Origin of the sequence: Bradyrhizobium sp. (genome assembly GCF_036009065.1) — a bacterium.
Taxonomy (GTDB): domain Bacteria; phylum Pseudomonadota; class Alphaproteobacteria; order Rhizobiales; family Xanthobacteraceae; genus Bradyrhizobium.
The window spans coordinates 1-57671 of sequence record NZ_DASYMN010000384.1; the positions used below are offsets into that span (position 1 = coordinate 1).

The 57671-nt window shown below is 62.5% G+C and carries 45 protein-coding genes (1 of these 45 running past the window's edge); 29 read left to right on the forward strand and 16 right to left on the reverse strand.

Going from position 1 to position 57671, the window contains the following annotated elements:
* The 4 genes from VGP39_RS23355 to VGP39_RS23370 form a co-directional block, all read right to left on the reverse strand.
* Positions 1 to 396 (reverse strand): Rid family hydrolase (locus tag VGP39_RS23355; protein ID WP_327570464.1); only part of this gene is annotated, 396 nt, incomplete at its 3' end.
* Between the two features lie 117 nt (positions 397 to 513).
* The gene (locus VGP39_RS23360; RefSeq protein ID WP_327570465.1) at positions 514 to 906 is read right to left on the reverse strand and encodes a cytochrome c; all 393 of its coding nucleotides are present in this window, start codon (positions 904 to 906) and stop codon (positions 514 to 516) included.
* Positions 907 to 914: 8 nt separating this feature from the next.
* Entirely contained in the window at positions 915 to 2513 is a 1599-nt protein-coding gene (locus tag VGP39_RS23365) for an NAD(P)/FAD-dependent oxidoreductase (protein ID WP_327570466.1), read from the reverse strand.
* A 238-nt stretch (positions 2514 to 2751) separates the two neighbouring features.
* A complete protein-coding gene (locus VGP39_RS23370; protein ID WP_327570467.1) occupies positions 2752 to 4095 on the reverse strand; it encodes a PLP-dependent aminotransferase family protein in 1344 nt (447 codons plus the stop codon).
* Between VGP39_RS23370 and VGP39_RS23375 the strand changes: the two genes are divergently transcribed.
* Together VGP39_RS23375 and VGP39_RS23380 are read left to right on the forward strand one after the other, a co-directional pair.
* Entirely contained in the window at positions 4034 to 4507 is a 474-nt protein-coding gene (locus tag VGP39_RS23375) for a DUF1127 domain-containing protein (protein WP_327570468.1), read from the forward strand. The two genes, VGP39_RS23370 and VGP39_RS23375, sit on opposite strands and share 62 nt — an antisense overlap.
* Positions 4508 to 4517: 10 nt before the next feature.
* Entirely contained in the window at positions 4518 to 5276 is a 759-nt protein-coding gene (locus tag VGP39_RS23380) for a sulfite exporter TauE/SafE family protein (protein ID WP_327570469.1), read from the forward strand.
* A 173-nt stretch (positions 5277 to 5449) separates the two neighbouring features.
* Here the strand turns inward: VGP39_RS23380 and VGP39_RS23385 are convergent, their stop codons facing one another.
* Positions 5450 to 6451 (reverse strand): ABC transporter substrate-binding protein, encoded by a 1002-nt coding sequence (locus tag VGP39_RS23385; protein ID WP_327570470.1) that lies wholly within the window; start codon positions 6449 to 6451, stop codon positions 5450 to 5452.
* A gap of 122 nt (positions 6452 to 6573) precedes the next feature.
* Between VGP39_RS23385 and VGP39_RS23390 the strand changes: the two genes are divergently transcribed.
* From VGP39_RS23390 to VGP39_RS23500, 23 genes are all read left to right on the forward strand, one after another.
* Entirely contained in the window at positions 6574 to 7332 is a 759-nt protein-coding gene (locus VGP39_RS23390) for an ABC transporter permease (RefSeq protein WP_414644781.1), read from the forward strand.
* Positions 7333 to 7350: 18 nt separating this feature from the next.
* A complete protein-coding gene (locus VGP39_RS23395; protein WP_327570472.1) occupies positions 7351 to 8388 on the forward strand; it encodes an NAD(P)-dependent oxidoreductase in 1038 nt (345 codons plus the stop codon).
* Complete coding sequence (locus tag VGP39_RS23400) at positions 8375 to 9196, forward strand: GNAT family N-acetyltransferase (protein ID WP_327570473.1); 822 nt, start codon at positions 8375 to 8377, stop codon at positions 9194 to 9196. The genes VGP39_RS23395 and VGP39_RS23400 overlap by 14 nt, the downstream gene beginning before the upstream one ends.
* Positions 9197 to 9204: 8 nt before the next feature.
* Positions 9205 to 10260, forward strand: a complete 1056-nt coding sequence (locus VGP39_RS23405) for a dihydrodipicolinate synthase family protein (RefSeq protein ID WP_327570474.1) — start codon at positions 9205 to 9207, stop codon at positions 10258 to 10260.
* Positions 10248 to 11033 carry an ABC transporter ATP-binding protein gene (locus VGP39_RS23410; RefSeq protein WP_327570475.1) on the forward strand — a complete coding sequence of 262 codons (786 nt, stop codon included), beginning with the start codon at positions 10248 to 10250 and terminating at the stop codon, positions 11031 to 11033. The genes VGP39_RS23405 and VGP39_RS23410 overlap by 13 nt, the downstream gene beginning before the upstream one ends.
* Before the next feature lie 188 nt (positions 11034 to 11221).
* Positions 11222 to 11671, forward strand: coding sequence for a (2Fe-2S)-binding protein (locus tag VGP39_RS23415; RefSeq protein WP_327570476.1), 450 nt, complete (start codon positions 11222 to 11224; stop codon positions 11669 to 11671).
* 9 nt (positions 11672 to 11680) lie between these two features.
* Positions 11681 to 13879, forward strand: coding sequence for a xanthine dehydrogenase family protein molybdopterin-binding subunit (locus VGP39_RS23420; RefSeq protein WP_327570477.1), 2199 nt, complete (start codon positions 11681 to 11683; stop codon positions 13877 to 13879).
* Between the two features lie 50 nt (positions 13880 to 13929).
* Entirely contained in the window at positions 13930 to 14226 is a 297-nt protein-coding gene (locus tag VGP39_RS23425; protein WP_327570478.1) for a cytochrome C, read from the forward strand.
* A 9-nt stretch (positions 14227 to 14235) separates the two neighbouring features.
* Entirely contained in the window at positions 14236 to 15513 is a 1278-nt protein-coding gene (locus VGP39_RS23430; protein ID WP_327570479.1) for an NAD(P)/FAD-dependent oxidoreductase, read from the forward strand.
* A 114-nt stretch (positions 15514 to 15627) separates the two neighbouring features.
* Positions 15628 to 16905: an NAD(P)/FAD-dependent oxidoreductase gene (locus VGP39_RS23435; RefSeq protein WP_327570480.1), complete on the forward strand. Its 1278-nt coding sequence runs from the start codon at positions 15628 to 15630 to the stop codon at positions 16903 to 16905.
* Between the two features lie 250 nt (positions 16906 to 17155).
* Positions 17156 to 17530 (forward strand): sulfur oxidation c-type cytochrome SoxX, encoded by a 375-nt coding sequence (gene soxX, locus VGP39_RS23440; protein WP_327570481.1) that lies wholly within the window; start codon positions 17156 to 17158, stop codon positions 17528 to 17530.
* Positions 17531 to 17533: 3 nt separating this feature from the next.
* On the forward strand, positions 17534 to 18028 hold the full coding sequence (locus VGP39_RS23445; RefSeq protein WP_327570482.1) for a SoxY-related AACIE arm protein: 495 nt from the start codon (positions 17534 to 17536) through the stop codon (positions 18026 to 18028).
* A complete protein-coding gene (gene soxZ / locus VGP39_RS23450) occupies positions 18028 to 18348 on the forward strand; it encodes a thiosulfate oxidation carrier complex protein SoxZ (RefSeq protein WP_327570483.1) in 321 nt (106 codons plus the stop codon). Before VGP39_RS23445 ends, soxZ begins: the two co-directional genes overlap by 1 nt.
* Positions 18345 to 19124 carry a sulfur oxidation c-type cytochrome SoxA gene (soxA, locus tag VGP39_RS23455; protein ID WP_327570484.1) on the forward strand — a complete coding sequence of 260 codons (780 nt, stop codon included), beginning with the start codon at positions 18345 to 18347 and terminating at the stop codon, positions 19122 to 19124. The genes soxZ and soxA overlap by 4 nt, the downstream gene beginning before the upstream one ends.
* A 68-nt stretch (positions 19125 to 19192) precedes the next feature.
* On the forward strand, positions 19193 to 20161 hold the full coding sequence (locus VGP39_RS23460; RefSeq protein ID WP_414644783.1) for a Bug family tripartite tricarboxylate transporter substrate binding protein: 969 nt from the start codon (positions 19193 to 19195) through the stop codon (positions 20159 to 20161).
* A gap of 12 nt (positions 20162 to 20173) precedes the next feature.
* A complete protein-coding gene (locus tag VGP39_RS23465; RefSeq protein WP_327570486.1) occupies positions 20174 to 20644 on the forward strand; it encodes a (2Fe-2S)-binding protein in 471 nt (156 codons plus the stop codon).
* Complete coding sequence (locus VGP39_RS23470) at positions 20641 to 22782, forward strand: xanthine dehydrogenase family protein molybdopterin-binding subunit (RefSeq protein ID WP_327570487.1); 2142 nt, start codon at positions 20641 to 20643, stop codon at positions 22780 to 22782. Before VGP39_RS23465 ends, VGP39_RS23470 begins: the two co-directional genes overlap by 4 nt.
* Positions 22779 to 23480 carry a substrate-binding domain-containing protein gene (locus tag VGP39_RS23475; RefSeq protein WP_327570488.1) on the forward strand — a complete coding sequence of 234 codons (702 nt, stop codon included), beginning with the start codon at positions 22779 to 22781 and terminating at the stop codon, positions 23478 to 23480. Before VGP39_RS23470 ends, VGP39_RS23475 begins: the two co-directional genes overlap by 4 nt.
* 75 nt (positions 23481 to 23555) lie before the next feature.
* Complete coding sequence (locus tag VGP39_RS23480) at positions 23556 to 25601, forward strand: adenylate/guanylate cyclase domain-containing protein (RefSeq protein WP_327570489.1); 2046 nt, start codon at positions 23556 to 23558, stop codon at positions 25599 to 25601.
* Between the two features lie 165 nt (positions 25602 to 25766).
* Positions 25767 to 26477 (forward strand): hypothetical protein, encoded by a 711-nt coding sequence (locus VGP39_RS23485; protein WP_327570490.1) that lies wholly within the window; start codon positions 25767 to 25769, stop codon positions 26475 to 26477.
* Positions 26478 to 26506: 29 nt separating this feature from the next.
* Positions 26507 to 27172 (forward strand): hypothetical protein, encoded by a 666-nt coding sequence (locus VGP39_RS23490; RefSeq protein WP_327570491.1) that lies wholly within the window; start codon positions 26507 to 26509, stop codon positions 27170 to 27172.
* 77 nt (positions 27173 to 27249) lie between these two features.
* Positions 27250 to 30780 (forward strand): hypothetical protein, encoded by a 3531-nt coding sequence (locus VGP39_RS23495; protein ID WP_327570492.1) that lies wholly within the window; start codon positions 27250 to 27252, stop codon positions 30778 to 30780.
* A 24-nt stretch (positions 30781 to 30804) separates the two neighbouring features.
* On the forward strand, positions 30805 to 42546 hold the full coding sequence (locus VGP39_RS23500; protein WP_327570493.1) for a hypothetical protein: 11742 nt from the start codon (positions 30805 to 30807) through the stop codon (positions 42544 to 42546).
* Positions 42547 to 42669: 123 nt separating this feature from the next.
* Here VGP39_RS23500 and VGP39_RS23505 read toward each other — a convergent pair whose 3' ends face one another.
* From VGP39_RS23505 to VGP39_RS23535, 7 genes are read right to left on the reverse strand one after another with little or no spacing between them, the layout of a single operon-like run.
* The gene (locus tag VGP39_RS23505) at positions 42670 to 43128 is read right to left on the reverse strand and encodes a PaaI family thioesterase (RefSeq protein ID WP_327570494.1); all 459 of its coding nucleotides are present in this window, start codon (positions 43126 to 43128) and stop codon (positions 42670 to 42672) included.
* Positions 43125 to 44900, reverse strand: coding sequence for a fatty acyl-AMP ligase (locus tag VGP39_RS23510; protein WP_327570495.1), 1776 nt, complete (start codon positions 44898 to 44900; stop codon positions 43125 to 43127). Before VGP39_RS23510 ends, VGP39_RS23505 begins: the two co-directional genes overlap by 4 nt.
* 37 nt (positions 44901 to 44937) lie before the next feature.
* Positions 44938 to 45783: a thioesterase II family protein gene (locus tag VGP39_RS23515; protein WP_327570496.1), complete on the reverse strand. Its 846-nt coding sequence runs from the start codon at positions 45781 to 45783 to the stop codon at positions 44938 to 44940.
* Positions 45784 to 45786: 3 nt separating this feature from the next.
* A complete protein-coding gene (locus VGP39_RS23520; RefSeq protein ID WP_327570497.1) occupies positions 45787 to 47085 on the reverse strand; it encodes a cytochrome P450 in 1299 nt (432 codons plus the stop codon).
* Positions 47086 to 47106: 21 nt separating this feature from the next.
* Complete coding sequence (locus VGP39_RS23525) at positions 47107 to 48051, reverse strand: cyclopropane-fatty-acyl-phospholipid synthase family protein (RefSeq protein ID WP_327570498.1); 945 nt, start codon at positions 48049 to 48051, stop codon at positions 47107 to 47109.
* On the reverse strand, positions 48051 to 48344 hold the full coding sequence (locus tag VGP39_RS23530) for an acyl carrier protein (RefSeq protein WP_327570499.1): 294 nt from the start codon (positions 48342 to 48344) through the stop codon (positions 48051 to 48053). Before VGP39_RS23530 ends, VGP39_RS23525 begins: the two co-directional genes overlap by 1 nt.
* Positions 48345 to 48384: 40 nt before the next feature.
* Entirely contained in the window at positions 48385 to 49398 is a 1014-nt protein-coding gene (locus tag VGP39_RS23535; RefSeq protein WP_327570500.1) for an acyl-CoA desaturase, read from the reverse strand.
* A 204-nt stretch (positions 49399 to 49602) separates the two neighbouring features.
* Between VGP39_RS23535 and VGP39_RS23540 the strand changes: the two genes are divergently transcribed.
* Together VGP39_RS23540 and VGP39_RS23545 are read left to right on the forward strand one after the other, a co-directional pair.
* On the forward strand, positions 49603 to 50037 hold the full coding sequence (locus tag VGP39_RS23540; RefSeq protein WP_327570501.1) for a PaaI family thioesterase: 435 nt from the start codon (positions 49603 to 49605) through the stop codon (positions 50035 to 50037).
* 57 nt (positions 50038 to 50094) lie between these two features.
* Positions 50095 to 51816, forward strand: a complete 1722-nt coding sequence (locus tag VGP39_RS23545; protein ID WP_327570502.1) for an AMP-binding protein — start codon at positions 50095 to 50097, stop codon at positions 51814 to 51816.
* Positions 51817 to 51870: 54 nt separating this feature from the next.
* Here VGP39_RS23545 and VGP39_RS23550 read toward each other — a convergent pair whose 3' ends face one another.
* On the reverse strand, positions 51871 to 52992 hold the full coding sequence (locus tag VGP39_RS23550; RefSeq protein WP_327570503.1) for an enoyl-CoA hydratase/isomerase family protein: 1122 nt from the start codon (positions 52990 to 52992) through the stop codon (positions 51871 to 51873).
* 242 nt (positions 52993 to 53234) lie between these two features.
* Between VGP39_RS23550 and VGP39_RS23555 the strand changes: the two genes are divergently transcribed.
* Both VGP39_RS23555 and VGP39_RS23560 read left to right on the forward strand, forming a co-directional pair.
* A complete protein-coding gene (locus tag VGP39_RS23555; protein ID WP_327570504.1) occupies positions 53235 to 54935 on the forward strand; it encodes a PhpK family radical SAM P-methyltransferase in 1701 nt (566 codons plus the stop codon).
* Between the two features lie 43 nt (positions 54936 to 54978).
* Positions 54979 to 55293 (forward strand): phosphopantetheine-binding protein, encoded by a 315-nt coding sequence (locus tag VGP39_RS23560; RefSeq protein ID WP_327570505.1) that lies wholly within the window; start codon positions 54979 to 54981, stop codon positions 55291 to 55293.
* On the opposite strand, the gene VGP39_RS23565 is transcribed toward VGP39_RS23560, so the two are convergent.
* The 3 genes from VGP39_RS23565 to argC all read right to left on the reverse strand — a co-directional run.
* Positions 55294 to 56181 (reverse strand): alpha/beta hydrolase, encoded by an 888-nt coding sequence (locus tag VGP39_RS23565; RefSeq protein WP_327570506.1) that lies wholly within the window; start codon positions 56179 to 56181, stop codon positions 55294 to 55296.
* A gap of 164 nt (positions 56182 to 56345) precedes the next feature.
* Positions 56346 to 57320 (reverse strand): NAD(P)-dependent oxidoreductase, encoded by a 975-nt coding sequence (locus tag VGP39_RS23570; protein WP_327570507.1) that lies wholly within the window; start codon positions 57318 to 57320, stop codon positions 56346 to 56348.
* A gap of 45 nt (positions 57321 to 57365) precedes the next feature.
* Positions 57366 to 57671 carry the final stretch of an N-acetyl-gamma-glutamyl-phosphate reductase gene (argC, locus tag VGP39_RS23575; protein ID WP_327570508.1) on the reverse strand. Its footprint extends 768 nt past the window's final position, so only the last 306 of its 1074 coding nucleotides appear in the window; the start codon falls outside the window, past its right edge; it ends in the stop codon at positions 57366 to 57368.

Below are 57671 nucleotides of genomic sequence, written 5' to 3' on the forward strand. Positions count from 1 at the left end.
ATTGGGCTGGCTGCCTCCGAAGAACTGGGTGTAGCCCTCCATGAAGGCCTTGAAATCCATCGGCGCGCGCGCGTCGTGGACCAGAAAGACCTGCATCTTGACCACGTCGGCCATGCCGAGTCCAAGGCCTTCGAGGATACCCTTGATCCGGTTGAGCACGCCAACGGTTTGCGTCCTGACGTCGCCGTAGGCCTGAAGGCTCGACGGGTCGGCGTCCTTGTTGACGACCGGCGGCACCTGGCCGCTGAGATAATAGGTCGTGGCGGTGGCCGGGACCTGCACCGCCAGCGCGATGGGGAAAGTCGAATTGGGGATGGGGGTGCGCACCACGTCGGCGCGGGTTGCGGGCGTGCTTGCGAGAAGTGCGGCGAGGGTAAGCAAGGCTACGGGCTTCATTTATTTCTCCGCTATTTCATTTTCGTCATGGCCGGGCTTGTCCCGGCCGTCCACGTCTTGCCTTCTTTGCCGCGGTAAAGACGTGGAAGCCCGGCACAAGCCCGGGCATGACGAACTTTAAGGCCGCGCCACTTTCACATCCTCCGCCGTCACCGCATCCGTGTAGTCGTTGCCGAAATGCGTGCGCAGATAATTCACCACCGCGGCGACCTGGTCGTCGCTCATCATGGCGCCGAACGGCGGCATCGCGCGCTGGCCCCGGACCACAACATAAACCGGATAGCCGCCGGCTTCGAGATTCTTGTTGCCGGCGAGCGACGGATAGATTCCGGCGCCGGTGGCGCCCCCGGCGTCGGGCATGTGGCAGCCCTGACAGACATTGGCAAACAGTTGTTCGCCGCTTTGCTCCGTGAATCTGTAGGCGGGACTGAAGTGCGCTGCACTTTGCGCATGCGCTGCAAAGGGAGACAGCGCAAGCACCAGCGCGGCTGCACAGGTTCCTGGATTCACAAAAGCCCTCATGTCTTCACCACGCGCGCGTGCAGCCGCGCGATGGCGTCGAGCGACGACAGGATCGCGCCCTCCTGCCATCCCGGAAGGTAAGACGCGTGCTCGCCTGCCAGCACGATCCGGCCGTCGATCTGGCACAGATTGTCGTAATGCTCCGCCCTTGCCTTGTCCGTCCAGTTGCCGGCGCAGCCCAGCGTGAACGGCACCCGGTGCCACGCAACCGAGACCCCGTTCTCGAATTCGGCCTTGTATTGTGGATGCAGGCTGGCGCCGAATTCGACGGCGCGCGCAACGCGCTCGGCCGGTGCCAGGGAGGTGAATTCGTAGGCATTGGCGCCTTCGAAAAGGTAAGCGCCGAGCAGCACGCCGCGGCCGCCGGCGTTGAAGCCGGTGTTGGGATAGGCGATCTGCCGGATCGGCAGATCGGTATAGCTGATGCCGCCGTAGATCGCTTCGTCCTCTTCCCAGAAGCGGCGCTTGAACTGCAGGCCGACCTTGACCGCGGACGCGTAAGGCACCGCGTCGATCGCCGCCTTCATGCGCGCCCCGACGTCGAGTGGAAGCTGGCTCAGAATCGACAGCGGAATGGTGCAGACGCACCAGTCCGCCTTCGTCTGCTGCGGCGTCGCCGGATTCTTCGCATCCGAAAAGGTGACGATGACGCCGCGATCGTCCTGCTGGATTCGCGTCACCCTGGCGTCGTAGCGGACGATGCCGCCGATTTCGCGCGCAAAGGCCTTGCCGATCATGTCCATGCCGCCGACCGGCTGAAACATCGTGGTCTGGAATTCATGCAGCGCGAAATTCTGCAGGTAACGCCACATCCGCGACTGCAAGATATCCGACAGCGCGATCGGCTCGCCGGGTACGGGCGCAGCTCCCAGCCCGCCACCGGGCTCTTTGGCAAAGCCGCGAAAATCCGCGGAAATGAGATTGGCCTTGTAAGCGTAATCCTTGTCCAGCGCGCCCCATGACTGCAGCGCTTGCAGCAAAATCTCCCTGTCCTCTTTCGAAACGCCCTCGTCGAGCTTGCCTTGCCGGGTAACCTTGGCGAGCAATTCCGAAACGTGGCCTTGAAAATCAGTCTTGATCTCGCGAATGCGTTGCGGCTTGCCGCCGAACGCCTTCGACCCATGCAGCAGCGCATTGTGATTGAGCTGGATGAACGGCTCCAGCGCCACGTTCAGCCGCTTGCAGTAATCGAGCACGGCGCGGTGGTGATAGGGAATCCGCCATGGCCCCGGATTGATGTAGAGTCCCTCATCGAATTCGCAGGTCTGCCTGACGCCGCCGAGTTCGGTGAATTTATCGCCGCCGCGCAGGGTCCAGTTGCGGCCGCCCGGCCGGCTGTTGAATTCCAGGACCTGAACCTTGTAACCGGCCTTGCGCAGTTCCAGCGCCGCGGTCATGCCGGCAAGCCCGGCGCCGAGGATCAGAACGGACGCGCCCTTTGGATCGCCGTCGAGTTCGATGGGCCCCTTGTATCCGGACTCGGACGCGAAGCCGAGCGCGGTCATCGCGTGAATCATCGCGGCACTGCCGGCCACCGCGCCGATCAGCGACAACAGATCGCGCCGGCTGGGTAGGCTTGCGGATTCACTGTGCATCGGGGGCGCTCGATCGGATCGCCATGAATTGGCGGCGAGCTTAGCGCAGTTTGCGGCTTAATCCTCAATCACTTTTGCTCCAACCCGCTACGACCACCGCCGTCATCCTGAGGCGCTCGCCCTCTTGGGCGAGCCTCGAAGGATGGACACAAGCGCCGGTGCCCGTCGCCATCCTTCGAGACGCCCGCAAGAGCGCGGCTGCTCAGGATGACGGCTGAATGTGTGGCGCAGTACGTCGCTATTCGGTCGAATCGAAATCGTCCTCCTTGGCATTCAGCATCGCGGCCAGTGTGCGCAGACCGGGTTCGAGCTGATCTATTGCTGGAGCCGCGAGCGCCAGCCTGACGGCGTTCGGTGCATGGCCGGGGGTGACGGCAAAGGTCGTCGAGGGTGTCAATGCAATGTCGCGCCTGGCCGCGGCCGCGACGAAAGTTTGCGAACGCCAGTGTTCCGGCAGTGTCAACCACAGGTGATAGGATCGTTCGTTCGCCTGGATTTCGAAACCTGAAAGACAATCAGCCGCCAGTTTTTGACGCGCGCACGCATCGATGCGCTTCAGCCGCGCAAGCTCGGAAACGGTGCCGTCGCTCATCATCCGTTGAGCTGCGGCAAACGCATATCCTGAAGCGGTCCATCCGCCCGAACGCACCGAGGCCCTGAGGCTTTCACGTAAGCGCTGCGGCGGCACGACGAAGCCCAGCGTCAATCCGGGAGCGGCTTTTTTGGAGAGACTGTCGAGTACGATGCATGATTCCGGCGCGAGCGCGGCAAGCGGCGGCGCATTGTCGAGGAAACCATAAACATGGTCCTCGATGACCAGAAGGTTGAGCTTCTCGACGACGCGCAAAAGATCCGCCCGGCGCGTCGATGTCATCGTCATGCCCAGCGGATTTTGCACCACCGGCTGAATATATATGGCCGACAGATTTGCCTCGCGGTGCGCCTTTTGCACCGAGTCAGGCCGCACGCCGCCTTCGTCCATTGCCAGCGGCACGAGGGAGATACCTAAGCGCGCGGCGATGCCCTTGACGAACGGGTAGGTCAACGCCTCCACGCCGCAGCGGCCGCCCATGGGAACGGCTGAGGCGAGCGCGGCAGCAATGCTTTGCCGTCCGTTGCCGGTGAATACCAGCGTTTCAGGGGCGGGCGACCATGCGCCTTGCGACAGGTATTCGGCGGCACCGCTTCTGATCGCCGGCGTTCCGACGCTGGTTGCCTGCCTCAAGGCGGCATCCAGCGTCGCAGGTTTTTCCAATCCCTCCAGGCTCTTTGCGATCAGCGCCGTTTGGGTGGAAAGGATCGGGTAATTGAACTCGAGATCGATCCGGACGCCGCGGGGCTCGCCTGCCGCCGCCACGCCGCGCCTGGCCTCGCCCGAAATGAAGGTGCCCCTTCCTACCTCGCCGACGACAAGGCCGCGGCGCAGCAGCTCGGCATATACGCGGCTCGCCGTCGAAACCGCGATCATGCGCTCGTAAGCAAAGCTGCGCTGCGGCGGCAGGCGGTCACCCGGCTTAAGAGTGCCATCGGCTATTTCCGCCGCGATGGTGTCGGCCAGTTTCAAGTATTCGAATTTCGACATTAATTGCTCTGAGAACAATGTTTCTATTGCACCGATAGTTATATCGGATCATTTTAGCGACATCAACCAGATTGCACCGATAGGTGCGCAAGTCTCGCGGGACGCGGGCGCGGCTCAAGCAAGCTGCGCCGAGGGGATCGCATTGCCGCGGGGCAACAAGCGGAGAACTGCAATGTCTGCAACGCTTTCAAAACTGTTCCAGCCTGCGGTCACGGTGAGACCCGGCAGATATCTCCGGCGGCTTTTCCACGCCTGGGCGGGTGACATCGCGCACTATTTCGGCCGCCGGGCCGCCCTTCAGCGCCTTGGCGAACTCAATGATCGCGAATTGCGCGACATCGGTCTTTCGCGGGACCAGGTCGAAGCGGCGGTCTACGGTTTCATCGCTCGCCCCGACCGGGCGAGGATATGAGGAGGCGGCCATGGAGTTGACCGCTGCCACGATCCTGGTCGCCTTTGCCGGCGTATCCCTGATCTGCTTCATGAAGGGCGCATTCGGCGGCGGATTTTCCATCGTCGGCATTCCGCTGCTGTCGATCGTGATGGATCCTGTGACCGCCGGCGGCCTTCTCGCGCCGTTATTCATCGCGATGGATCTGTTCGCGCTGCGCTACTGGAAGCCCTCGACGTGGTCGAAGCCCGACCTTTTGCTGCTGTTGCCGGGACTCCTGGCCGGCATCGGAGCGGGCTATCTGCTATTCCGTTTTCTGGACCACCGCGCCATCGCGATTCTGATGGCGGTCGTCACCTTGATCTTTGTAGCCCTGTGGTTTGCCGGAGACGGGAGCGTGGCGATCCAGCCGCGTTCGTCGCCGAAGGCGATCGGTGCCGGCCTTGCCTCGGGAATCACCACCATGGTGGCGCATTCCGGCGGACCGCCGCTTGCGATGTATCTGCTGTCGCGCGGCCTCAGCAAGGAAATCTACGCGGGAACGACCAGCTTGTTCTTCACCGTCGGCAACGCCACCAAGGCAGTGCCGTGGCTGCTGCTGGTAGGGCCGACCGGCAACGTCTGGACATTGATGGCGATTTGCTTAGCCGCCATTCCCGCCGGCGTATGGCTCGGTTGGCGGCTCCACGCAAAGCTCGACCAGCGCCAAATGTATCGGATCGTCTACGCATTGTTGATCGTGTCGGCGCTGAAACTGTTGTGGGACGGCGTCTCCGGCTATCTCACGTGAATTTGTGAGCCCATCTCGTTCCCCGGACGCAGTGCAGCGCGTAGCACTTGCGAAGCGGTGCGCTGCAGAGCCGGGGCCCCGGTAACGACGGTGTTAGAACCGGGGTCCCGGCTCTGCGGAGCGGCATGAAGAATGCCGCACCGCGTCCGGGACACAAGTGCGCCGTTTCGTTTTTACTTCTTGACCTTGCTCGCGTCCATCTTGACGGACGGATCGAGCAGCTTTGTCGAAAAAGCCGTCTCCACCGCGAACGGTCTTTCCATGCCGAGATAGGTCTGCACCAGATCGTAGTCCTTTTGCATCCGGCCCGGATCGATCCAGCCCAGCGCCTTGCTGGTCGTAAAATCGTCGGTCATCAGGAACTTGATGCGCTCCCACTGCCGTTCCTGGTTTTCCTTGTCGAGGCCGGACGCCTGATCGAGCAGCGCCTTCAGGCATGGCGCAACATCGGCGACGCAGGCGGCAAACGCCTTCTGGCTGATGCGCACGAAATCCTCCGCCAGCTTCGCGTTCTTCGCCAGATAGGCGCCGTTGACGATCAGCGAGTTGCCGTAGGGATTGAGGCCGATGTCCTTCCAGTTGACGAAGCCGAGGTCGGACCCGAACTCGATCACCTTCAGATCGTGCTCGTTATAAAAGTCGCTGATGATATCGACGGTGTGGCTCTTCAGCGCCGCGATCTTGGCAGTCGGTCCGACGTTGACGAAGGTCACCGCATCAGGCGCGATGCCCGCGGCTTTCGCAAAGGCCGGCCACATCACCCGCGAGGCGTCGCCGGGCGGATTGCCGATCTTGTGGCCGGGAAAGGTTTTGGCGCCGTCGACGCCGTAGCTCTTCAGCCAGTAGAAGGTCTGCCCGGTATTGGCGTAGATGCTCATCAGCGCCACCACGTCGGCGCCCTTGCTGCGCGCCACCAGCATCGTCGCCAGATCGGCGATACCGAACGGCGAGCCGCCGGAGCCGACCTTCAGCGAGGAGACGCCGGAACCCTTGCCGACCTCGATGGTGAGGTCGATGCCGGTCTTCTCGTACCAGCCTTGCGCCTTGGCGTAATAGAACGGCGAATGATCCGCCGTCGGCGCCCAGTTCAACATGAGATTGACGGGTTCGGCGGCGGGCGCGGCAACGGGCGCCATCAACAGCAATGCCAATCCAGTAATCCTCAAAACCTTCATGGTAGCTCCCCCGTCGCCTGCGCACTTGCGCCTCTGCGTTCAGCAATGCAACAAGGGACGTACAGGATTGTCAACCGATCGCCTCGCAAAGAGCGGAGGAACACGCGGTGCCCGGTGACGGAATGCGTTCGGCCAAAACCTTGGCGATCATCCTGATCGTGCATCTCGCCGTGATCGTGCTGTGGCAGGTCCTGGTCGACGCCTTCGCGGTGCCGAAATTCATCCTGCCCTCGCCGCTGGCGACGCTCGCCACGCTGACATCCGCGAAATATGCCTGGCTTTCCAACCTCGCCGTTACCGCCGCCGAAATCCTCGGCGGTTTTGTCCTTGGCGCCCTGGTCGGCATCACGTTGGCGGTGCTGTTCTGCTGGTCGCCGCTGGTCAGCCTGTTGCTGCTGCCGCTGTTCGTGACGCTGAACATGATCCCCAAGGTGGCGCTGGGTCCGCTGTTCATCGTATGGTTTTCCTACGGCATCTTTCCCAACATCCTGATCGCGTTTTCGATCTGCTTTTTCCCGATCCTGCTGACAACGGCGCGGGGCCTCAGCGAGGTCGAGCCCGACCTTCTCGACCTCGTCAAATCGCTGCGCGGCTCGCGCTGGACGCTGTTCCGCAAGATCCAGCTGCCCGGCTCGTTGCCTTACATCTTTTCCGGCATGAAGGTCGGCGCGATTCTCGCGGTCGCCGGCGCCATCGTCGGCGAATTCATCGCCTCCGAGCGTGGGCTCGGCTATCTGATGATCCAGGTGCAGTCCTCGCTCGACACGCCGGCCATGGTGATGGCGGTGGTGCTGCTGACGCTGCTCGGGGTGACGCTGTACGGCCTGGTGCTTGGCCTCGAACGGCTGTTCGTGGTCAGGGACGTCCGGCTGCAACAATAAAATAATACGGGACGAGACATGCTGCTGACACGTGACACCCTGCCGGACACCATTTCCGATATCGCGGCGCTCGACGATCTCTTGTGCCGGCCGAGCCAGGCATTATTGGACGACCTCGGCAAGGTCGATGGCGACATCATGGTCCTCGGCGTCGCCGGGAAGATGGGACCGACGTTGGCGGGGCTTGCAAAAGCCGCCCTGCCGGATCGCCGCGTCATCGGCGTTGCGCGCTTCAGCGACCCGCGCGTGAAGGATTGGCTGCAGGCCCGCGGCATCGAGACCATCAACTGCGACCTGCTCGACGAAGCGGCGATTGCTGCGCTGCCGCAGGTGCCGAACATCGTGTTCATGGCCGGGCGCAAATTCGGCGCCGAGGGCGACCTGTCGCTGACCTGGGCGATGAATGCCCATGTGCCGGCGCTGGTGGCGCAGGCATTTCCACGCGCGCGCATCGTCGCGTTCTCGACCGGCTGCGTCTATCCCTTCGTGCCGGTGGACGGCAAAGGCGCCAATGAGCGCGTGGCGCCCAATCCGCCCGGCGAATACGCGCAATCCTGCGTCGGCCGCGAGCGCATGCTGGAATATTTTTCGCGCCAATATTCGACACCGGGCCGGCTGTTCCGGCTGAACTATGCGATCGACATGCGTTACGGCGTACTGCACGACATCGCGAGCAAGGTACTGGCGGGCACGCCGATCGACGTCAGCCTCGGCCATGTCAATTTCATCTGGCAGGGCGATGCCTCCGCGCAGGCGCTGCGCTGCCTTGCGCGTTGCGAGGTGCCGACCTCCCCGATCAATGTCAGCGGCCATGAAATTCTCAGCGTGCGCGATCTCGCCGCCAAGGTGGGCGCGTTGCTCAAGCGCGAGCCGGTAATTGTCGGCAGCGAGCAGCCGACGGCGTGGCTGACCGACACTTCGCAGGCGGCAAAACTGTTCGGCTTGCCGATCGTCGATACCGAGCGGCTGATCGCCTGGACCGCGGACTGGGTCTCGCGCGCGATGCCGAGCCTCGGCAAGCCAACCAAATACGAGGTGCGCGATGGGCGCTATTGACCATCTCGCCATCGAAACGCTCGGAGCGGATGACGCGTGCGACGGCCTGGCGCTGTCCGGGGAAGCGCGCTGGAACCAGAACGAGGCGGACTGGCGATTTTTTCTGACACGTGGAACGGTGTTCGGCATTCGCGACGGTGACGGCCACTTGATCGCCACCGCGGCGCTGCTGCCCTATAGTTCAGGCAATGCATGGATCAGCATGGTGCTGGTCACCCAAAGCTGGCGTCGCCGCGGCCTTGCGACAAAACTGCTCGACACGTGCCTTGACGCTGCGGCGAAGCAAGGCGTCACCGCATGGCTCGATGCGACGCCTGCGGGCGCTACGGTCTACGGCCCGCTCGGATTCGCGCCGACGCTGGAACTGCGCCGATTGCGCTTCGCGGGATCAGCAACAGCGCCAGAACTCGCATCGGATGGCAATCTCGATGAGATGATCGCGCGCGATCGCCATGCGATGGGTTTTGATCGCAGCGCCTTGCTGCGCGAACTTAGCAGACGCTCCGGCTCGCAGCTGATTTCGCATGGCAGCGCCATGGCCTTGATCCGTGGCGGTCGCACGGCACGACACATCGGACCGCTGTTCGCCGATGACGCCGGCTCCGCGACCGCACTGGTCGAAACCATCGCGCAATCCGAAACGGGCCCGATCCTGATCGATGTGGTGAGCGAACATGACGAACTTCTCATGAACCTCACGAACTCCGGTTGGTCAATCGAACGTCCGTTCCAGCGCATGCGGTTCGGCCGCGCGACAATTCAAAACGCCGAGCCGCCCATCGCCGTGGCCGGCCCGGAATATGGATAGGACACGGCATGCGCCACAGTGAAATGAACCCCGAGGTACGGCGCCTGATCGCCGAGGGCATCGTAATCCCGGCGCATCCGCTGGCGCTCAATGCCGATCGTACGCTCGACGTCGCACACCAGCGCGCGCTGACACGCTACTATATCGACGCCGGCGCCGGTGGGCTCGCGGTCGGCGTCCATACCACGCAATTCGCGATCCGCGGCGTCGGGCTGTACAAGCCCGTCCTCGAACTCGCTGCCGAGACCGCGGCATCCTGGACGAAACGGCCGCTCGCGATGGTGGCTGGGCTGGTTGGATCGACCCGACAGGCCGTCGCCGAGGCAAAGATCGCGCGCGGCATCGGCTATCACGCCGGACTGCTCAGCCTCGCCGCATTAAAATCCGCCTCCGAGCAGGAGATCGTCGCGCATTGCGAGGCGGTGGCGCGGGAAATTCCGCTGGTGGGCTTCTATCTGCAGCCGGCGGTTGGCGGCGTGATCCTGAGCGCGGACTTCTGGCGGCGTTTTGCCGCGATCGACAATGTCATCGCCATCAAGATCGCGCCGTTCAACCGCTATCGCACGCTCGACGTGCTGCGCGGTGTGGCCACGGCGAACGCGCTCGACCGCATCACGCTCTACACAGGTAATGACGACCATATCCTGCTCGATCTCATGCTGCCGTTCGATCTGCGCGACCAAGGCGTCACCACCCGGGCGCATATCAAAGGCGGGTTGCTCGGCCACTGGTCGGTGTGGACCGCGAGCGCCTTAAAACAATTCGAGATGTGCCGCGCCGCGCGGGGCAAAACCAGCCTGCCGGCCGACCTGCTGGCGCTCGATGCCCGCGTCACCGACTGCAACAGCGCGTTGTTCGACGTCGCCAATAATTTTCACGGCTGCATTGCCGGATGCCACGAAATCCTTCGGCGGCAAGGACTGATGCAAGGCATCTGGTGCCTCGATCCGGCCGAAGGACTGAGCCCCGGTCAAATGGCCGAAATCGACCGTGTCTGCCGCGAACATGCGGACCTTGCCGATGACGCCTTCGTCGCCGCCAATCTGCAGAAATGGCTGGCATGACCGATGAACCTTTCATCCGCCTGCGCAATGTCCGCAAGGTCTATCGCGCGCGCGGATACGAATTTCCGGCGGTGTCCGACGTCACCATGGACGTAATGGAAGGCGAATTGATCTCGCTGGTCGGACCGTCCGGTTGCGGCAAGACCACGGTGCTGAAGATTCTTGCCGGACTCCACACCGCCGACGGCGGCACTATCCAGATCGGCAATGCACGCACCCCCTTCGACCCTGCGCGCGACGTCGGCATGGTGTTCCAGCAGGCGCTGCTGTTGAAATGGCGGACCATCCTCGACAACGTGCTGCTGCCCGCGGAAATCGTAGGCCTGCCGATCAAGGCGGCGCGTGCGCGGGCGCGCGAGCTGCTCAACCTGGTCGGGCTTTCCGGCCATGAAGACAAATATCCGCAGCAGCTCTCGGGCGGCATGCAGCACCGCACCGCGATCGCGCGTGCCTTCATTCACGATCCGAAGCTGATCCTGATGGACGAGCCGTTCGGCGCGCTGGACGCGCTGACGCGGGAGCAGATGAATCTCGAAATGCTGCGGATCTGGCGCGAAAGCGGCAAGACCATCATTTTCGTCACGCACTCGATTCAGGAGGCGGTGTTCCTCGGATCGCATTGCGCCGTGCTCACCGCGGGTCCGGCGCGGATGGCCGAGTACTTTGCAATCAACCTGCCGTTTCCGCGCGCGCTGCCGATCAAGACCACCGATGAATTCGGCGCCTATGCGCGCCGCATCTATGCGAGCCTGGGCCTTGGTCCTGGCGCGTAGCGCTGATCCTGCAATGAAGCCCGCTCTCTAAACTTAAGATAGTAATTTTGATCGTTAGATCGTCTGAGTTGCTTTAATGAAGCGCTTCAACCGCTGGTCCGCAGAATCTTTGATTTGAACTGTTCCAATTTTCAGTCCAGCATTGCTCCAAGGTTCATCCGATGGGTTGGACTAACAGGGGAAACGCGATGGCAAACCTCACGATTAACGGCAAAGCATTTGAACTGGATGTCGAAGCGGATACGCCGCTGCTGTGGGCGATTCGGGAAAACGCCGGTCTCACCGGCACCAAATACGGTTGCGGCATTGCACAATGCGGCGCCTGCACCGTTCATATCGATGGCGTCGCGATGCGCTCCTGCGGCGTGCTGGTCTCCGAAGCCGTCGGCAAGCAGATCACCACCATCGAGGGCCTCGCCGGGGATGGCGCACTGCACAAGGTGCAGCAGGCCTGGATCGCCAAGGATGTTCCGCAATGCGGCTATTGCCAGAGCGGCATGATCATGGCGGTCGCCGCCTTGCTCAAGGAGAAGCCGAAACCGACGGACAAGGACATCGACGAAGCCATCACCAATATTTGCCGCTGTGGCACCTTCCAGCAGGCGCGTGAAGCCATTCACGCCGCCGCGAACGCATAGGGGCAGATCATGAATAAGCATGTCGTGAACAAGATGCCCAAAATCAATCGCCGCGCCTTTGTGGTCGGCACCGCCGCTGCCGGCGCAGGTCTCGCGCTCGGTCTGGACCTTCCTTTCGGCGGCCCGACCGTGGTGCGCGCTGCCGACGGTTCCCCCGAGGTCAACGTCTGGGTCGTGATCCGGCCCGACGACACCGTCGTTATCCGCATTGCCCGCTCGGAGATGGGACAGGGCACGCTCACCGGCCTCGCCCAACTCGTGGCCGAAGAACTGGAATGCGACTGGTCGAAAGTCACCACCGAATATCCAACGCCCGGTCAAAGTGTCGCACGCAAGCGTGCCTGGGGCGATTTTTCCACCGGCGGCAGCCGCGGCATCCGCACCTCGCAGGAATATGTCCGCAAGGGCGGCGCCACCGCGCGCATGATGCTGGTGCAGGCCGCCGCCAATGAATGGAAGGTGCCGGCCTCCGAATGCACCGCCGCCAACAGCGTCATCACCCATACGCCATCGGGAAAAAAGACGACCTATGGCAAGGTGGTCGAAGCCGCAGCCAGGCTCGAGCCTCCCGCCGACGCCGACGTCAAGCTGAAGGATCCGAAGGACTGGAAGATCGCCGGCAAGGGAATCCTTCGGCTCGATACCGCCGACAAGACCACCGGAAAGATGATCTACGGCGCCGACATCAAGCTGCCGGGCATGCTCAACGCCGCGCTCAAGGATTGCCCGGTGTTCGGCGGCAAGCTGAAGAGCTACGACGAAGCCAAAGTGATGGGCATGAAGGGGGTGAAGAAAGTGGTGCGGGTCAACGACTCCACCGTCGCGGTGGTCGCCGATACCTGGTGGCACGCCAAGACCGCGCTCGATGCCTTGCCGCTCGTCTGGGACGAGGGAGAAAACGCCAAGGTGTCCAGCGAGTCGATCGCCGCGTGGCTCAAGGAAGGCCTCGACAGCGGGCCGGCCTTCGTCGGCAACCAGAACGGCGACGCCAAGGCGGCGATCGCCGGCGCGGCGAAGAAAGTCGAAGCGGTCTACAACTATCCCTACCAGAACCACGCCTGCATGGAACCGCTGAACGCCACCGCGCTCTATACGCCGGACAAATGCGAGGTATGGACCGGCACCCAAAACGGCGAGGCCGCATTTGCCGCCGTGCTGGAAGCCTCAGGCCTGCCGGCCGACAAATGCGAGGTTCATAAGCAGATGCTCGGCGGCGGTTTTGGCCGCCGGGGCATGACCGACTATGTGCGGCAGGCGGTGGCGATCGCCAAGCAGATGCCGGGCACGCCCGTCAAATTGCTGTGGTCGCGCGAAGACGACATGCAGCACGGCAACTATCATCCGGTGACGCAGTGCAAATTGACCGGCGCCTTCGATGCCGACAACAATTTGACCGCGCTGCAGGTGCGGATATCGGGGCAATCGATCCTGTTCACCGTGCGCCCCGCGGCGCTGGAGAACGGCAAGGACCCGGCGGCATTCCAGGGCCTCCATGAGAAGGGAGATTGGGCGATCGGATATACGTTCCCCAATCTGCTGGTCGAGCATTCCATGCGCAACCCGCACGTTCCGCCGGGCTTCTGGCGCGGCGTCAATGTCAATCAGAACGCGATCTATCTCGAATGCTTCATGGATGAGCTTGCGCACTCGGTCGGCCAGGACCCGGTCGAGTTCCGGCGCAAGCTGATGTCGAAACATCCAAAGCATCTCGGCGTGCTCAATGCGGTCGCGGAGAAAATCGGATGGACCACGCCGCCGCCAAAAGGCGTCTTCCGCGGCATCGCCCAGCATATGGGCTATGGCAGCTACGTCGCGGGGGCCGCCGAAATCTCGGTTATCGACGGCAACAAGATCAAGGTGCATCGCATCGTTGCCGCCACCGATTGTGGTTATGCGGTCAATCCGGCACAGATCGAACGGCAGATAGCGGGCTCCTTCGTCTATGGCTTGTCGGGGCTGTTCTATCAAGCGTGCACGGTCAAGGACGGCCGCATCGAGCAGAGCAACTTCGATACCTACAATTCGATGCGGATGGCCGAGATGCCGAAGGTGGAATCGATCATCATGCCGAGCGGCGGCTTCTGGGGCGGCGTCGGCGAGCCGACCATCTGCGTGGCGGCGCCCGCCGTGCTCAACGCCTTTTTCGCGGCAACCGGCAAACGCATCCGCTCGGTGCCGTTGAAGGACCAGAACATCACCTTCGCCTGACAGCAAGGCGGCGGTCTTCGGGCCGCCGCCGTTACCTGGGATTTCCACTCATGAAAGCGTTACGCATCGCCGTCGGGATTGCGACGATCATGGCGTGGGCCGTGCCGGTGCGTGCGGCTTCCGAAGCTCCGCCCGGCGCGGCATCCTGTTCGGGGTGCCACTCCGCCCGCGCGGCGGCGGCCACACCGGTTCCGCGGCTCTACGGCCGCGACGCCGGCGAGATGTTGACCGCGATGGCCGCATTTCGCGACGGTTCGCGTCCAACGACGGTGATGAACCGAATCGCAAAGGGTTTTTCCGACGACGAGTTACGCCCGATCGCGGCGTGGTTCGCGGCGCAGAAATAAGAGGCCGAATTGGGCACAAAGCATCTGAACCGTCGAGAATTCTGCGGCGCCGCCGCGGTTGGCGCGGCAGCCTTGGCATTTCCGCGGCCTTCGTTCGCACAATCCGCAGCGCGCATCGTCGTTGTCGGCGGTGGCTTTGGCGGCGCGAGTTGCGCGCGCGCGCTGAAACAGATCGATCCAAAATTGCAGGTGACGCTGGTCGAGCCGAACCGGACCTTCACCGCTTGCCCGTTCAGCAACACCGTTATCGCCGGACTGCGTTCGATCGAGCAGCAGCAATTCACCTATGACAAGATCGCCGCAGACGGCGTGAGCGTGATCGCGCAGGCGGCAACCAGGATCGACTCGCAAGCGCGCACCGCTGGGCTCGCCGACGGCACGTCGCTTGCCTACGACCGGCTGGTGCTGGCGCCCGGCATCGATCTGCGCTTCGACGCATTGCCGGGTTATGACGAGGCCGCCGCCGCGAAGATGCCGCACGCCTGGAAAGCGGGCGAGCAAACGCTGCTGTTGCGCAAGCAACTCGAAGCCATGGAAGATGGCGGCCTGGTGGTGATCGCGGCACCCGCCAATCCCTATCGCTGCCCGCCGGGACCTTACGAACGCGCCTGCCTGATCGCATACTACCTGAAGACCAAGAAGCCGCGTTCGAAGCTGCTTATCCTCGACGCCAAGGACACCTTCTCCAAACAACGCCTGTTCCAGAACGCCTGGAAAGAACTGTATCCGGGATTGGTCGAGTGGATATCCCTGACGCAAGGCGGCAAGGTCAACGCCGTCGATTCATCGACCAACACGCTGATCACCGATTTCGGCAATCACACCGCGCAGGTGGCAAACGTCATTCCGCCGCAGAGAGCCGGTCGCATTGCCGGGATCGCTGGCGTGGCCGACAACACCGGCTGGTGCGCCATCGACCCCGTGACGTTCGAGTCCAAAGCAGTGCCGAACATTCATGTCATCGGCGATGCCTGCGTCGCCGGCGCGATGCCGAAATCCGCGTTTTCGGCGAATGCGCAGGCCAAGGCTTGCGCCGGCGCGGTCGCAACGTTGATCGCAGGCGGGGTGCCGGCCGCGCCGAAACTGATCAACACTTGCTACAGTCTGGCGGCGCCCGGCTACGGCTTCTCCGTCGCTGGCGTTTACCATCCCAAGAATGGCCTGCTTGCGGAGGTCGAAGGTTCCGGCGGCGTAAGTCCGGCGGACGCGCCGCGCGATTTTCGCGCTAGCGAAGCGGTCTATGCGCAGTCCTGGTTCGAGACCACCACGGCGGAAGTCTTTGGCTGAGCGCGTGCAGGGGCTTTTGAGGCGGCGTCGGCGAGCCGAGCATCTGCGTTGCGGCGCCGGCCTGACAATAAGGCTGCGGCCTCAGGGCCGCCGCTCACTTACCGGGTATGACTCATGAATGCGCTGCGCCTGCCGACGCGCAGAGACGTTGCTCGCGGCCTTGCTGCGTCGGCGGCATCGCTGGCGTTGCCGTGTCCGTCGTTCGCGCAAGGTGCCGCGCGGGTGGTGGTGATCGGCGGCGGTTTCGGCGGCGCCGGTTGCGCGCGTGCGCTGCGCCAGATCGACCCAAAACTGCAGGTGACGCTGGTCGAGCCGAAAACCTTCTATTTCGCCTGTCCGTTCAGCAATGAAGCGATCGCGGGCTTGCGTGAATTCGAGGCACAGCAGTTCAGCTACGACAGGATCGCCGCGGAAGGCGTGACCGTGGTCGCACAGGCGGCCGTGAAAGTGGATGCGCAAGCGCGCGTGGTCGGACTCGCCGACGGCACGCCGCTTGGCTATGACCGGCTGGTGCTGTCGCCCGGCATCGACCTGCGCTTCGATGCGCTGCCCGGCTACAACGAGGCCGCGGCGGCAAAGATGCCGCATGCCTGGAAGGCCGGCGAACAGAGTCTGCTGCTGCGCCGGCAACTCGAAGCCATGGCTGACGGCGGCGTGGTGATCCTGGCGGTGCCGGCGGCGCCGCTGCGCTGCCCGCCCGCGCCCTACGAGCGCGCCAGCCTGATCGCGCACTATCTGAAAATCAGGAAGCCGCGCTCGAAGGTGATCATTCTCGACGCCAAGGATGGGTTTTCCCAGCAACGCCTGTTCGAGAATGCCTGGAAAGAACTTTATCCAGACATGATCGAGCGGGTCGCGCTGTCGCAGGGCGGCCGGGTTACGTCGGTCGATCCCGCGACCAACGGCATCGTCACCGATTTCGGCAATTACACCGCCGATGTCGGCAACGTGATTCCGCCGCAGAAGGCCGGCCGTATTGCCGAGATCGCGGGCGCGGCCGACCAGACCGGCTGGTGCCCGATCGATCCTGTGACATTCGAGTCCAGGCTGGTGCCGAACATTCACGTCATCGGCGACGCCTGCATCGCGGGCGCCATTCCCAAATCCGCCTCCGCTGCCCATGCGCAGGCCATGGCCTGCGCCGCCGCGGTGGTCAGCCTGATGGCAGGCAAGCCGCCGGAAACGCCGCGACTGACCGGCGCCTGCTTCAACACCGTCGCGCCGGGCTACGCCTTCTCGCTGTCCGGCGTCTACGCGCCGAAGGATGGGTTGTACAACGAGGTCGAAGGCGGCGGCACCAGCCCGCTCGATGCGCCGCGCGAGATTCGCGCGCAGGAAGCCGAGACCGCGCTGACATGGTTTTCAGCGATCACGGCGGATACGTTTGGTTAGCGTTTTGATGCACGCAATCGCCACACACGCGGTGAACCACCTCTCCCGCAGGGAGAGGTCGGCACGCAAAGCGTGCCGGGTGAGGGGTTTCGGCTCATCGACAGGCCCAAATCCCCTCACCCGGATTTGCCGTTTCGCGGCAAATCCGACCTCTCCCCGACGGGGAGAGGTGAAGCGAGCGCTCACTGGCACTCTAGGCCTTTGGCTTCTTGCAATATGTGTTTTGCCCCGCACAGCGTCCGCTCAATCATTGCAGCCCTATGTCGTCACGGGTGAGGCCATTGCAGTCTCGCTCACCGGCGCGCCTGGAGATGCCGCCCGGGGCCGCGCCCTCGTGCTCAATCGCACCAGCACCTGCATCCTCTGCCACTCGGGGCCGTTTCCGGAGGAAAAATTCCAGGGCGACCTTGCGCCCGACCTTGCGGGGAGCGGCGGCCGCTGGTCCAAAGCACAGCTCCGGCTGCGTATCGTCGACGCATCCCGCCTCAATCCTGCGACGATCATGCCGTCCTATTACCGCGTCGAGGGGCTTGTACGCGTCGGGACATCATGGCGCGGCAGGCCGCTCCTGTCGGCGGAGCAGATCGAGGATATCGTGGCGTATCTCGCGACGTTGCGGGAATAGCTGATGAAGAGAGAAACCATGCGCGAGCCGAACGAACATGCCACACGCCGCCGGTTCCTGGCCCTGACCGGAAGCGCAGCAGTGCTTGGCATCCCGACCGTGACGCTACAGCCGGCCGAAGCCACGCCGGCGATGCTGGCCACCGCCATCCGCGATGTCGTCGGCGCGGCCGCAGTGCGCACCGGCAAGGTCAAGCTCGACGTGCCGCCCTTGGTCGAGAACGGCAACACCGTTTCGTTGACCGTCAGTGTGGCCAGCCCGATGACGGAAAGCGACCACGTCAAGAGCATTCATGTTTTCAACGAGAAGAATCCGCAGCCGAATGTCGGCAACTTTGTTCTCAACGCGCGTTCGGGGCGCGCCCAGGTTTCGACCCGCATCCGCCTTGCGGACAGCCAGAAGGTCGTCGCCATTGCAAAATTGTCCGACGGCTCGTTCTGGTCCGCCAGCGTCGACGTCGTGGTGACGCTGGCGGCCTGCACCGAGGATGTGATCTGATGGGCTCGGTGCTGATCAACGTTCCGAAGAAAGCCAGGCGCGGCGAGATCATCGAGATCAAGACGCTGATGTCGCACATCATGGAGACCGGCTTTCGTCATCTCGCAACGGGCGAGCTGGTTCCGCGCGACATCATCACCAGCTTCACCTGCCGTTACAACGGCGAGGAAATTTTCCGCGCAGATCTGTTCCCGGCGATCTCGGCAAATCCCTTCATCGCATTCTTCACCACCGCGACCGAGAGCGGCACGTTCGAATTCTCATGGCTCGGCGACCGCGGATTTTCGGAAAACGCGTCGGCCTCCATCACCGTCGAATGAAGGTGATCGGCACGATAGCCACGGCCGTGCTGCTGGCCGCGACCTGGATACCCGTTCTCTTCGCCGCCGAAATTCCGCCGGATCAGCGCCGCTCCGGCTTCAGCTTCATGGCGCCGGATACGCAGGCGATCCAGAACGACGATACCGCCAATCCCGGCATGTTGTGGGTGCTCGACGGCGAGGCACTATGGAAAGCCAAAGCCGGCGGGGCGGGGAAATCCTGCGCGGATTGCCACAATGACGGCGCCATGCGCGGCGTGGCGGCGCGCTACCCCGCTTTTGACAAGTCGCGCGGGCTTCTGCTCAACCTGGAGCGACGCATCAATCTGTGCCGCGTCGAGCATCAGCGCGCAACGCCCTTCGCATATGAAAGCCGCGACCTGCTCGCGCTCACCGCCTTGGTGGGCCGGCAATCACGCGGACTGCCGATCGAGACCGGCGCCGACCCGGCGCTCGAACCGTTCGTCGCGAAGGGTCGTGACTTGTTCATGCAGCGGCAGGGCCAGCTCAATCTGGCTTGCGCGAACTGCCACGACGACAATTGGGACAAACGCCTTGCCGGGTCCGCGATCACGCAGGGGCATCCGACCGGCTATCCGATGTACCGGCTGGAATGGCAGTCGCTCGGCTCGCTGCAACGCCGGCTGCGCGCCTGCGTTTCCGGCATCCGGGCGCGACCTTACGATTACGGCGCGCCGGAACTTGTGGAGCTGGAGCTTTATCTGATGACGCGCGCGCGCGGCATGCCGGTCGAGACGCCGGCGGTCCGGCCATAAGCCCGCAGCCATCTGGATTGGATCGCGGCAATACCGTACGGTCCGCCTAAAGATCGGGAGGAATCAGGATGACGGGAATGCGGCTTGCCCTTGCACTTGCGATAGCTGTTCTGGCGAGCCCTTGCTGGGCGCAGGATTATCCGTCACGGCCGGTCAAGATTATCGTGCCGTTCGGTGCCGGCGGCCCGGCCGATGTCACGGCACGGCAGATCGGCAGCATCCTGCAGGAAAATTTCGGCCAGCCATTCGTCATCGAAAACCGCACCGGCGCCGGTGGCGTGATCGGAACCTTCGAGGTCAGCAAATCGGCCCCTGACGGCTATACGCTGCTCATGATGTCGAACACCCAGACCGCAAACGAATCGCTGGTGCAGGCCTCGCAGCGCAAATACGAATTGATGAAGGACCTGGCGCCGATCGCGCCGGTCAATTACTCCGATCTGGTCATTGTCGTGCACCCCTCCGTGCCGGCGAAAACGCTTGCCGAATTTATCGCACTCGCCAAATCGCAGCCGGGCAAATTGAACTACGCCTCATCCGGGCAGGGCACGCCGTATCACATGGCCGGCGAGTTGTTCAAGACCATGGCCGGCATCGACCTCGTGCACGTTCCCTATCGCAACAGCGGGGAAGCGCGCAGCGGCGTGATCGGCGGACAGGTGCAGATGATGATCGATGCCGTGACCGCGATGGCCCCCAACGTCGCCGAAGGCCAGGTACGGGCGCTCGCCACCACCGGCAAGACGCGCTCGACCGTGCTGCCCGACGCACCGACGGTGATCGAGGCCGGCATCTTAGGATACGACGCGACCATCTGGCTCGGATTGATGGCGCCCGCCGGCACGCCGAAACCGATCATCGACAAGTTGAATGCCGCCGTGAACGCCGCGGTCAAGCGGCCGGATATCGTAAAGCTCTGGACCGGCCAGGGCGCGGTTCCCCTGTCGATGACGCCGGAAGAGTTCGACAAATACCTGCGCGGCGACATCGTCAAATGGGCCGAGGTTGTCAAGCGCTTCGGCGACAGACCGCAGTAAGGTTGAGCGGCGATGCCGAGCGTTCGATTTCGCCTCAATGGCGTCGAGACAACTGTCGATGCCGATCCCGATCGATCGCTGCTCGACATCCTGCGCGGGCCGCTGCGGATCACAAGTGCGCACTTCGGCTGCGGCGCCAATGAGTGCGGCGCCTGCAACGTCATGGTCGATGGTCACGCGGTGGCGTCCTGCGACACGCCGCTGTGGTCTGTTTCGGACAAGGACATCACGACAGTCGAAGGACTGGGCACGGCCGAGTTGCCGCATCCGCTGCAAACCGCTTTCATCACCGAGCAGGCACTGCAATGCGGCTATTGCATTCCCGGCATCCTGATCAGCGCTGCCGCGCTGCTGAAGAAAAATCCGCATCCGTCCGATGGCGAGGTGCGGGCCGCGCTGGACCGCAATCTTTGCCGCTGCGGGTCGCATAATCGTATCGTGAAGGCGGTGCTGCGCGCGGCGGCGGAGATGGCGGCCACATGACCAAGCTCGCGCCCTCCCCCGCTCCGCCGCAAAAACTGCCGAGCCTTGCGGCGAATCCGATCCTGTCGTCATGGGTTCGATTTTCGGCGGAAGGACACGTAGTCCTCTCTCCCGGCAAGGTGGAGATCGGGCAAGGCATCGTGACGGCGCTGGCGCAGATCGCCGCGGACGAACTCGACATCGAACTCGGCCGGGTGCGGATGGTCCGCGCCACGACCGCCGGCAGCCCCAACGAGGGCGTCACCTCCGGCAGCCTTTCGGTGCAGCAGTCGGGCCGCGCCATCAGGCATGTCTGCGCCGAGGTCCGGCACATCTTCCTTGCGGCCGCTTCGGATCGCCTCGGCGTCGGCATCGACGCGCTCAATATCAGCGATGGCGAGATCTCGGGGCCGGGCAACCTGCGGACCAGCTATTGGGAATTGGCCGGGGAGATCTCGCTGGATCGTCACGCATCCCCGGACGCAGCGCCAAAATTATCAGCCCGGCGCGCGCTGGCGGGAAATTCCGTACAGCGGCTGGACATTCCCGACAAGGTTTTCGCGCATCCCCGCTTCATCCACGACCGGCCGCTGCAAGCAATGCTGCATGGCCGGGTGCTGCGGCCGGAAATCCCGGCTGCGAAGCTCATCGAACTGCGGCAGGACGGTGCCCGGGCCATTGCCGGCTTCGTCGCCGTCGTTCGCGATGGAAATTTTGCGGGCGTGGTAAGCGAAACCGAAGACGGCGCGGACGCCGCGCTCAAGGCGCTGCGCAAGGCAGCGCTGTGGTCCACGGGTGAACCACTGCCCGATGAAAACAGGCTGGCAGACTGGCTGAAGAGCCAGCCGGCGGAAGCCACGGTTATCGACAAGAAAATCGCCCCCGGCGCGGGGCCGAAAAGCCGCACGGTGCGGCGGCAATATACCCGGCCCTATTTGGCGCATGCGTCGATCGCGCCGTCCTGCGCCATGGCGCAATGGACCGGGGACCGCGTCCACGTCTGGACCCACAGTCAGGGCGTTTATCTGCTTCGAACCGATCTCGCGCTGGTTCTTACGCTGCCGGCCGAGAACATCACGGTTGAGCATATGGAAGGCGCCGGCTGCTACGGCCACAACGGCGCCGACGATGTCGCGCTCGACGCGGTTTTGCTTGCGAAGCAGGCCTCCGGCCGTCCGGTCCGCGTGCAATGGTCGCGTCAGGACGAAATGACCCACGCGCCGTTCGGCGCTGCGATGGCGATCGAGATCGAAGCCGACCTGGACGCGCAAGGCGAGATCGTCGGCTGGCGCCACAGCATCTGGGGTAACGGACACGTGGCGCGGCCGGGACGCGCGGCGCTGCCTGCGCTCCTTGCCGGAACAGAAATCGCAAATCCGTTTCCGCGCACGGTCGCCACCAATCCACCGCAGGCGACCGGCGGCGGCGCCGACCGCAACTCGGTTCCGCTGTATGATTTTCCGTCGTGGACGGTCGAATGCCATCGGCTGCTCACGATGCCGATACGCACCTCCGCGCTGCGGACGCTGGGCGCGCAGGGCAACGTGTTTGCAATCGAATCCTTTATCGATGAGCTGGCTGCCGAGCGCGGCGAGGATCCGGTTGCCTTTCGGCTGCGTCACCTTTCCGATCCGCGGGCCCGAGATGTTATTCAGTCCGTCGCCATGCGCTCGATCTGGAAGCCCGGCAAACGCGCCGGCATCGGCTACGGCATCGGCTTTGCGCGATACAAGAACACCGGCGCCTATTGCGCCGTCGTCGCCGAGGTCGAAGGCGCCGAGGATATTCGCGTCAGACGATTGACCATCGCCGTCGATGTCGGCGAAGCGATCAATCCGGACGGCGTGGTCAACCAGATCGAAGGCGGCGCCATCCAGGCCACCAGCTGGACGTTGAAGGAGCAGGTCCGCTTCGACCGGGAACGGGTCACCAGCAACACCTGGTCGTCCTATCCGATCCTGCGCTTCAGCGAAGTGCCGGACGTGCAGGTCGAAGTCATCCCGCGGCCGGAGCTGGATCCCGTCGGCGCCGGCGAGGCCGCCCATGGCCCGACCACCGCGGCGATCGCCAACGCGGTGTTCGATTGCCTCGGCGTGCGCGTTCGCAGCCTCCCCATTACGCGCGACAGCCTGATCGCGGCAATGGAACTGACGTCATGAGTTCGTTGAAAATCCTGAGCGGCGGTGCAGCGCAGGGTCTTGTCGCGAGCCTTGCTCCTAAATTCAAGGCGGTGACCGGGCTTGATATCGAGGGCGAGTTCGGCGCGGTCGGCGTCATGGCCGGCAAACTACGCGCCGGCACGCCCGCGGACGTCGTGGTGCTGACGGCGGCAATGATCGCGGATTTGGCCCGGGAGAATCTCGTCGCCGGTGCGTCGATTGCCGACATCGGCCTTGTGGAGACCGCGATCGCGATCCGCGCCGGCGATCCCCCGGTGTCGGTCCATGACACCGCCGCCTTGCGGGACGCGCTCCTCGTGGCCGACGCCATCTTCGTGCCGGACACCAAGGCATCGACGGCCGGCATTCATGTCGCCAAGGTCCTGCAGCAGCTGGGCATCGCCGATGAAGTCGCGGGCCGCCTCAAAACCTTTCCGAATGGCGCGACCGCCATGCGGCATCTGGCGGCATCCATTGCGGCAAGGCCCATCGGCTGCACGCAATCCACCGAAATCATCAGCACGGCGGGCGTCATGCTGTCCGGCTCGCTGCCCCGCGGATGCGAGCTTTCGACCGTGTATACGGCGGCGGTGGCGACGCAAGCTGCCGATGTCAGGCACGCCCGGGACCTGATTGAGCTGTTGACCGGCGCGGATCAGCGGGCACTGCGTACCCGTGCCGGCTTCCTCGAAGCGTAGGACCATCCGGGCTTCGGTATCTTGCCATGCCGTTTCGCGATATAATCGCCCTCTTGCGGCGAGGACCACCTGGGCATGCGCATCGGAATTCGCGGCGCCATTTCGGGCCTGGTGCTGGCGTCCATTATCGTCAGCGCCGTCGGCGTCCACCTTCTGTGGTGGAGAACCGCGCAGCAGGTGAGCCAGACCCTCGCCACCACGATCAACGAGCAGATCGTATCGGCAGTCGGCGACGAACTGCAGTCGATCACCACCGAGGCGAGATCCGCCTATATCGCGGTGCGCACGCTCCTGGTCGAGGGCGTTATCGATGTCCATGAGGCGGACAAGCGCAAATTCGTATTTCTGTCGCAACTGCAGGCCCAGCCGACCATTTCGTGGGTGGCATTTGGATGGCCGGACGGATCGTTTTCCGCCGCGCACAAACTCGGGGATGCGGCCGTCGAAATGCTGGAAATCGCCGCAGGCGAAGCGAAAGTGCGAATCGATCGTTACGAATACACGGCCGGCGATGTCGAGTTCAAAGACCGGCGGTCCGAGGACACCAAATATGGCGTCACCGACCAGCAATGGTATCAAGAGGCGGTAAGGACCGACGCACCCGCCTGGACGACATTCACGCGCCACCCCGGCGGCGAACGGCCTGCCGTCGCCTTTGCCGGTCCGATCGACGTCCAGCAAAAGCCGCAGGGCGTCCTCGCCATCATCATCGAATTGACCCGGGTCTCGCGGTTCCTGTCGCAACTCACTGTTGGAAAGTCGGCCGGCGCCTTCATCCTCGACCGCGATGGCGCCGCTATCGCCTCGCCCGATGCGGAGGCCGACGAGCTTCACGCGCTGAAGACCGACCATCCGCTGTTTCCGGTCGCCGTGGACGCGGCCCGGCAGCAAGCCGGTTACGAACCGGACAAGGGAGAACCGCTGCGCACCCGCGTGGTCAGGGACGGCAAGGCCTTTGAGGCCGTGCTGACGCCGATTTCCTTTCCGGGCTGGTCGCTGGTCACCGTCGTTCCCGAGTCGGAATTTCTGGGACCGGTGCAGGCGACGATCCGAAAATTGCTGATCGGCCTTGCGTTCCTGATCGTCATTGCCGGGCTGCTGTCGGCCTGGCTTGCCCAGCGCCTGATCGCGGCCCCGCTCCTCAAGGTGGTCAACGAGATCAAGCACGTCGAGCGCTTCGATCTCGACAAGGTCGAGCGGCACCCGTCCCGGCTGAGCGAAATACAGAACCTCTCGGGGGCGATTGCGGATATGGCGCAGGGGCTCGCCGCCTTTAGAAAATACATTCCGGCCGATCTCGTAAAACTGCTGATCAGCGAGGGCACCGAAGCGCGCCTCGGCGGCGCGGTACGGCCAATGACCGTGATGTTCGTCGACATGGCCGGCTTTACCGGAATGTCGGAGCGGCTGGGCGACCGGATCATCCCGCTGCTGTCGCGCTACTTTGATGCCGTATCGGCTCAGGTTCAGAGCCACGGCGGCACCATCGACAAGTTCATCGGCGACGCGGTCATGGCTTTTTGGGGGGCGCCAAAGGCGAACGCCGGGCACGCCATCGACTGCTGCCGGGCAGCCTTGGCATGTCAGCGCGCGGTTCGCGACGCCTGCCTCAACGACGACGCCGGCCGTCCGGTGAAAATCCGGATCGGCATCAATTCCGGCGATATGTTGGTCGGCAATATCGGCTCGGAGGTGCGGCTGAACTACACCGTGATCGGCGACGCGGTTAATATTGCGAGCCGGCTCGAGAGCACCAACAAGCAATACGGATCGGAAATCATCATCGGGCCGGAGACCCGCCGCCTCGCCGGCGACAGCATTTCGGTTCGCGAGTTGGACCGGCTGGCGGTCTACGGACGCGCCGGGGGCTTGCGAATCTACGAATTGCTTGGAATGGCCGGTGAGACAGCGGAGCCGCCGGACTGGGTCGAAAACTATGAATCCGGTCTCGCCGCCTATCGTGCCCAGGATTTTGACGGCGCAATCGGCCATTTTGAAAAAGTCATTGGCCTCCGGGGCCAAGACGAAGCATCGTCCGGCATGATCGAACGCTGCAGGCAGCTGTTGAACGCTCCGGCCGACAGCGGCTGGAACGACACCACGGTAGCGCGCGTCAAATGATTGTCATGACCGCGCGAGCGCCGGTCAACTATAGTTCAACGAAATCCATTCCACCGCCGATTGAAAAATACAAATTAAGGGTTGTGAAAATCTCAAAGTCGCGCGACAGTGTTTCGTACGTTAGCGGACAATGCATTGGCGTTGAACGACGCGTAGGGGGCAGGTATGTCGGTCAATCCGGCTGGTTTGCGGTCGCTGGTTGTTGGCACCACCCCCACGCGTTCCAAGATCGCGCTCACGGCTCCCTCCGGCGGCCCCGTACTTTCCCAGATCGGCATCACGGTGCCCTATATCGGCCCCGATGCAGTCTCGGTCCAATACACCACGCTGCCCGGTAACAGGCCAAAAACCAATTCGAATTTCCTGGCGATTTGGGAATCGACCATCGTTCCATGGACGGTACCGCCGATGGCCATGCAAAAGATCATCGGCGACACCGAGCAAGGCTCGGTGTCGTTTTCTGACCTTTCCATTCAGAACAAAGCCTACATCATCGGCTACGCGGCCGGTCCCGACATTACCGATATCTGCGCCACGGCGACGGTCTTCGTAGGCGGCCAGCCCGCTCAATATTTCTCTACCAGCATCGGCATCGCCTCGGTCTTGTCCGATACCATTGTCTTGTCGTATTCCTGCTGCCTTGGTTATCAGCCCCAGCCCTCGAACAATTGGGTCGGGCTGTGGAAAGGCGCGGCTTCGCCGTATTATTCGGGCAGCCCGCAATACAAAACCGACGTCACCAGTTCATCAGCGCAAGGCACGGTAGTGATGAACGGGCTGACGCTCGCCTTCGGCACCCCCTACACGCTCGCGTATTTCATGGGCCCCAATGTCACGGACGCGGCAGCAATCCTGACGTTTACGACCAGCAGCTAAGACCATCTCAACATGGAGGAAAGTGTGAAATGACCACGAAACATCCCGCCAAGACCAGAGGATTTAGTCTTGTAAGCACGAGTTCTGTCGGCACCAGCGTGAATGCCCATGCGGTCGGCAACACCATTATCTTGCTCAGCTACAATACGATGCCGGGCAACCAACCGAGCAGCTACAGCAATACCGCATTCATCTGGCAGGGCTCCGGGGCTATTCCCTACAATCAGAACCCGCTGAGTTCGACGCCCGTTTCGGGCAATACGCAGAGCGGCAGCACGCCCTTCAGCGGTCTTGAAGTCCAGACAAAGGACTATATCATCGGCTATGCGGTCGGCCCGAACGTATCCAACATCTGTTCCTGGGTGTCGATCCCGGCGGGCTCGGGCACCCCTACAACCTACCAGACCTCGGTATGGACCACGCCCGACGGCGTGCTGCCCGACGTCGTGCTGGTGTATTACGACACACCGGTCGGAAACCAGCCGCAGACCAACAATCAGTGGATCGGCATCTGGCAGGGTGCCGCACCCTCCTACACGGTGGCGCCGCTGGCGCAGACCCCGGTCGGCAACAACAACGCCACCGGTCAGGTTGCGCTTTCGGTTACACTGCTCCGGGGCACCACTTACTCGCTCGCCTACTTCACGGGACAGAAGCAAACCACGATGGCATCATCCTTCCTCTTTTCGACCTGATCCCAAGCATGAGAACGGGCCGGTAGCTCCGGCCCGTCGACGTTTTGCGACCGCGTGGCCGACGCTCGGGGCGAACGATGCTGCAATTCAACCTAACATCGTCACCAAACCTTTTCGCGGCCACCGTCAATGGCATGTGGGTGGCCTATTGCTGGCCGGCGACTCCCGAACCTCCGACGCAACCGATCTCGTTCGGCCAGGCGTTGAGCGGCCCCGGCACGTTCCTGTTCTGCAGCACGCCGAGACAGGACATCAACGAGGTTGCGAGCGACATCGTAACCGCGGTCACAGGCGCCTGGAACGCGCCCGACTACAACGGAACCTCGCATGCGATCAGCTGGCTCACCGATCCGGACAATATCATCGCCGCCAATGTAGCGCTGCTCGGAATCAACACCCTCAACGCCAAGAATATGTACGTCAATGCCGGCAAGCTCCAGCAAATTGTTCCGAACAATCTGTCTCTTAATATCGCCAGCGGCGTTGCATTGTCGTCCTCTGGTGACGACACGCTGACACTGACGAACACGCAAAATAATCTGAATTTCTACGGCCCGGCGGCGCCCGGCGCTCGCATCGTCTCGGCCACCCTTGCTTTTTCCGGGCCGGCCCCCGGCACCATCCAGTTCACCACGGCCATCAAGCGCGGTGAAATGTACGGCAGACTGCGCTGGGGATGTCAGTTGCTCTATGACACCGGCGCTTCGGCCAAACCGATCCGCTCACAATGGTATCCGCTCGCCGACGGCTCTCGACCGAACGGCGCCGACATGCTCGGTTTTGCGGTCTCGATCGATCCTTCCGATCCTACCAACGCACGCGCCAAGGATCGCAGCTACTTCGCCTTCACTGACCCCGCGGCAATTCTGATCTCCGGATTTCGCACCGCGTTCGGCGACATCATCAACCTGCGGCCGATCACCCAGCCGCAAAGTGGCGAGCAGGCTGCAAGGCTGATCGTGACGATCGGCAATCCCAACGCGCCGAGCCAGCCCGACTACAGCCTCAGCCCCGAGGGCGACTTCATCCTGATGCTGGCGGCGCCGAAGGACGGCATATCGTCTCACATGCTCTGCGGACTGACGGCGACCGAGACGTTGAGTTTCACCGCCGGGCCTGCCGCCAACCCGCAATCAGGCGACCGGCTGCGCTTCACCGCAAATAGCGAGGCGTTCGCAACATCGTATCCGCCGCCGCAGTCTTCGCCGGTCGGGCCGCCGGTCGATCCCAAGGCGCCGAAGATGAACGCCAGCTACCGCACCGCGTGGGCTACCGTGATTCCGGCTCCGAACGGCAATGCGAGCCAGTACAGCGCCCAGCCCAAAGGCTCGCCGCTGTTCGGGTTCGACAAGGTTGTCGCGCCGGCGAGCCCCAAGCAACTGGGTTTCGTCGATCCAGGCTATGCGCTGACGCGGCCTGATCCGTTCCCGATGATGCCGTTCGGGCTGGCGCCGCTTGGCGAGTTCGGCGTCAGTTTTACGCAGTCCGAGCTTGGCGGCATCGAGCAATTCGCCGCCGCGGCGACGCGCCGCGCCCTGATCGGTGCGCCGGGGATGTCGCAACCAAGGCGCGCGTTGCGCATGAGCGAAGCGGTGGGAGATAGCTCAGACTGGGTCACCACGCCCTCGGGGCTGCTCGCGGAACTGGACCAGACCGCCGGCCACTGGTCGTCGGTGCTGCTCGGCGTCAACAACGGCGCCGGACCGATGTGGATGGTGTTCAACGATCCGCCGCCCAAGCTGCAACAGGCGCTGCAGACCGCGAACCTGTTCCTGGTGGCGGCCAACGCCGCCAATCTCGGCACTTTGTCTCCGCAACCAGCGGTCGGCCCAGCGCCGCCGGCGCCGACCGGCACGGCGACCTTCTACAACACGATGTCGATCCAGGACTGGCAGATCACCGCCAATGTCGGGCAGTCCAACGTCTACAACGACTACAACAACATCCTGATCATCAAGGGCTGCAAGGGCAAGCTGGTCGATCTCGTCGCCAAGCCCGACATATGGACGCAGCGGGAGGATTTCTCGGTTCCCGGCACCGACCTGTCGGAAACGGTGATCCTGTCGCAATGGATTGCGGACCACATTCAGAAGGCGCAGGGCCAGACCAGCCCGTATTTTGATAACTTCAAATCGATCGTCGCCGACGATAACTGGACCGGCATCCTCGTGCTCAAGGCTTCGCTCACGGGCCTGCCGACCAACCTTGCCGGGCTGCTGTCGGTGATCGATCCGTCGCAGTGCTTCGCCCATCACTTCGGCATTACCATCACGCCGGTCGGCATCAGCGGCGCGCAGACAAGCAACCCGACGATTTCGACCACGAATTCGAGCTCGATCTTCCAGCTGGTCTACTACGTCGATCCGGCGTTCGACCAGGCCAATCCGGTGCCGCTGCCGCCGTCCAATGCGCCGTATGATTTCAAACTGCTCACGCTCGAGGCGCTGTTCAAGAATACGGCGGTCAAATCGTTCGACAGCTACGCGCAGCTGACGCTCGGCGCGTTTTTCGGCGACAGCGTCAATCACATGGGCGACACCAGCAACGTCTACGACACCATCATGCTCAAGGGCTCCTACCAGCAGAACGGCGGCGTCGGCACCTTCATGCTCGACTGCGTCGACGACAGCCTGTTCTTCCTCAACAGCGCCGCGATCAACAAGGTCGAGATCACCAAGGCGCAATTCAACACCATCGGCCCGACCAGCCTGCAATTCGCGCTGTGGGGCTTCATCGATTTCAATCTGCTCAGCGCGGTCGATCCCAGCACCCAGGAGCAGGACGTTCCGTTCGACCTGTTCAGCTTCGGCTCCATCGACAGCCCGAGTGCGCCGCGCGCGGGCCTGAGTTTCGCCGGGCTCACGATCGACCTCAATACCGGCGTGACGCCGTGGGTATTCGGCTTCGATGTTGCGGCGGTTACCTTCGACGCGTCGCGTTCCACGCCGCGCAAGGGCAGCCTCTATACGGATTTCGCGCTTTCCCTCAAGGGACTGCTGAGCGGCGACGATTCCAGCACCGCCAACCCGCAGAGCGACCCCTCCTCGCTAAATTACCTCAACGTGCCGACCAATGCGCCGCTCTCCGGTGTCGGCGGCAGCCCGTGGTACGCGCTGCAGTTCGGCGTCGACCTCGGCAGCGTGGGGGCGCTGGCGAGCAATGCGGGTCTGAATGCCAGCATGATCGCCGCATGGGCGCCGAGCAGCCAGAGCCCGCCCGTTCCAGGCAGCCAGCTCACGACCTTCAATGCCATGGCCGGGCTGCAACTGCCCGGCGTCACCGCAAAGAGCAAGCTGCTCAGTCTCGAGGGCGTGCTGGCGCTGTCGATCGGCGACATCCGGCTGACCTACGCGGCGCCCGACGACAAGACGACGACGCGTTATTGGGTGCTCTGGCTCAGCGACATCGCGCTGAAGTTTTTGGGACTGCTCAAGATTCCGCCGAACGGCGCCATCAGCTTCGCCTGTTTCGGCAATCCCGATGCGAACGGCGTGCCGAGCGCGCTCGGCTGGTACGCGGTCTACAATCAGGACAAGAAGAAAGACGGCAATTCTCAACTCGCCGCGGCTGGCAACAAGACCAACGCTCACCAATCGGACGCCGGCTAAGCCGCAACGGCGGAAGGATCTTTGATGTACAAAGAACTTCTAGAAGCACTCATGAAGGGCGCGGCCGAGAGTAGTTCCGCTGCGGCCGAGGGCATCGAGCAATTCCTGAAGATACTGAGCGCGGAAAAGGAAATCCGCTTCTATGTCGACGGTACGCCGAATTTCGGGCATCAAGCGACCACGATTTATCTGCTGAAGCGGCTGGTCAACCTTTGCAAGTACTCCGGCAAGATCGCGGTCGTCTATGCCGACGCGACGTCGGGCAAATCCACGCCCCAAAAGCTCGCCCTGCTGCTCGCGGGCATCATCCCCGATGATATCGATAAGCTGACGGTAGCGTACGGCACCTGCAAGAACATCACCTTCGTCAAACTCGTTGCGGCCAAAACCCTGCCGGTGGTGAATTTCGGGTTCACCGGCGGGGCCGACAATCTCAACACAGTCTACGCGGATGCGATCCAGACCAACTGCTTCCTGCGCCTGCAACCCTATCTTTGGGCGAAGTCCGGCGGTCAGCCGATGCCGAACCAAGTCGAGTTCCTCGGCAAGCCGATGAGTGCCGCGCTCGATTTGAACAAAGTGGACAAGACAATTGATCTGCTCGCCTACAAATACGACAAGGCGATCGTGGGCAACGTCTCACAGGCGGTATGGAACTGGTACACGACGCAGGCCTTCAACGCTGACCTTAAGCAAAACACCCTCAACGCTCAGGCGCTCGCGGCGGCTGCCAGCCCCAAGGCCTACAAATTCTGGCCGGCCTACGGACTCCACCACTTCGTACCCAAAGGCCCGAACGAACCCACAGGCCGCGACATTCTGCTCAATCTCGTCATCACCGGATTATCCTATCAGGCCACGCTCGGCTTCCAGGGACCGCCTGTCATCCTGACGCTGATGAACGATTTCAGCACGCTCGATTTCAGTTTTGTGGAATTTTTCGCGAATAACAAGATTGACAAGCTCGGCGACGCTCTCACCGCCGAATGCGTCGACGTCGGCATGATGTCGTCGAAAATGGTGCAGGCGCGCAACGCCAAAATCGCCGCGATCGTTAAGGATTTAAAAGCGTTCTATGCACAGCTGAGGCCCGACCTCAACATGGAAGTGGCGGACGATCTGGATCCCGCCGGCATCACCCAGTTCGTCAAGACCGCGAAGCCGGGAGAGCTGCTGATCATCCCGATCGGCGCGGTCCCGCAAGAGGTCTTCGAATATTTCTATGCCAACGCGACACTGCCGCCGATCTTCGAAGGCCAGGGCACCTCCAGCCTGGTGATCAGCCTTGGGTTGCCTTATTTGCAAACACCGAAATTGGGCGTGAAAGGAAATAACTATCCGTCCATTCCGCTCGTGCTCGTTCCCAACGAAGCGACACCGAAATACTGCAACGAGACAAGCGCGACGTTACGTGTCGGCCTCGAGAATATCGTGACGGGCAATGACAAGCTGACCTACGCGGAAATGATGGCCAGCGTCCTTAAGTTCATTGTGGATGCCAATAAAGATTCCGAACTCAGCGCCTATTTTCAGGCCCTCGGTCTCTATTTCCAGAATGATACCAACGACAAACTCCTCGCCGGCTGCATCGGGCTGAACATGGTGGCGAAGCCCTCGCTGAAATTTACAGCACAGCCGCTCGCCGCCACCGAGGCCGCGCTCGATCTCGACGCCGTTTACAAGGCGCTCACCACCACCTGGAAAAACGGCAGCGTCGACCTGTTCGCCGCGTTGCCGGGCAGCTATCTCGCCAAGTTCTACGGCACCATGGGCGGCACGGCGTTCCCGATCGTGGTGCAGCAAAGCGATATCGTGGAGGAGACGAGCGGCGGCAAGACCACCAAGGTCTCGATCCGCAGCGGCACGACGTCGGTATTTCCGGTGCCATTCAACGTTTCGATGGATTTCACCGCCGATGACGGCCCGGTGGTATCCGATCTGCATTGCCGCGCGCTACAGCCCTGGACCATCGACGGCGCGCCATGGCTCGGCTTCGACAATCCCGGCTTCGACATGAGTGTGCCGGAAGCCGCAGCTCCGGTGATCGGCGGAATGGTCGGAACCATCCGCGGCACCAGTCTGACGCTGCAGGTCCGCTATCCCGTCGAAAACAAGCAATGGGTCGTGACCGGCACGTTCGACACGCCGGTTGGCATCGGCGCCTTCTATCAGATGGCAGGCGGCATCAATCTGGTGCAAAGCCTGCCGGCGCCGTTGAATTCGCTCGCCGGTTTCGGCCTGAGTGAATGCCAGTTCATCTACGGCCCGAGCAGCGACGACGCCACCAAGAGCGTCATCCAATACGTGATGTTCGTGATGAGCACGAGCGCGCCATGGACCATCGTCAGCAACCCCGTGCTGCAGGTCAACCCGACTGTCAAGGCCGTCATCACCAGCCCCGGCGATCTCAAGGCGCGCAGCTCGCAGTTCGACATTTCCGGAGAGTTCAAGATCGGCGCGGGCGTCATCACGGTGGCGGCGCAGTATCCTAACTTCCAGATTACCGGCGCGCTGACCGACGGCACCATCAACATGGAGGACCTGTCAAAACTGTTCGGGGTCGACGTGACGCAATTGAAAAACTCGGAGGTCACCGATTTTTCCCTGCTGGTGCAGCCGTCGACCAGTTCCTATCAGCTCGCCACCGCCATCACTTCCGACTGGCCGATTCCGATTCCCGGCACCTCGACCCCGATCTTCATCATCACCGGGCTCGGCTTCAATGTGCAGGGCGCGACCGGTTCGTTCGCGGTCTCGCTGACCGGCTCGACGGTGGTGCTGCCGGCGACGGCGAAGATCGGCCTCCAGATCGGCGCCTCCTATGCGACAGGCAAAGGCTGGACCTTCAACGGCCACACCACCAGCCCGGTTTCGCTGGGCGCGATGGTGCAGGGCTACGGCGGCTTCGATCCGGGCTCCCAGGCCGGCTACAACATCGACAGCATGTCGCTGGATATCGTCACCGGCGACAGTTCATGGGTGTTCAAATGCGCCGCGAGCAACTGGAAGATCGAATTTCTCGATCTGACCATCAACACCGCTTCGCTCACGGTTGGCTACAACGGCGCGGACAATCAGGCGCTCGCACATCCCGCGCTTGGATCGACCTCGGCAATGACGCTGGCCTTGGGTGACGACCAGAAGGGACGTTTCGCCGACGTCGAAGCGGACGTGAACTGGGCCGGGATGGACATCACCGCCTGGATCAAGTTCTCAACCAGCGCCGGGCCTAGCTGGGGCTTGACGCTGCCGAAGTACGGCCTGCATGTCGAGGCGAGCCAGAACAGCGAGCAGCAATGGGTGGCGACCGGTTCGATCGTCGGCAAGACGCTCGGCGGCATCGTCGAGGACCTGATTTCCTTCGCCACCGGCAGCAGCTACGGCCTCAGCGCGCCATGGAACCTGCTCGACTCCGTGCCGCTCGATGCGTTCCAGCTTACGTTCAACTTCACCACCAAAGAGGTCGGCCTTAACGTCAATATCGGGCCGATCGATCTCGGCTTCTGCAGCATCAAGTCGATCGGCATCAACTACGACTCCTCGGTGCTGCCGCGCAAGGTGATGCTGTCGATCACAGGCAGCTTCCCCTGGCAATCCGGCGACACGCTGAACTGGGACGCCACGAAACCCGACAGCGCTCCCTCGCCGCCGGGCGGCGGCAACGAATACCTCGACCTGCGGCTGCTGGCGCTCGGCCAGCATGTCGAAGTCACAAGCAAGGACCCGTTCACCACCGTCGAGGCGGTGATCGCGGCGCTGCGCAATCTCGACCCGGACGGCGCGCCGATCGCCGGTCCCAACCCCAACGTCCAGTTCAACGCCAAGAATTCCTGGCTGGTCGGCGCCGATTTCGGCCTGATGCAGATCAAGAAGGAAGACAACGGTGGCGGCAACGCCCTGGTGGCGCTCGGCGACGACCCCGCGCCGGGATACGTGGTCAACCTGTCGATCATCTTCAACGACCCCAACCTGTACGGCGCGCGTATCGCGCTGGCGGGGCCGGCCGCCAAGATCCTCGATGGCCTTGTGTTCGAAGTTCTCTACCGCCGGATCAGCGACACCATCGGGGTGTACCAGATCGACCTGACGCTGCCCGACAAGATGCGCAAGTTCGACGTCGGCGCCTATTCGCTGACGCTGCCGAGCCTCGCGCTCGATATCTACACCAATGGCGACTTCACCTTCGACCTCGGCTTTCCCTGGAATCAGGATTTCAGCCGCTCCTTCATGGTTCAGGCGATCATCGCAGGCATCCCGGTGCTCGGCGCGGCCGGATTCTATTTCGGCAAGCTCAGCAGCGAGACCTCGACCCAGGTCCCGACCATCGATAACGGGCGCTTCGACCCCGTGATTATTTTCGGCTTCGGCATCACCGTCGGGATCGGCAAAGACGTCGACTACGGCATCCTGAAGGCGGGCTTCCAGCTCACCGTATTCGGCATCATCCAGGGCGTCATCGCCAAGTTCTGTCCCTATCCGGGCAACTCCAACCTGCCGGCGCAGTCGGGGCAGTTGCAGGACGGCTACTATTTCGAACTGCAGGGCACCTTCGGCATTATCGGCGGGCTCTATGGCAGTGTCGACTTCGTCATCATCAAGGCCTCGGTCAGCGTCTCGATCAAGGTGATGGCCCAGATCACCTATATCAGCTACCAGGACATTCCGATCTCGCTGCTCGCCTCGGTCGATGTCACCGCCTCGGTCTCCATCGACTGCGGCCTGTTCTCGATCACCATTCACTTCTCCTTCTCGATGACGATCAAGGAGACGTTCACGATCCACAATCCCAACAAGAACCCGCCGTGGCACGTCACCAGCGATTCCCGCCCGGCCATGCTGGCGGCCGCGCATGCCCGCCGGCTCAGCGCCGCCGCCGACAAGCAACATGTCATGCTGGCTGGCGATGATGTGACCTTCACCTGGAGCAATCTGGCCGCGGTCGCGCCGGTCGGGCTGACCGGCTACTGGGGACCGGCGCTCACGGTCGCCGGCGATGTCACGGCAAAGGCCAGCGACCAGAAGGTCTGCTATGTCAACATCCTCGGGATCGCTTCGAGCGACCCGACCAAGCCACGCGCGCCCGGCGATCCCGACACGTCGTTCGATCTGCTGGCGCAACAGATACTGCGCTGGATCGTCGCCGCATCGCTGCCGGCCGCCAACGCGCCCTACAGCGCCGACTATATCGACAACAGCGTCATCGTTTCGCCGGACGACCTCGGTTCATTGCTCACAGCGTTGACAACGTCGACCGATCCGATGCCGATCCCGGCCGACAAGATCGACACCTTCATGGGCGACCAGTTCGCCCTTAACGTCAGTCAGCCGAGCAGCGGCACCTTCGACGCCGCGCCGTTCCCCGTATCGCCCAAGCTGGTGCTCGACGTGCCGGCTTACGGCAACACGCCGGAACTCACTTACGCGTTCTCCGCCTTCAACAGCGCCAGCACCACCTACCTCAACACGCTGAGCACCTATTTCAAGGATCTCACCGTCCAGGTCGAGAAGGAAACCAAGCAAAAACAACAGAGATTCGCCGCGGCGCAGGACACCGGTCCCTCGGTGGCGACATTCGTGTTCGCCGATTATTTCCGCCTGATCGGACAGCAGATGATCGAGGCGGCGCGCGACGCGCTGCGCTCCTTCAAATATCCGCTGACGAATGGCGCCAGCATCGGCGCCGCGGTGCAATGGATCGGCGCCGCGGGCGCGCCCGAATTCACTTTCGCCGATCTGATCGAAGCCAACACGGCCCACGAACTGACGGCCAAGCAGAATGTGCTGATCTATGGCGCGGCCGGCGGGACCGGCCAGGACCCCACCTTCACGTCGATCGCGGGCGGCTACAACAACCTGTTTACGCCGATTGTTCTGGCCACCGCCAATGCCGCCGCGCCGAATATCCTCGTCACCGGCGCCACCATCACCTATGACAGCAAGCCGTATTCGGTCGCGCAGGGCGACAGCCTCAACGATCTCGCGGCCAAGGCCGGCGCGACGCTCGCCGACCTTCTGACTAAAGCTCCTGCTATCCTCAGCCAGCCCGGCCTGCTCGCGACCGATGCGCCGCTGACGATACCCGGAGGCGCCGTCACTCGGGCCGCCGAAGCGGCGACCTTCAATTCGATCGCGGCCGCGTATCAGAATCTGTTCTCCGGCACGGCGCTGGCCACCGCGAACGCGACATCGATCAATCTGCTGACACCGGGCGCGGAAATCAAATACCAGAGCCAGAACCCATATCCAGTGGGAGCGCGCGACAGCCTCAACGACGTCGCCGCGCATTTTGGCGTCCCGCTCGCGACCTTCCTGCAAAACGCTCCCGCCGTGCTGGACCAGCAGGGGCTCATCGCGACCTTTGCGACATTGCGGCTGCCTGATTTCACCTATTCGACCGCGGACAACAGCCAGTCGGGCGTAACCGCGGATACGCCGGCAACCATCGCGCAGCGTTTCGGCATCAACGCCCAGGCGCTTGCGACCGCCACCAATGCCGGCGTGACCTTCGAACAGGTCAAGATCACGACGCTGGACCTGCCGCATCTTGCGCAATTGAAGGTCGGCGCCCTGATCGACGACATCAGGCGCACCAACGGGCTGTCGCGCATCAGCGGCATGACCGGCCGCTACGCGCTGCACGGACTGCGGCTGCCGACCGCGGGCCTGACCCAAACGATCCCGGCGGTCTGCGGCGGCGCTGCGACCGACTGCGGCCTTTACGCACTGACCGGCCAGCAATTCGCGGTCCCGCCACTCGACGCGAAACTGGCGTTCAGCTTCTCGCTGACGGCGCCGAACGATCTGTCATGGGTCAAATTCGGCGGACCGAAACTGACCATGACGCTGCAGCCGCCCCCCGCCAACGACACCAACTGGGCCAAGGTCGCCGCACTGCAATCCTTCCTGGCGGGCTCCAACTATGTTGTCTCGCCGCCCGGCACATCGGTCGGGCCGCAACAGATCTATCGCGACCAGCCCACCACCTGGCCGACGACGTCGCTCACCGGATGGCAGAACGCCGGCAGCGTCACGCTGCCATACGGAACAGCCCCGGCCGGCGTTCAGGCGTTACGCCTGTGGGGATTGCCCGACACCTTGCTCAATCTCGATGATGCCAACCGCAGCGCCCCGCCCCGCGTACAGGCGATGCGCGGCGAATACGACGAAGGCACCGGACAGACCGTCGAGACGGAACTCAAATATCACGGCTGGGCAACGCGCGTCGGTCTTACGATCAAGAAGATCCCGGCCGACGCCGGCTCTCCGACCGGCGCCTTCACCTACCAGCTGATCGGCAGCGGCGAGGCCGATATCGTGCTGCTGGAGCGGCTGCTCACTGAACTGTCCGGCGACAGCACACCGATCAATTCGCTAGTCCTGCTATATCCGCCGGATGCCAGCACGAGCCCTCCCGCCGGACTGCAATCCGACAACGGCGCGACCGTGACGCTCGGCATCCTGCAGGCCAATCTGAGCACGGTGACCAACCCGCCGACCCGCGCCTTCGCGTTGCGCGCACAACAATCGACGTTTGCAGGTTGCCTCAACGGGCCTTACGACTTCGTCAAGCTGCTGTGGGAATGCAGCATCACCCGTTCCGGCGGCTACTATCTGTATTATTTCGAAAGCGCCTCCGGCACCGGCTTCCCCGGCACGATCTTCAACGACAAGGGCGAGGCCAGCCTGACGCTGCTGGTGGTGCAGACCAAGCCCAGCGATGCGACCAAGCAGGATCTGGTCGGCGGCTACATCAACTGCCTGATCACCGGCGATGCGTTCGATGCCAAGTCGACGGTGTACGCCAAGTCGGCGCCGCTTTCTAACAATTACCAGCCATTGGCGACGGACAGCCTCGCCAGCTTCGCCTACCGCTACTACATGGATCCGGTCGCGCTGGCCGAAGCCAATCCTGCCGCGACGTTGGCGGCGAAACCGTTGACGCTGGCGCGCGGGGTATACGAGGTCGGCTCCACCGCGCCCGGCGGAGATCCCGGTAAGATCGCCGAGTATTTCAAGGCCAAGTTGACTGACCTAAAGGCGGCCAATCCCCAGATCACCGACTGGAACCAGACGCTTCCCGCCGACACGGTGCTGCGCCTGCCGACGCTGAATCTCACCGTCGGCACCAGCCCGGGGGGCACCACACTGTCCTCGATTGCGGCCTATTACGGCAGCAACGTCTCCGAGATTGCCGCCGACAACCCCGATACGATCGGTTTGCTCGCCATCCAGGATCTCACCGTTCCCGGCGGCCCGATGTCGCGCTCCTCAACCGTGCCGGCCGGATGCATTTCCATCGCGGCGAGCCGCGCGGTGCCGACGGCGGTGCCGGCTCCGAGCGACCCGAATTTCGGCAGGCTGTACATCGAAAACCAGATCGTGCTGCTCGGCTATCGCATGTACGGCAACGCCTGGTTCAAGGTCACCAATCCCGGATTGCCGATCAGCCACAGCGATGATCCCCCGAGCGATCTGGCGACCGACCGGACGCGGACGCCGATGCGAGCCACGCTCGACGACCCGCCGCCGTGGAAATTCCAGCGCGCGATTCCGGCGGCGCGCAACGCCGTGATCACGCAGCAAAAGACGGCGAACCTCCCCGACCCCATCGACAGTCCCTATGCCGGCGTCGGCGGCCTGGCGCAGCTCGATCTGGGCTGGGTCGATGCGTTCGGCAACACGGTAAAGAGCGATATCGGCAGCAACCCGGATGGCACGCCGACGCGCAACCGGCCGCCGCTCCCGGTCAACTATGTCGACGCCCTGATCGGGTTTGGGCAATGGCCCGGCATCAGCGCCGATTACAGCGTGCTGACGCCGAACGGCGGCAGCCCGACCGTCACTCTCGGGGCGAGTTTCGATCCGAGCGGCTATTCGCCCGATCCCAACAGCAAGGTGCCGCCGACCGATCCGCCGGGATGGCAGGTCAATGCACAGCAGGCGCTGCTGGTCTATGATCGCCTGTATCAGCAATTGAGCCAGATGCTCGGCCCCGTCGGCAACCAGGTGCCGGCGGTTACGATGGCGCTGACCAGCACGCTGTTGCCGAAGAACGATCTCACGCTCGACACCGCGGCCCGCGGCAATTTGATGACGTGGCTGTTCGGACAGGGCGGCATCTACCCGTTCCTGACCGCCCGCGCGGGCGGCGACGCCAGCTGGCCGGCGCCGGCCAATTATCCCATCACCGTCATCTTCAAGCTCGGCGACATCAACACCGAGCAACTGTTCGAACTTTTGATGTCGTTCACGCTGACGCGGCCGAGCACGCTGGTCGACCCCGCCTTCGCCGACACCGCGGGCTTTATCAGTTCGGCAACGACGATCAAGCCGCATTTGGTGAAAGAAGCCGACGGCACCTATCGCCTGACCTCGTTCGCAAATCAGCTCGAGACCTGCCTGAGCCAGGCGGGTGTCTGTGCCTACAAGCTTGCCAGCGGCGCCGATCGCAACCAGGCCATGCAGACCGGGGAGACAAAACCGCTCTGGCTGCTCCGGCTCGGCGCCGCCGCCGGCCAGGCGATCAGCTTCCAGATTCCCGACGCCGTCAATCCGTTGATTTTTGCGCCGAAGCCGCTTTACAATACGCTGCAATCGCGGCCGTCCCTGCCCTACTACGACTACGTCAGCGGCAAGGGCATCGATTTTACCACGCCCAGCGGCTTCATGCCCGTGAACGCCGTCGACGTCGACAGCTGGATGCGCGATTATCTAGCCGCGATCGACAATATCTTTTCGCCGGAGCTCCTCACGCCGGTGGCGCTGGTCGATCAACTGGCCACGACCAGTCACACCAGCTGGCAGACCCAGCTTCGCACCATCAAGGAATCCCTGGCGACGTCGTTGTCCCGGCTGGTGATCCCGTTCTTCCAGGATGAAGCCCCGACCAAGGATCAGCTTGATGCCGCGCAGGAAGCTTTCGGACAACAGGCGCTGATCGCGCTGTCGAATATCTACGCGGTCAATGCGGTCGTTCAATTCGGCGCAACCGTCACCGCAAAGATCAGCGATCCCCTGGCGCTAGAACCTCCGCAACTCTACGGCACGTTGCTGGCCGGCGCGGACTCCGATGCCGGTGCCAGCCTGACCGCGGCCAAGCTTGCGCTTAGCACAACCGCGAACGGCGCCACCGCGCCATTGACCTTCCTCGTCACCGCCACCGGCAAGACTGCGCAAGGCGCGATCGAGAGCGTGATCACGCTCGATCTCATCTATCGCGGCAGCCAGATCGAGCACCAGATCGGGGAACTGCCGAATATCGAGAAGTACAAGGCCTCGTCGTGGCTCTCATTTGTCGTGCCGCCGGCTCCCGGCGCGACCAACTGGCCGCTCGATGCCCACCTCGGTCCGTTCAAGGTGCCGCTGCCGCTTCGGATCTTTCCAACCCCGCCGTCGATGGTTTCACAGGAGGCGATCACCCACAAACTGCAACAGCCGGTTACCTGGCAAAAGATCGTTGCGGCGATGCAGTGGGACTACAGCTTTACATACGCGGAAAGCTTCCACTATCCGCAGGATCAAACGCACTTCACGACGACGTTCAACATCGTCGACGGACGGCTGAAGGCAATGGCGCTCACCGCCGATCCGGTGCCCGACCTGTTCGAATTTATCACGGTCTATCCGCAAGTGCAGGGCGACCTGACCAGCATGCTGGCCGTCATCACGCAGAAATCGGGTCAGGCGGACATCGAAAACGCCGCGGTGGCGCTCAACGCCTTCGTGCAACTGGCGCAGCGCGCCTCGACCTCGCTTGCCGCGTTTCTGCCATCGCCGCAGGACCAGCTGGAGCTTTCCGCACGCGCCATGGTCGGCAGCCCGTCGCGCGGGCAGCTCCCCTATCAATATGTCGTTTCGGAATCCAGTGTCGAGAAGACCAATCCGGACGGCAAGAACGTCTCGGCCCTGCTGGTCGCGCTCGGGCCCGTGCCGCCCGACGGCATCGCCAAACCGTCCATCAACATCAGCAGCTACGACACCGCATCCGACCCGCCGCCGCCGGATTTCAGCTATGGCTACTGCTACACGGAGAGCGCTGTCAGCGCCGCGGCCGATTATCTCACCGACGTCAAAGGCCAGGCGATAGCTCAACGCGCCGTGGTGCTGCCCGGTCTCAATATCCTGTCGGCGCAGAGCGCGCTTACATCGGGCCTTATCGAGCGCAACCAGGATCTGATCCGTCCTCGCAAGACGGTTGATCCGTTCGTCTACCAGACCGCGCCGGTCGCATTCCCGACCGCTTTGCGACCGACGATCGACATTCCCGATGCAATCGACATCGCTTCGTTCGGCGGCAACACGCCGGTCGCCCGGACATTCGCCGACCAGCTTGACAATTTGTTCGCCACGCTGTTCGCCAAGGCGCCGGCAGGCCCACAAACGATTCAGGTCGCAACCTACTATTCGATCTCGCTCAACAGCGCATTGTCCGATGTCGGTAAGCTGCCGATACCGATCTCCTTCCTGCCGCCGACGGCAATGCAGCCGAAGCTGGCAGCGGAGTTGCAGGCGGCGGCCTTGGACCAAGAGGTACTGACGCAGGAGCAGGTCATTGCCGCTCTCCGAGCCGGCGTATACGCCTGGTGTAGCGCCTTCGGCCCGCAGGCTGGCGGCGACCTGGTGTTCAACCTCACCATCATGACCAGCCTTCAAGGCGAGGGCCTGCCGCCGATGCCGCTGCTCGTGCTCGAACAGCTGACGCTTCATTACAACGACTGGAGCGACCACCCGGCATTGCTCGCGAGCCAAGCGGAAGCGGCTGAATAAGAGAGCGCGCACGCCGCAGCGGTTCGGCCGGCGGCGTCAGAAACTGGCGGCGGCCCGTCCACGAGCAAATGCTGCTTCATTGCCGTACAAGCGACCGGTGGCGGTCTGAAAATCCCTTTGACCTTACACCGTGCCGGCCGACGGCCGCTTGATGACCGAAATCGTGGCGGTCGCGACCGCGACGAGATGCTCCTTGCCGGCTCTGACCGCAAATACTTCGGAGCGCGCGACGATGATCGTCTTGCCGCTTTGTACGACGTAGCCGCGGCCGACCAGCTTTTCGCCTACCCCGGGTCCGAGCAGATGAAGCGTATAGGCCGCGGTGACGACATCGCCGGCGAGCGAGCCGGCCGCCCAGGCGCAGGCGCTATCGGCGATGCAGCCTATGACGGCGCCGTGAGCGAAACCGTGATGCTGGGTCAGGTCGCGGCGCATGGCAACGTGAAGCTCGGCGAAGCCATTTTCGCATTTGATCACTTCCGGCTTCAGGAAGGCGGCAAACGGCGTCTTGCTCAACAGGGCCTGCAGGTTCTCGGTTGTGAGCCCGTCTTGAAACTTCGCGGTCGACACGACGTTGCTCATGTCGGGCTCGCCGACAGCTCGGCCTCGGCGGCGGCGGCTTGCCAGAACTCAAGCTCGCCGTCGATATAGAGCTGCCGGGTGCCGCGACGCTGAACCTTGCCGCTGGACGTCTTCGGCAGCGTGCCGGTGCGGATCAATACCAGTTCGGAAACCATGAGTTCATGTTCGGCGACCACCGCCGCGCGCACGCTTTCAACGAGATTGACCGGGTTCAGAGAAGCCCGCCAGGTACGCTCGATCTCCTGGACAACGACGAGCCGCTCCTCCCCGGGCTCGCCGATCGCAAAAGCGGCGCCAAAATTTTCCCGAAAAGCCGGGTGACACGTGCCAACCGTTGCCTCTATGTCCTGAGGATAGTGGTTCTGGCCGCGGATGATAATGACGTCCTTAATTCGACCGCTGATGAACAACTCGCCATCGAGTACGAAGCCGGCGTCGCCGGTGCGCAGGAAGGGACCTGTGCCAGTGCCGGCAATGACGCCTTGGAAAGTTTCGCGCGTGGCGGCGGGATTGCGCCAATAGCCGCCCGCGACGTGAGGCCCGGCGACCCAGATTTCGCCGATTTCGCCCGGCGCGCACTCCCGGCATGCGGCAGGATCGACAATTCTCACGCTTTGACCGACGACCGATGAGCCACAACCCACCACGCGACTGCAATCCGACGAGATGTCGTCGACCGGCACAACGCGGCCGCGGGCAAGTTCGCTGCGCTCGAAGCCGCGGATCACGGGCAACGCATCGCGGCTGCCGCCGGAGAGAAGCAGCGTTCCTTCGGCCATGCCATAACAAGGATAGAAGGCACGCCGGGCAAAGCCGAAAGATGCAAAGGTTTCCGAGAAGCGTTGCAGGGTCCGTGCGCGCACCGGTTCGGCGCCGTTGAATGCCACGCGCCAGCTGCCAAGGTCCAGCCCGGTTGCCCGTTCCGGTTTGAAGCGGTTGACGCAGAGATCGAAACCGAAATTCGGGCCGCCGCCGATTTCCGCGCGGTATTTCGAGATGGCCGCCAGCCAGCTCAGCGGCCGCTGCATGAATGAAGCGGGTGTCATGAATACGCACATGCTGCCTACATACAGCGTGTGAAGCGCATTATAGATCAGCCCCATGTCGTGGTAGAATGGCATCCAGCTCACGCATGTCGAGGCGGCAGTGGTGCCGAGGGCGCGGCGGATCATTTCCAAATTCGCCAGAAGATTGCCGTGACTGACCATGACTCCCTTTGGCGCGGAGGTCGATCCCGACGTGTATTGCAGAAACGCGATTTCATCGGAAGCTGCGCTGCGCTGCCCGATGTCATCTTCGAAGTCCGCCGCTCCCTTGACGCTCGTCCACGTGATCGCATCCCAAGCCGCCTCGCCGGCAAACTCCTCCGTCATGTCGGATATCAGCGCATCACCGGTGAAACCCAGTTTCGGCCGGCAATCGCCGGCAATGCTCAACGTCGCATGCCGCAAGCGGCCCCGTCGCGGCGGCACCACGGGGACGGCGATGATGCCGGCGTAGAGGCAGGCGAAATATGCCACGAGAAAATCAAGACCCGAGGGAAACACCAGCAGGGCCCGATCGCCTGGCCGAGCGAGCTTGCCTATTCTTTTTGCCAGCGAGCGCGAAGCATCGTCCAGCTGCTTGAAGGTGAGCTCTACCAGTTCGCTGCCGGCATCGTTGATGAAAACGTATGCGCGCTCATCGGCCTGATGCAAGGCACGGTGATGCAACAGCTCCACCAGCGAGCCGAATGGCGGGCGAAGGGGCTCGTGAGTGGATTGAATGGTCATCGGCAACTCCCTTGCGACCGACCTGCTCTTTATGCGGCTAGACGGCGCTTGGTTCAGGCACCACGGACGTTTTCTCGGGCAAAATGGAGTCGCCAGCCGCAGCAGGGCCGGCATGATGCCGTAAAGAGCCGATGATCTCCGCCACGATGATCGCCTGCTCCTCGCGACTGAAAAAGTGACCGCCCGCCAGTTCGATCAGACGAAATTTCGATGCCGTATGAACTTGCCAGTCCTGCCGCTCCGCCGGCTTGACCCACGGATCCGAGCCGCCCGCGAAGAAGGTAATCGGACAGGGCAATGGCGCCTCCTGGCGATAAACGTAGAGGTCGGAGATATTGAGATCCTCGCGAACGATCGGAAAAAGCTGATTGCGCCAATGCGCCCTTTTCAGCAGTGCATCGGGCATGCCGCCCATCGACGCGAGGTAGCCGATCAGATCATCTTCGATCGCGAGCCCGAACGGCGCATGCGACAGCGGAAGATGCGGCGCGCGACGGCCTGACACGAACAACGCCTCGGGAAGCCGATGACCATCCCTTCTCACGCGCCGGACCGCCTCGAAGGCGACGATGGCGCCGAGGCTGTGCCCGTAAAACACCGTCGGACCATCGAGCAACGGCGCGAGTTGCGGGACCAGGCCGCGCAGCACGCCGTCGATGTTGCCGATCAGTCCTTCCTCGAGGCGGTCTTCGCGGCCCGGGAGTTGCACGCGGAACATGTCGATCGACGGAGGCAGCAGGCGGTACCAGCCATTGAACGACGAAGCGCCACCGCCGCCATGATGGAAACAGATCAATTTGAATGCGGCTTCCGCGACATCGCTGTCCTCCCTCGGAGGGTTTCGAATCCAGTTTCCAGTCCCGGAATGCCGCGACTTGGGCATGGCTCAATCCCGCCGCGCCAGGGTGACCGGCAAAGCGCGCAGCCCGCGAAGGATGACGCTTTCGGACTGCCACTCGACCTTGTCCGTGGCCAACGCCGGTTCGATTTCCTGGCAGAACAGCAGCTTGACGGCTGCGGCCGCCTCGCTATGCGCCAGCGCGCCGCCGAGGCAATTGCGCATTCCATAGCCTAGCCCCAAATGCATCTTTGCGTTGGCGCGGCGGACCTGGAACCGCTCCGGCTCATCGAACACCGATGGGTCGTGGTTCGCCGAGCCGAGCAGCAGGATGACCGGCTCGCCCTCGCGCACGGTCATCCCGCCGAATTCGATATCGGCTACGGCGACGCGCTTGGTCTGCTGCAGCGGCGCGTCGATCCGCAATATCTCATCGACCGCCTGGGCTATCAGCGCCGGCTCGGCTCTGATCGCATCGACCTCGCGCGGATGCCGCAGCAGCGCAAGCGCGGAATTGCCGATCAGGTATTTGGTGGTTTCGTGTCCGGCGACGAAAGACATGATGCAGGTCAGCGCCACTTCCTGATCGGTTAGGCGGTCGTCCTTGTCGCGGGCGGCGAGCAGCCGGCTGATGATGTCGGAACCGGGCCGGCGCTTGCGCGCCGCAATGACCTCGTCAAAATAACCGAGCGCCTCCTTCATGATGGCTTCGACGCGGACATAATCTTTTTTCGACATCAGGGTCGGGTCGAGCAGCAACCGCGCTTCATACGCCCAGCCGCACAACGCAGGGCCCATCTGGCGCGGCACGCCAAGCCGCTCGCACATCACAAACATCGGCAGCTTGTCAGCGAACTCCTCGATCAGGTCGGCTGCGCCGCGCGCAATCGGCTCGCGCAGCAATTCCTGCCCGATCCGCTCGATCACGGGCTGTTCGGCGGCCATCGTCGCAGCATCGAACGCGATATTGACCAGCCGCCGCAGCCGCGCGTGGTCCGGATTTTCCGTGAAGACGATGGCCTTGGCGACAAAGCTCTCGACCGCCTTGTAGTCGTGATAATCCTCTTTATCGCGCGTGCCACGGCCGCCACGGCGGATCAGTTCCGGGATTCGGCTCGAACTGAAGCGGCGATCGCGCAGCACGCTGACGATGTCGCCGTGCCGGCTGAAGAACCAGGAGCCGAGAACCTTGAGAAACGGTGCGTTCTCGCGCAGCGACCGGTAGGTCGGGTAGGGATTTTCGCGGAACGCAGGACTGAACGGATTGAACACGACTTTGCGAGGCGGATCGACCGCAGCGTGGCGTTCCGCCTCCCTCAGCATGGCGTCGTTGCTGGTTTCGGCCATCGGCGCTTTCTTCGCGGGCGATTACGCCAAAGCGTGACCCGTGCTCTCCCGGTGATCGAGGCCGGACACCGACCATGCGGAATGGATCGGCCGAAGCGCCAGCCGCAGCAGCCAGATCTTGCCCAGCCGGAAGCCGATCGAGCCCAGCTTGTAGAACCGCTCGAACCGGTGCACCTCCTCCTCGCCCACCAGCGCGATGGCCTCGCTGCGCCGCGCGCGCAGATTGTCGAGCCAGCGGTCATAGCTGCGGGCGTAGTCGAAGCGGTCGTTGCGGATCGCAACCACCTCGAACAGACCGTCGATGGCGGTGATGATCTCGCCGAGATACGGCAGCTCCGACTCCGGATAGATCTCGGTATTCATGAACTTGGAGGCGTCCTTGCGCGGCATATTGCCGTAGGCGATCGTCTGCAGCGACAGCCCGCCGGTCGGGGAGAGCCAGCGGTGACAGCGCTGAAAGAAATCCCTGTAGACGATCATATTCTGTTCCTGAGTGTCCTCAGGCTTGGCGAAATGCTCGAACGCGCCGATCGAGATGATCGAATCGTATTTCTGCTTCGGCTCATGCACCGCCCAGTTCTCGGTTCGAATTTCGGTCTTGGGCAGCTTGAGCGATCGCAGATATTCGGTCTGTGCGTCGCTGAGAGTCAGGCCGACGATGCGTTCGGTCTGCGGCTCTTCCGAAATCATGCGCAGCAGCGTGCCCCATCCGCAGCCCACCTCGAGCACGGACTTCGCCTCGGCGACGCGGGCCGACTCCATGTGCCAGCGGAATTTGCGTTCCTGGGCGGCCTCAAGCGTGTCGTTCGCTCCCTTGAACAGCGCCGCGGAATAGGCAAAGGCGGGACCGAGCATCAGCCCCCAGAACTCGTTGCCGATGTCGTAGTGATGAAGGATGCCCTCCTTGGACCCGCCGTATTTCGGATCGGTTTTCGGGCTGTGTTCGACCTGCTGAAGGGCACTCACTATGCTGCCCCCCGTTCCTGGCCGACGGCGCCGGCGACATAGCCGGCGAGTTCGGCGATGGTGGTGTATTCAAAAAGCAGCGCCGGTGGAATGTCGATCCCGATCTGCTCCTCGAGGTCGAGGCACATGGCCACGGCCATCGCGGAATCGAGGCCGAACCGGTCGAATTCGGTATCGGGATTGATCTTGTCGGGCTGGGTTCCCAATAGATCGGCGACATAGTCCTGGCACCATTTCTGGATTCCAGCAGGCGTTGGCTCGATGGCCTTGTTTACGATCACTGTCTCTTGCACAACATTCTCCTGTATCGGTTCGACTGGTTGACCTCGTGTTTCAGATTTCAGGCGCGTTTCCGGCAGGTACCGACGACAGTTTCGGACGGGTTTCGAGCCTGTCGATCTTGGTCTTGATCTGATCCCTGGTGGGGACGCGAACATCCCAGGCCAGACCGAGCGCGGAGAGAAGGCGGATGAACCAGTATCCGATGTCGAGCGCGTAGGGTTTCAAGGCGAACGATGCCGAATTCGGGAAGGCATGGTGGTTGTTATGCCAGCCCTCGCCCCAGACCAGGACGCCGAGCAGCATGTTGTTTCGGCTGTTCTCGTCCATCTTGAACGGCTGCGAGCCGATCAGATGCAGGAAAGAATTGAGCGCAGACATCGACTGTTCGACGATGAACATCCGGACCACCGCGCCCCACAGGAAGCCGGTCAAAGCTCCCCACCAGCTCATGCTCACGACGCCGCCGATGACGGTCGGGATGACGAGCCCCAGCACGACCCAGGTCATGTAATGACGGCTGGCCCACACCAGACTCTGGTTGCGGATCAGATCGGGCGTATAATGCGCGACGTTGGGATAGTCGTGCTTCACCATCCACGAATAGTGCGAGTGCAGGAAGCCGTGCGCCTTCTGCCAGAAGCTGTCGCCGTGCAGGTTGGGAGAATGCATGTCGCCCGGCTTGTCGGCGACCTCGTGATGGCGCCGATGCATCGCCGCCCAGGAGATCATCGACCCTCGCCCGGACATCGACCCGAATATCGCCAGCATCACGCTCACCGCGTTCGACGTCTTGTAAGAGCGGTGCGCAAACAGGCGATGATAGCCGGCGGTGATTCCGATTCCGGTCAACAGCCACATCATGAAGAATAGCGTCATATCGAGCCAGGTGAGCGGCCGATAGAACAACAGCGCCAGCGCGACAACCGTGCCGAGAAGCGGCAGGATGTCGAACAAGAGGAAATGCGTGCGCTGGATGCGATGCAGGTATTCGCTTTCAACTGCCAGCCGGCGATATCGCCCGTTGGGGAGTTGGACGAACTGATCGGTGCGGGTTCTGTCGAGCATGGTGCGCGCCTCCTTTTTTGGCTCGGGGGAGATCGCCAATTGTCAATTGCACCGGGGATTGCAGCAGCTTAAGAAAGCAGGGTCCGCAAGTGCAGGTTGCGTGCGAAATACATACCAGCATCTGGAGAGAGTTGCAACAATTTACGAGTGAAGCGCAAGGTAGAACAATAAGGCAGCGCCGCAGCAGCCGACACGGAGCAATACATGAATGATGTTCCAACGGGATTCGAACCGCTGTTTCGCAACAGCCCCTATACCGACACGATTGGGCCAATCTATTACCGCAAGGATGGCAGCGACCTCGTGCTTGGAATCCGCGCGTTGCAGAAGCATGCCAACGCGCGCGGTCTGGTGCACGGCGGCCTGCTGATGACCATCGCCGACATCGCGCTCGGCTATGCCATGGCTTTTCGCGAAGATCCGCCGGCGTCCTTGATAACCGCGAACATATCGGCCGATTTCGCAGGCAGCGCCAAGGTCGGCGACTGGATCGAGGTGCATGTCGACGTGCAGAAGAGCGGCTCGCGCCTTGCATTCGCCAACGCCTATCTGATCGCGAACGACCAGCGGATACTCCGGGCCAGCGGCGTCTATCTGCGCGCCGGCGCGCTCGGCAGCTCCGGCCCGACGGCCACATGATGTCGATTTGGTTGCGGCGACGGGTTGAATTGATTCAATCGGTTAAGGAGAATCTCAATGACGAAAAGCGATCTGGTCGCCCCGACGTCGTTGCAGGATTCCAGCGGCGCCGACGCACGGCAGGTTTGGGAGGAATTCTACCCGTCCGACATTTCGTGGCGCGAACAGATGCGCCAGGTGCCGGTCGAGAGCCTGCTTGAGAACGCCGCTGCGCAGTGGCCGGACCGCACCGCGTTGAATTTTTACGGCTTTACCCTGACCTTCCGTGAGTTGTACGGCTATGCGGCGCGCGCCGCGAAGGGATTCCAGGCGCTCGGAGTGGGTCCTGGCATCCACGTAGGGCTGCATCTCCCCAACACCCCGCATCACATCATCTGTTTCTTCGGCGTGTTGATGGCCGGCGGATGCGTGGTCAATTTCAGCCCGCTCGCCGCACCGCGGGAACTTGAATACCAGCTTACCGATGCTGCGGTGGAGGTGATGGTCACGCTGGCGTCCCCGTTGCTCTATCCGCATGCCGCGGCACTCATGGGCAAGGCAAAGCTAAGAACGCTTGTCGTTTGCAGCCTCGAGGATTTTCTGCCGAAACCGGTCGCACAGTCGCTGGCGCCCTCCCTGAAGGAGCGATCGGGAAGCGCGGGGTGGGAGGTCGATTTCACGCAACTGACGGCGAGCGACGGCGTCTTTGCGTCCTATCCGCGCGGCCGGCCAGAAGAAGATGTGGCAGCCCTGCTCTACACCGGCGGCACCACCGGCGATCCCAAGGGTGCGATGCTGACCCATGGCAACCTGTCTGCGATGATCGGCATGTATGGCCGCTGGTTCGGCGCGCCGCAACCGGACGGAACCGACAAGCGGCTGGTGGTAACACCGCTTTTTCATATATCCGGCCTTTCCTTCCTGTTGCTGGCGCTGGCCACGGGGGTCGAAGCCGTCCTGCAGATTCAATTCGACGGCAGCAAGATCCTTCGCGCGGTGACCGAGAACAGGATCAGCCTGTTTCATTTCGTGCCGACCATGTACACGATCCTCGCCGGCCATTCGAAGACCGCGGAAGTCGATCTTTCCTCGATGAAATTCTGCACATCGGGCGGCGCGCCGCTGCCCGTCGAGGTGATCCGCCGGTTCAAGGAGTTGACCGGAGTAGCGCCGCGGGAAGGCTACGCCCTTACCGAAACCACTGGCGTGGGTACGATGCAGGCACGGGAACTCGAGCCCACTCCCGGCAACGTCGGCCCGCCGTTGCCGGGGGTCATGGTCGAGATTGTCGATGTTGAAAACGGCTCCGAGGTATTGCCGTTGGGCCAACTCGGCGAGATTTGCTTCAAGGGCCCGCACATCATGAAGGGCTACTGGAACAAACCCGAGGCGACAAAAGAGGCGTTTCGGGACAACCGTTTTCATACCGGCGATATCGGTTTCATCAATTCGCAAGGCCACATCACCGTGGTGGACCGCAAAAAGGACATGATCATCTCCGGCGGCTACAACGTCTTTCCGCGCAACATCGAAGAGGCGATCTATCATCATCCGTCGGTTGCCGAGGTGATGGTGATCGGCATTCCCGACCCGACCTTCGGCCAGTTGGCGAAGGCATTCATTGTCCTCAAGCCGGGTCATGCCGCCTTCAGCTACAATGAGCTCAGGGCATTCCTTGCCGATCGCCTGGCGGCCTACGAGATCCCGATCGCCATGGAGATTCGGACCTCGCTTCCAAAGACGCCCGCGGGCAAGCTGTCGAAGAAACAGCTGATGGCCCACGAGGCTGGGCAAGCCTGAGGTTAACGGCAATTGCGGACGACGCCACGAATACCGCCGCCTGGAATGGCGGAATCAGTCTACAAAGGTCAGATCGCCAGGTGGCGGAACGACAAAGTACCGGTCCAGCATCGCCGCATCGATTGCATCGAGCTGCGACGGATCCCATTTCGGTTTGCGGTCCTTGTCGATCAACAGCGCGCGCACGCCCTCGTAAAAATCGGGATAGAGAAGAACCGCCTGGATCAGGCGATACTCCAGCACCATGCAGTCATCAAATGCGAGCTGGCGGCCGCGCCGGTTCGCCGCCAGGGTGAGTTTCAGGCTGGTGGGCGACATGGTCCGGATTCTCGCCGCCGCTTCGGTGGTCACCGTGGTTCCCGTCGCGTCCAGCGCATCCAGTATGGCCGCCACGTCGTCGTGCGAAAAGCAGCGCTCGATATCGTCAAGATGGGGCGCGAGATTGGCTTCACCGGCGGGCTCCGAACGCGCCTGGATCACCTTGTCGGCGATATCGCAGGCGTTGCCGCGCCAGTCCGCGCCGATAAGAGCCTCCAGCAGGCCGCCGAATCTCGCGCTGGCCACGAAATGCGTGGCGAGACCGAATGCAACGAGGTCAGGGGCCTTGATGCGCGTCCCGCTGAGACCAAGGTAGGCGCCGATCTGGCGCGGAAGCCGCGGCAACACATACGTTCCGCCAACATCCGGAAACAGCCCGATCGCGGTCTCCGGCATGGCAAAAACAGTTCGCTCCGTCACGACCCGGTGCGAGCCGTGCACCGAGACGCCAACGCCGCCTCCCATGACGACGCCGTCGATCAGGGCAATGTATGGTTTACGGTAGGTCTTGATCCGGCGGTTCATTCGATACTCATCGCGAATGAAATCCTGCGCGACCTTGCCTTCCGCCCTGCCCTGTTTTAAGGCAACTCCGCTGTCATAAAGCGCCCGCACATCGCCGCCCGCGCAGAACGCCCGGTCGCTCGCGCTTCGTATCACCACCGCGGCGATCTCGGGATCATTTGCCCACGCGGCAAGCCTGCGATCGATCTCAATACACATGGCATGGGTGAGGGCATTGAGTGCCTCAACCCGGCTCAGCACGATGATCGCGACCGCTCCGTGGGTTTCGAAAAAAACTTCGGAACTGCCGGGGCGAGCCGACGCTTCCATGTCATTGCACTCCGACTTCTTCATGATTTTGACTCTTTTCAGAGACCAGCAGCTCGACACTCACATTACCTTGCAGACATCAGGACTTGACATCGAGGACAATGCGACCGATGGTTGTATACAACTAAAGAGAGCGTAACCTCAGTCTACACGTTATTGGACTCGGCCGTAAGAGTTCTTGAAGGCAACCTTTGGGTTCGATACGCGCGCGATCGCAACATCGCCGACTCGGAAGGTTCCAAAACATACAACAAGCGGGTGCTGCCATGGCCGCCGATTGTTTGCTTGTAGGATACAACGATTCAATCTTTAGCGATTCCCTGCAAATCGTGCGGGCGATGGGAAAGGGCTCGGGTGCGTACCGGGACCTCAACCTGGCCTTCATCGAAATGGAGGGTAAGCCGTATCGCTGCATGGATTTGCTGAACTATTTTCTCGGCACGTCGACCCCGCCGGTGACCAAGAAGTTCGACAATTCCGACTTTATCTCGTCGGCGATCCTGTATCTCAGCTCCTTTCTGCACAAGCGTGGCTTCAACGTCGATCATGTCAACCTCGTGCATCGCGACAAAGCTAAATTTGCTGCCAAGCTCGAAACCGAAACGCCGCATGCGATCGCTATCACGACGACGTTTTACGTGTCGCCCTACCCGGTGCGGGAGATCGTGCAGTTCATTCGGGCGAAGGGATTCGCCGGTCCGATCATCATAGGCGGCCCGTACATCTCCAATCAGTCGAAGGTCTATGACCAGGCCAATCTGGCGACGTTGTTCGAATTTGTCGGCGGAGACATCTACATCAACAGTTCCGAAGGCGAGGCGACGCTCGCCAAGGTACTGGGCGCGCTGCGCGATGGCAGCGACCTGAATGAAGTGCCAAATCTTGCTTTTCGCCGGCCGGGCGGGTTCGATTTCACCGCAGTTTCGCCGGAGCGGAATGAACTGGCGGACGAGCCCGTCAACTACGCCCTGTTCGGGAATCAGGCGATCGGACAATTCGTTTCGCTGCGCAGCGCAAAGTCCTGCCCGTTTGCCTGCGCCTTCTGCGGTTTTCCGCAACGCGCCGGAAAGTACGTTTACGTCGACGTCGCCGAACTCGGCCGCCACCTCGACTCGATCGCGGAGCTCAATTCAGTGACGACGCTGACCTTCATCGACGACACCTTCAATGTGCCGAAAAAGCGCTTTCGCGACATCTTGCGGCTGATGATCGAGCGCAATTACGGATTCCGATGGAACTGCTTTTATCGCGCGGATCATGGCGATGATGCGACCATCGATCTGATGGCAAAGGCCGGCTGCGAAGGCGTTTTCCTCGGGGTCGAGTCCGGCAGCGACGCGATGCTCAAGAAGATGAACAAGACGGCGCGGCGCAGCGACTATCTCGGCGCGATCAAGAAATTCCGCGAGGTTTCAATTTCGACCTACGTGTCGCTTCTGGTCGGCTTCCCCGGCGAAACCCTCGACACCGTCCAGCAGACGGTCGATCTCCTGGAAACCACCGCTCCCAACTATTATCGGGCCAATCTGCTCTACCTCGATCCGATCACCGATGCATGGAAGAACCGCGAGACGCTCGGATTGAGCGGCGAAGGATTCTCCTGGAAGCACGCGACAATGGATAGCGGCCGCGCCAGTGAGATCATCGATTGGATGTTCGCTTCGGTGCGGAATTCGGTCTGGCTTCCGCAGCACGGATTCGAGCAATGGGCCATCTTCTATCTGCAGCGCCACGGATTCAGCGAGCGGCGCGTCGACACCTTCATTCGCGGCTTCAATGCCTCGATCAAGGCGAAGCTCATGCTGAATCAGACGGAATTGAGCCCGGAGTTGGCTTCGACGCTGCGGCAGGTCGCGGCCGGAACGCGGCTTGAGAGCATCGATCTGTCGCCGATCACGAGGATCGAACGGCTGACGACGGTTGGCTTGCGAGAAAAATTCGGATCTTTCGAGCAGGCGGTGGCGTGACGCCGCATTTGATTAGGCGAGTATTGCGAAGTGAGACGATGAGATGATCGCGAATGACAAGGCGCCGGTTTGCTTGAAAGCAGCGCTCGCGCCGGCTGGCTACGCCGCGCCCAGGTCGGAACTCGAGAAGGCGCTGGTCGGAATGTGGACCGACGTGCTGGCGATCGATCGCGTCGGCATTTACGATGATTTTTTCGATCTCGGCGGCCATTCCCAATTGCTGGTGCGATTGCAGCTCAAGCTGAGCGAGCTTTTGAAACGCGACGTCGCGGTTACGGCGCTGTTCGAGTACCGAACGATCGATTCGCTCGCGAGTTATCTTGTTTCACGCGGCGACGGCGCGGCGGCGTCTGCCTGATCATCGCGACGCAAGCCAGCGGGCGAAGAAGCGCACGATCAGCTCCTTGTATTCGGCATGCTCCGGCAGATCGAACGACGTCGGCAGACCATGCCACATCCCTTCGAATACATGAAGATCGGCGTCGGCCCCGCCCCGGCGCATCGCGCGGTGCAGCCGGACGGTGCTGCTGAGGAGCATGTCGCGCGTGCCCGTCAGCAGCAGCGCCGGCGGAAAAGGTTTGCTGTAGTCCGCGTAAACCGGCGACAACAGCGGATTTTCAAGATCCTGTCCGTTGGCGTAAATGTCCGTGGCGACTACCGAATCGGTCAAGACCCGGTCAAGCCCGTCATTGGTCCGCCAGCTGTCGCCAAATTTTGCCAGGTCCGCGCCGGGCGTGCTGACAACGATTGCCGCCGGCAGAGGCAGCCCGAATTCGCGCAGCCTGAGCACCACCGTGCAGGCCAGATTGCCGCCAGCGGAGGCGCCGAAGATGCCGATGCTGGCTGGACGATATCGGTCGAGCAGCCCACGATAAACCGCGACACCATCTTCAAGCGCAGCAGGGAAAGGATGGTCCGGGGGCATGCGGTAGTCCACGACGGTGACGCGCATGCGCGCTGCCGCGGCGGTCGAAAGCGCCTCAAGCGCGTTGTCGGCGCCGAGGATGAAAGCGCCGCCGTGCATGTTGATCAGCATTTTGGCCGCGTTCTCGGGAGGAATCTCCGGCGGCTCCAGCGTGATGATCTTGACCCCGGCAAGCGTGCTCCGCTCGGCTTTCATCGGATAGAGCGCGGAGGCCTGCGCCTCCAGCCGCTTCATCAACACTTCGAGGCTGGCGATGTAGGACTTCCATTCGGCCACCGATTCCGGCCGGGATCGGGCTGGCAAGCCGAATGGCGTCGCCATGACCAGCCGCGCCTCCGGACTAACCGTCGTGGGAATCGGAATAACACGTTGTTCCAGCACGACGGCACCGTCTGTCGTCAAGGTGCTGGTGAACTGTGTAGACACAGAATCGCCTTGCGTTCGCAATGAGCCGCCGTCTTCGGCTCGTCGGTCTGTCTTTACACCTATCGGTTGTCCGACGCCATAACGCCGATCTCAACTTCATCCGACAGCAAATCCAGCAGATGATTGATGACGCCCGCCCCGATCGCCTTATGGGTTTCCAGCGTCTGCGCGCCCAAATGCGGGGTACACACAACGTTGTGCATTTCCAGCAGCCGGATCCGGCCCGGGGGCTCGGCGGGAAATACGTCCAGCGCCGCGCCGGCAAGCCTTCCGGATTCCAGCGCGGCCGTCAGAGCCTCCAGATCGATCAGCGAGCCGCGCCCTGCATTGATCAGCAACGCGCCCGGCCGCATCGACTGCAGCCGCGCCTTGTTGAAAAGACCGGATGTCTGCGGCGTACCGGGCAGGCAGCAAACGACAATGTCGGCATTTGCGAGTACCGTTTCCATCGCAACCAGCCGCGTGCCGGAAAGCTGCGATACGCGCAGCTTTTCAAGCGTCGTCGGCGTCCTGTCAAAAGCAAGGATGGTCGTCCCGAAACATCGCATCAGCAGCGAGACTTCGCGCCCGATCCGCCCATAGCCCAAAATTCCGATCGTCTTGGTCCGCAATTCCCGTCCCACCAGCGCATGCTTGCTCCACAACCCCTGCCGGAGCGATTCATGGCCGACACGAATGTTGCGCAGCAGGCTCAGGACCAACGCGATGACGAGTTCGGCAACCGAATAAGCGTTGATCGGCGTGGTTCGCACGATAACGCCGCGCGCCGTGAACAACGGCGAGATGTTGTCCGTACCCGAGCCGGCGCGGACGATCCATTTCAAGCGGCCTGCGAGAGACGCTGCCTCGTCATCGAGCTTGAAAGGACTGCGCAATATGATCCCGTCCAGTTCCGGAATCACCGAGTTGATGGAAAATCCTTCGACCGTTTCGCGCTCGATGATCTGACATGACGACAGATATTCCTTCACCGAGGCATCGAATTGCCCGAACAGTCCTATCGTGATCGGCTGGCGCTGACTTCGTTGCAGCATTTTGCTTCTCCGGCTTGATTACTCCGACAGGCCTTCGACACCGGCCTATAGTCCGAATGCCCTCAACCCCGTCTGTTCGCAGAATTCAAACATGACGTTCATATTCTGAACCGCCGATCCGGCCGCGCCCTTGCCGAGATTGTCGATCGCCGAGACGATTTTCACGCGGGAGCGTTCAGGATCAAAATCGAGACCGATATGGCAAAAATTCGATCCGGCAAGGCGAGCCACGTTCGGATACAGATGATACTCCTTGTCGTTCTTCTTGCCCTGCCGTTCGAACGGATTCACCACGATGAAGTACTCACCGCCAGTACCGGATCCATAGGCCTTGAGATAAAGCTCGGTTAG

Bases quoted from the DNA above. Each gene is read 5' to 3' on its own strand.
- VGP39_RS23370 (WP_327570467.1), bottom strand. From the start codon at position 4,095: ATGTCGAAATTCGAATACTTGAAACTGGCCGACACCATCGCGGCGGAA.
- VGP39_RS23380 (WP_327570469.1), top strand. From the start codon at position 4,518: ATGGAGTTGACCGCTGCCACGATCCTGGTCGCCTTTGCCGGCGTATCC.
- VGP39_RS23390 (WP_414644781.1), top strand. From the start codon at position 6,574: ATGCGTTCGGCCAAAACCTTGGCGATCATCCTGATCGTGCATCTCGCC.
- VGP39_RS23515 (WP_327570496.1), bottom strand. From the start codon at position 45,783: ATGCCCAAGTCGCGGCATTCCGGGACTGGAAACTGGATTCGAAACCCT.
- VGP39_RS23485 (WP_327570490.1), top strand. From the start codon at position 25,767: ATGTCGGTCAATCCGGCTGGTTTGCGGTCGCTGGTTGTTGGCACCACC.
- VGP39_RS23500 (WP_327570493.1), top strand. From the start codon at position 30,805: ATGTACAAAGAACTTCTAGAAGCACTCATGAAGGGCGCGGCCGAGAGT.
- VGP39_RS23535 (WP_327570500.1), bottom strand. From the start codon at position 49,398: ATGCTCGACAGAACCCGCACCGATCAGTTCGTCCAACTCCCCAACGGG.
- VGP39_RS23415 (WP_327570476.1), top strand. From the start codon at position 11,222: ATGGCAAACCTCACGATTAACGGCAAAGCATTTGAACTGGATGTCGAA.
- VGP39_RS23465 (WP_327570486.1), top strand. From the start codon at position 20,174: ATGCCGAGCGTTCGATTTCGCCTCAATGGCGTCGAGACAACTGTCGAT.
- VGP39_RS23445 (WP_327570482.1), top strand. From the start codon at position 17,534: ATGAAGAGAGAAACCATGCGCGAGCCGAACGAACATGCCACACGCCGC.
- VGP39_RS23435 (WP_327570480.1), top strand. From the start codon at position 15,628: ATGAATGCGCTGCGCCTGCCGACGCGCAGAGACGTTGCTCGCGGCCTT.
- VGP39_RS23475 (WP_327570488.1), top strand. From the start codon at position 22,779: ATGAGTTCGTTGAAAATCCTGAGCGGCGGTGCAGCGCAGGGTCTTGTC.
- VGP39_RS23480 (WP_327570489.1), top strand. From the start codon at position 23,556: ATGCGCATCGGAATTCGCGGCGCCATTTCGGGCCTGGTGCTGGCGTCC.
- VGP39_RS23385 (WP_327570470.1), bottom strand. From the start codon at position 6,451: ATGAAGGTTTTGAGGATTACTGGATTGGCATTGCTGTTGATGGCGCCC.
- VGP39_RS23505 (WP_327570494.1), bottom strand. From the start codon at position 43,128: ATGAGCAACGTCGTGTCGACCGCGAAGTTTCAAGACGGGCTCACAACC.
- VGP39_RS23490 (WP_327570491.1), top strand. From the start codon at position 26,507: ATGACCACGAAACATCCCGCCAAGACCAGAGGATTTAGTCTTGTAAGC.
- VGP39_RS23470 (WP_327570487.1), top strand. From the start codon at position 20,641: ATGACCAAGCTCGCGCCCTCCCCCGCTCCGCCGCAAAAACTGCCGAGC.
- VGP39_RS23565 (WP_327570506.1), bottom strand. From the start codon at position 56,181: ATGGCGACGCCATTCGGCTTGCCAGCCCGATCCCGGCCGGAATCGGTG.
- VGP39_RS23540 (WP_327570501.1), top strand. From the start codon at position 49,603: ATGAATGATGTTCCAACGGGATTCGAACCGCTGTTTCGCAACAGCCCC.
- VGP39_RS23570 (WP_327570507.1), bottom strand. From the start codon at position 57,320: ATGCTGCAACGAAGTCAGCGCCAGCCGATCACGATAGGACTGTTCGGG.
- VGP39_RS23495 (WP_327570492.1), top strand. From the start codon at position 27,250: ATGCTGCAATTCAACCTAACATCGTCACCAAACCTTTTCGCGGCCACC.
- VGP39_RS23560 (WP_327570505.1), top strand. From the start codon at position 54,979: ATGATCGCGAATGACAAGGCGCCGGTTTGCTTGAAAGCAGCGCTCGCG.
- VGP39_RS23510 (WP_327570495.1), bottom strand. From the start codon at position 44,900: ATGACCATTCAATCCACTCACGAGCCCCTTCGCCCGCCATTCGGCTCG.
- VGP39_RS23410 (WP_327570475.1), top strand. From the start codon at position 10,248: ATGGCTGGCATGACCGATGAACCTTTCATCCGCCTGCGCAATGTCCGC.
- VGP39_RS23545 (WP_327570502.1), top strand. From the start codon at position 50,095: ATGACGAAAAGCGATCTGGTCGCCCCGACGTCGTTGCAGGATTCCAGC.
- VGP39_RS23420 (WP_327570477.1), top strand. From the start codon at position 11,681: ATGAATAAGCATGTCGTGAACAAGATGCCCAAAATCAATCGCCGCGCC.
- VGP39_RS23555 (WP_327570504.1), top strand. From the start codon at position 53,235: ATGGCCGCCGATTGTTTGCTTGTAGGATACAACGATTCAATCTTTAGC.
- VGP39_RS23365 (WP_327570466.1), bottom strand. From the start codon at position 2,513: ATGCACAGTGAATCCGCAAGCCTACCCAGCCGGCGCGATCTGTTGTCG.
- VGP39_RS23395 (WP_327570472.1), top strand. From the start codon at position 7,351: ATGCTGCTGACACGTGACACCCTGCCGGACACCATTTCCGATATCGCG.
- VGP39_RS23550 (WP_327570503.1), bottom strand. From the start codon at position 52,992: ATGAAGAAGTCGGAGTGCAATGACATGGAAGCGTCGGCTCGCCCCGGC.
- VGP39_RS23425 (WP_327570478.1), top strand. From the start codon at position 13,930: ATGAAAGCGTTACGCATCGCCGTCGGGATTGCGACGATCATGGCGTGG.
- soxA (WP_327570484.1), top strand. From the start codon at position 18,345: ATGAAGGTGATCGGCACGATAGCCACGGCCGTGCTGCTGGCCGCGACC.
- VGP39_RS23405 (WP_327570474.1), top strand. From the start codon at position 9,205: ATGCGCCACAGTGAAATGAACCCCGAGGTACGGCGCCTGATCGCCGAG.
- VGP39_RS23400 (WP_327570473.1), top strand. From the start codon at position 8,375: ATGGGCGCTATTGACCATCTCGCCATCGAAACGCTCGGAGCGGATGAC.
- soxZ (WP_327570483.1), top strand. From the start codon at position 18,028: ATGGGCTCGGTGCTGATCAACGTTCCGAAGAAAGCCAGGCGCGGCGAG.
- VGP39_RS23460 (WP_414644783.1), top strand. From the start codon at position 19,193: ATGACGGGAATGCGGCTTGCCCTTGCACTTGCGATAGCTGTTCTGGCG.
- VGP39_RS23520 (WP_327570497.1), bottom strand. From the start codon at position 47,085: ATGGCCGAAACCAGCAACGACGCCATGCTGAGGGAGGCGGAACGCCAC.